Below are 48,382 nucleotides of genomic sequence, written 5' to 3'. Positions count from 1 at the left end.
GTCACCGTCGACCCCACCCCCTCGGTGTGCGGACAGACCGTCACCGTGTGCGCCACGGTCACGGCCCTCGCCCCCGGCAACGGCACCCCCACCGGAACGGTCACCTTCACCGGCCCCGGCGGACTGAACCAGACCGTGGACCTGGCCCCCGACGGCACCGCCTGCCTCACCACCACGGTGCTGGAGACCGGCATCGTCAGCGCCACCTACAACGGCGACACATGCTTCACCCCGTCGGCCGGTACCGCACCGGTGACCGTCGACCAAGCGGCCAGCACCACCACCGTCACCGTCGACCCCACCCCGTCGGTGTGCGGACAGACCGTCACCGTGTGCGCCACGGTCACGGCCGTCGCCCCCGGCAACGAGACACCGACCGGAACCGTCACGTTCACCGGCCCGGGCGGACTGAACCAGACCGTGGACCTGGCCCCCGACGGCACCGCCTGCCTCACCACCACGGTGCTGGAGACCGGCATCGTCACCGCCACCTACAACGGCGACACATGCCTCGCGCCGTCGACCGGCACCGTACCCGTGACCGTCGTGCCGGCGGCCAGCACCGTGTCGGTGACCGTGAACCCGAGTCCCTCGGTGTGCGGACAGACCGTCACCGTGTGCGCCACGGTCACAGCGGTCGCCCCCGGCAACGGCACCCCCACGGGAACCGTCACGTTCACCGGCCCGGGCGGACTGAACCAGACCGTGGACCTGGCCCCCGACGGCACCGCCTGCCTCACCACCAGCAGCCTCACCACCGGCACCGTCACCGCCACCTACAACGGCGACACATGCCTCGCGCCGTCGACCGGCACCGCACCCGCGACCGTCGGCCAGGCGGCCAGCACCGTGTCGGTGACCGTGAACCCGAAGCCCTCGGTGTGCGGACAGACCGTCACCGTGTGCGCCACGGTCACAGCCGTCGCCCCCGGCAACGGCACCCCCACCGGCTCGGTCACCTTCACCGGCCCCGGCGGACTGAACCAGACCGTGAACCTGGCCCCCGACGGCACCGCCTGCCTCACCACCAGCAGCCTCACCACCGGCACCGTCACCGCCACCTACAACGGCGACACGTGCTTCACCCCGTCGACGGGCACCACGACGGCGATCGTGAACAACGCCCAGACCACGACCGTGCTCACCCTCACGCCCAGCCCTGGCGGCTGCGGCGGACCGGTGACGTTCTGCGCCCAGGTCACGACCGTCGCGCCCGGCAGCGGCACTCCCGCCGGGACGGTGACCTTCAACGGTCCCGGTGGCTTCACCCAGACCGTCCCGCTCGACGCGAGCGGCAAGGCCTGCGTGACCACTACCGCGAACACCAGCGGCACGGTGACCGCCGTCTACAGCGGCAGCTCCTGCAACAGTCCGTCAGCCGCGACGGCGAACCTGACCGTGACCGCCACTCCGACGACGCTGACGGCGTCCACGGCGCAGATCCGGCTGCGGATGAACGGCTCCTTCGTCATCCCGTCGATGAGCGCCACGCTCAAGGTCACGTCCACCGCGGCTCCGGTCGCGGGACGAGTGGTCGTCTTCTCGGCGAACACCGTCGCGGGACCGGTCCTGCTCGGAACCGCGCTCACCGACGCCTCCGGGGTGGCGACACTCGCCCCGCCGGCGCTGACGGTTCCCAGCACGGTGATCACGGCGACGAGCTACACCGCGTCCTTCGCCGGAACTGGCTGCTACGCCCCGTCCTCCGTGACGGCGCCGTTGTCCCTCGTCCTGTTCCCGCTCCTTCCCTGACCGCACACCGGTCGCCACGCCGGGGCCGCCGCGCAGGCCCCGGAGAGGAGGAGGACTCAGCAGCGTAGAACCCGAGGAGAGTCGTCGGCACCACCGGCGGCCGGAAGGAGAGCGTCTCGTCCGACAGTGGGGCGGTGCCTGCCGAGCGGGCACCGCCCTCGGCGTGGCGGCGGGCGGGCGACCCCCCGCCGTTACCACGGCCGCGAGATGACGCCCTCGGGCTAGGAGACGACGTCCTTGCGGGCGAAACCCCGGAAGGCCAGGGCGAACAGCACCAGCGCGTACGTCACCGAGAGGGAGGTGCCCTGGATCATGTCCGACCACTCCAGCTGCGGCCGGACGGCGTCGAGCCAGGCGTACTGCCAGTGCGCGGGCAGGAAGTGGCGCCAGTCGCCGAGGGCCGTCACCTCGTCCAGGACGCTGCCGATGATGGTGAGGAACACCGCGCCGCCGACCGCGCCGAGCGGGGCGTCGGTCCGGGTCGACAGCCAGAACGCCAAGGCGGCGGTGACCAGTTGGGACACCATGATGTACGCGACGACGATCAGCAGCCGCTGGGCCGCCGTGCCGGTGGGCAGGCTGCCTCCGGTGGGCAGCTGGAGCGGGCCCCAGCCGTAGGCGGCCGTGCCGGCGAGCAGGGCGACGACCGGCAGCAGGACCAGGGCGGCCAGGCTCAGGGAGAGTCCGACCGCGAGCTTGGACCACAGCAGCCGGGCCCGGGGCACCGGGGCCGCGAGCAGGTACCGCAGGGAGGACCAGCTCGCCTCCGAGGCGACCGTGTCCCCGCAGAACAGGGCGACGGGGATGACGAGCAGGAAGCCGGCGGCGGCGAAGAGGTTCACCGCGGCGAAGTTGGTCCCGGACGCGGTGGCCGTGTCCATGAGGTTGACGCGGTTGTTGTTGCCGCCCGGGTCGCCGCCGATCTGGAAGGCGACGAGCAGGATGACCGGCAGGGCGAACAGGACGCCGCCCATCACCATCGTGCGCCGCCGCTTCAGCTGCCGGACCAGCTCGACGCGGAAGGGCAGGGTGCGGCCCGCGCGGTAGCCGTCGGCGACCTCGACGGGCGGCTCGGCGAGCGTGCTCATGCTTCGGCTCCGATCAGGGTGAGGAAGGCGTCCTCCAGGCGGCGGTGCGGGCCGACCGAGGCGACCGCCACGTCCAGCCGTACGAGGTCGGCGACCAGGCGCTGCGGGCTGCCGTCGGCGTCGAGCTGGACCAGCAGGCCCTCGTCGGCGCGGACGGCCGAGGCGACGCCGGGCAGGGCGGCGACCTTCTCCAGCACCGGCTCGTCCACGGGCGCGGCCGTGCCCACCAGGAGGGTGTCGCCGGAGCCGACGATGTCGGCGACCGGGCCCGCCTGGACGAGCTGCCCGTGGTCCATGACGACCAGGTGGGTGCAGGTCTGCTCGACCTCGGCGAGGAGGTGGCTGGAGACGATGACCGTGCGGCCGGCGGCGGCGTAGCGGATCATCACCTCGCGCATCTCGCGGATCTGGGGCGGGTCGAGGCCGTTGGTCGGCTCGTCCAGGATGAGCAGGTCCGGCAGGCCGAGCATGGCCTGGGCGATGGCGAGGCGCTGGCGCATGCCCTGCGAGTAGGTGCGCACCGCGCGGGCGAGCGCGTCGCCCAGGCCCGCGATCTCCAGGGCCTCCTCCATGTGCGCGTCCTCGGCGGGGCGGCCGGTGGCGCGCCAGTACAGCTCCAGGTTCTCCCGGCCGGACAGGTGCGGCAGGAAGCCCGCGCCCTCGACGAAGGCGCCGACCCGGGAGAGGACCGGGGCGCCCGGTGCGATGGCGTGGCCGAAGACGCGGATCTCGCCGCCGTCGGGCCTGATCAGGCCCATGAGCATGCGCAGGGTGGTGGTCTTGCCGGCGCCGTTGGGGCCGAGCAGGCCGAGCACCTGGCCCTGCTCCACGCGGAACGACAGGTCCTTCACGGCGTACCGGTCGGAGGACTTGGCGTAGCGCTTGGTCAGGCCGGTGATCGTCAGCGGGACGTCGGCGAGCGCGGGGTCCGGCGGGGCCGGGGCGGTGGTGCGGCGGCGGCCCGTCAGGAGCAGCGCCAGGGCGATGCCGGCGCCGGCCAGGGGCAGCCACCACACCCAGGCGGGCAGCCCGGCCCGGGAGTCGCGCTGTCCCAGGGCCGAGGGGACCTGCAGGTCGCCCTTGAGGGAGACGGTGTAGGTCGCCGGGGCCGCCGGGGAGGCGTAGCCGAGGTCGGTGGAGGCGAGGACCAGGCGGAGCCGGTGGCCGTCGTCGAACTCGTGGTCGATCGCCGGGAGGGTGACGCGGACGTCCTTGCCGTCCTTGGCGCCCTCGACGCGCAGGGGCGTGACGAGCTGGGAGGGCAGGACCGGCTGGGTGCCGCCCGGGCCGACGTCGTAGAGCTTGGCGAAGAGGACGGCGTCGTCGCTGGTGGACTGCACGCGCACGGTCGCGGTGGGCGAGCCGGTGATCTGGAGGTCCTCGCGCAGCGGCGCGGACTCGAACGCGGCGAACTGGCCGGGGAAGTCCAGGGAGACGCCGACGCCGAGGGAGGAGAGCTGGCTGAGGCCGCCCGCGCCGCCGAGGCCGGGCAGGGCGGAGACGCCGGGCGGGCTGGCGCCGGGCGGGTTGCCGAAGCTCTGCTCGCGGCCGGCCAGGGCGAGGGGGCTGCGCTTGCTCTCCAGCCCCGGGTAGCGGTCCGCGGTGACGCCGGTCAGGCGGGGTTCGCCGTCGCCGGAGCCGAGGCCCAGGGTGCGGGTGACGCGGAAGGCGGGGCCGGTGCCGGCGCCCTTGTCGTCCTTCAGGTAGCGGTCGAACCAGGACGTCACGCGGCCTTGGACGCGGCCGGTCTCCATGTCGCCACCGTCGTGGCCGCCGGAGATCCAGTCGACGTCGACGGGGGCGCCGTTGGCGCGGATGGTCCTCGCGGCCCGGTCGGCCTCGCCGAGCGGGAAGAGGGAGTCGGACTGGCCCTGCATCAGCAGCGTCGGCACCTTGATGTTCTCGCCGACGGCGGACGGCGAGCGCTTCTCGAGCAGTGCGCGCGCCTCCGTGTCGGGCGTGCCCGACTCGGCGACCCGCTCGTACATCCGGCACAGCGCGGGTTCGAATTTCTCGCAGCCGCCGCCGGAGTTGACGAAGATGCCGGCCCAGAGCTTCTTGAACACGCCGTTCGGGAAGAGCGCGTCGGCGAGGTTCCAGTACGTGATCGCGGGGGCGATGGCGTCGACGCGGGGGTCGTGGCCGGCCGCGAGCAGGGCTATGGCGCCGCCGTAGGAGGCACCGGCCATGCCGACGCGCGGGTCGCCCTTGCCGTCCAGCTCGACCTGGGGCTGTGCGGCCAGCCAGTCGATGAGCTTCGAGACGTCGGCGACCTCGCCCTCGGGGTCGTTGAGCCCGATCCTGCCGTTCGACTTGCCGAAGCCGCGGGCCGACCACGTCAGGACGGCGTAACCGTCCCTGGCGAGGTCCTCGGCCTGCTGCCGCACGTCCTTCTTGCTGCCGCCGAAGCCGTGCCCGAGCAGGACGGCGGGGCGGCGGCCGTCTCCTGTGGAGGTGAAGAAGGAGGTGTCGATCCGGACGCCGTCGTGCGTGGCCAGGAGGCGGTCGGAGCGGTGGACGGGGGGCACGTCGTCGTCCGCGACGGCCGTCCAGGTGCCTGCGCCGGCGAGGACGACGACGGCGGCCCCGGCGGCCAGCAGCCTCCGGGGCCTCCGAAGCAGCCCGCTGAGTCCGGGCAGTCGAAGATCCATGCGTCAACGGTACGGGGTGAACCTGTCGAACAGGTGTCGACCGGAGACCGAAGTGGGGGACCCTCCAGGGGTGTACACGCGGTTCCCGGCGTACTGCGGGTGGTGTACGGCGTCCGGCCCGGGTGGTGCCGTGATCGGCCGTGTGCGGGTGCGTCGTGGTTGTTCGCGCCGTTCCCCGCGCCCCTAGGCCTGCTGATCCTCCGGGATCGAGACGAGCCAGCGCGTGTCCCTGCGCGGGTGCAGGTACAGGGCCCAGTACAGGGTCGCCGCCGCCGTGATGCCGCCGGTCCAGAGCAGGTACGCCGGCTCCTGCCGGCTCAGGACGTACACCAGGACCACGATCAGCAGGAGCGGGGCCGCGGGCCACAGGGGCATGCGCCAGGCCCGGGTGTGGCGGTGGGTGCTGCGGCGGGTGAGGAGGGCGGCGATCGCGACCAGCAGGTACATGCCCGTGACCGAGACGCCGGTGACGCCGTACAGGGTGTCCAGGTTCACGAAGCACAGGGCCGCGCCGGGGATGCCGACGGCGAGGGTGGAGACCCAGGGGGAGCCGAAGCGGCCGAGGCGGGAGAAGAGGGTGTTGACCGGCTCGGGCCAGGCCTTGTCGCGGGCCGAGGCGAACAGGACGCGGGAGTTCTGGATGACCATGACGATTCCGGCGTTGATGATCGCGAGGGCCACGCAGAGGCTGACGAACGTGCCGACGGCGGAGTCGGACCATGCGGTGACCATGGTGCCGATGTCGCCGCCGGTCAGGGCGGCGAGGTCCGGGGCGCCCAGGGTGATCGCGGCGACCGGGACGAGGATGACCACGGCCGAGATGGCCAGGGTCGCCAGGACCGTGCGGGCCACCGTGCGGCGGGGGTTCTCCAGTTCCTCGGAGAGGTAGACCGCGGTGGAGAAGCCCTGCGTGACGAACAGGGCGATCGCGAGGCCGGAGACGACCAGGAGGGCCGTCACCGTGTCCGGCGTGCCGTCGGGTCCCGCCACCTGCATCGACACCAGGCTGCCGGCGCCGCGCTCGGCGTGGGTGAAGCCCAGGACCGCCACGACCGCCGCCGCGATGACCTCCAGGACCAGGAAGACGCCGGTGATCCAGGCGTTGGCGCGCAGGTCGAGCAGGCCGGCGAGGGTCGCGAGGAGCATCACCGAGGCGCCTGTCCAGGACGGGTCGAGGTGCACGAGCGGGGCGAGGTAGTCGGCCGTGCCCATCGCGATGACCGGCGGGACGATCATCACGACCAGCAGCGAGAGCACGAACACCAGCCAGCCGGCGAGGCGTCCGGCCAGCGTCGAGACCATGGCGTACTCGCCGCCGGCGCTGGGGATGAGGGTGCCCAGCTCCGAGTAGCAGAACGCCACCGCGACGCAGAGCAGCGAGCCGATGGCGATGGTGAGGGCGGCGGCGGTGCCGAGCGTGCCGAACAGGTCGGGGACCACCACGAACAGCGTGGAGGCGGGGGTGACGCAGGAGAGGGTGAGGAGGGTGCCGCCGACGACTCCGATGGAGCGCTTGAGCTTCCTGGGGTGGCCGTCCGGCGCGTGCGCGACGGCGGTCTCGACAGGGCGGAGCGTGTCGGTCATGCGGCGGTTCCCATCGGCTCGGCGGCTCGGCGGCTCAGCAGTGGAGGTGCGACGTGTGCTGTGCGACGACGTGTGATGTGCGCAGCATCGAACCCCGACGAAAAGCGGAACGTCAATGGGTGTTTACCTACGGAATCCGCAGCGGGAACGCGCTTCCACTGTTCATTTGGGCATCAAGGGGCCGTGGAGACACGTGCGGGGGCGCCTGCGGGAATCGCAGGCGCCCCCGGAGAAAAAACCTCGGCGATTCCTCAGTGGTTGCGCGGGAAGCCCAGGTCCACGCCCGTCGGGGCGTCGGCCGGGTCCGGCCAGCGGGTGGTGACGACCTTGCCGCGGGTGTAGAAGTGCGTGCCGTCGTTGCCGTAGATGTGGTGGTCGCCGAAGAGCGAGTCCTTCCAGCCGCCGAAGGAGTGGTAGCCCACGGGGACCGGGATCGGGACGTTCACGCCGACCATGCCGGCCTCGACCTCCAGCTGGAAGCGGCGGGCCGCGCCGCCGTCCCGGGTGAAGATCGCGGTGCCGTTGCCGAACGGCGAGTTGTTGACGATGTCCAGGGCCTCCTCGTAGGTCTCCGTGCGCAGCACGCACAGGACCGGGCCGAAGATCTCGTCCTGGTAGGCCTTGGCGGAGGTGGGCACCTTGTCGAGGAGCGAGATGCCGATCCAGTGGCCGTCCTCGTAGCCGTCGACGGTGTGGCCGGTGCCGTCCAGGACGACCTCGCAGCCCTCGGCCGCCGCGCCCTCGACGTAGGACGCCACCTTGTCGCGGTGGGCCTTGGTGATGAGGGGGCCCATCTCGGAGGCCGGGTCGCTGCCGGGGCCGATCGTGATCTTCTCGGCGCGCTCGCGGATCTTGTCCACCAGGGCGTCACCGATGGCGCCGACCGCGACGACCGCGGAGATGGCCATGCAGCGCTCGCCCGCGGAGCCGTAGGCGGCCGACACGGCGGCGTCGGCGGCCGCGTCCAGGTCGGCGTCCGGCAGGACCAGCATGTGGTTCTTGGCGCCGCCCAGCGCCTGGACGCGCTTGCCGTTGGCGGAGGCGGTGGTGTGGATGTAGCGGGCGATCGGGGTCGAGCCGACGAAGGAGACGGCCTTGACGTCCGGGTGCTCCAGGAGGCGGTCGACGGCCACCTTGTCGCCGTGGACGACGTTGAAGACACCGTCGGGCAGGCCCGCCTCGGCGAGCAGCTCGGCGATCCGCATCGACGCCGACGGGTCCTTCTCGGACGGCTTCAGCACGAAGGTGTTGCCGCAGGCGATGGCGAGGGGGAACATCCACATCGGCACCATCGCCGGGAAGTTGAACGGCGTGATGCCCGCGACGACGCCGAGCGGCTGGCGGATCGAGGCCACGTCCACGCGGCTCGCCACCTGCGTCGACAGCTCGCCCTTCAGCTGCACGCTGATGCCGCAGGCCAGGTCGACGATCTCCAGGCCGCGGGCGACCTCGCCGAGGGCGTCGGAGTGCACCTTGCCGTGCTCGGCGGTGATCAGCTCGGCGATCTCGTCGCGGTGGGCGTCCAGCAGCGCCCGGAACGCGAAGAGGATCGAGGTGCGCTGGGCCAGCGAGGACTGGCCCCAGGTGGCGAAGGCCTCCTTGGCGGCGGCGACCGCCGCGTCCACCTCCTCGACCGAGGCGAACGCGACCTTCGTCGTCACCGCGCCGGTCGCCGGGTCGGTCACCGGCCCGTGCGTGCCCGAGGCGCCCTCGACGGCCTTGCCGCCGATCCAGTGGTTGACGATCTTCGTCATGGCCGGGAACTCCTTCACAGATGGCGGCGTCGGGTGGAGACGTGCCGTTCGTACAGCTCACGGGCCTTGACCGCGGACGGCCGTGTCGCGGTCTCGGCCACGGGTACATCCCACCAGGCCTGGGCGGGAGGCGCGCCCGACACTGTGTCTGCCGTTTGGGTCTCCACGTAGACACATGTGGGAGTGTCGGCGGCCCGGGCCTCGGCGAGGGCCTCCCTGAGGGCCCGTACGGTCTTCGCGCGCAGGACGCGCATGCCGAGGCTGGCCGCGTTGGCGGCGAGGTCCACGGGCAGCGGCGGGCCGGTGTGGGTGCCGTCCTCGGCCGGGAAGCGGTAGGCGGTGCCGAAGCGCTCGCCGCCCACCGACTCCGACAGTCCGCCGATGGACGCGTAGCCGTGGTTCTGGATGATCAGGAGCTTGATCGCGACGCCCTCCTGCACGGCCGTGACGATCTCCGTCGGCATCATCAGATAGGTGCCGTCGCCGACCAGTGCCCACACGGGCCGGTCCGGGGCGGCCATCTTGACGCCGATGGCGGCCGGGATCTCGTAGCCCATGCAGGAGTAGCCGTACTCCAGATGGTATTGGTCGTACGACCGGGTCCGCCACAGTTTGTGCAGGTCGCCGGGGAGGGAGCCGGCCGCGTTGACGAGGATGTCCGAGGCGTCGACCAGGGCGTCCAGGGCGCCGAGGACCTGCGGCTGGGTGGGGCGGGTGTCCGGTTCGTCCGCCTCGTAGCAGGCGTCGACGCGCTGCTCCCAGCGCTCCTTGTCCTCGGTGTACTCGGTGGCGTAGCCGCCGGCGACCCGGTGGGCGTGCAGGCGCAGGGCCGAGGTCAGCTCCTGCAGACCGCTGCGGGCGTCCGCGACGAGGGGCCGGCCGGCGAGCTTGTGGCCGTCGAAGGAGGCGATGTTGAGGTTGAGGAACCGGACGTCCGGGTGGGCGAAGAGCGTGCCGGAGGCGGTCGTGAAGTCGGTGTAGCGGGTGCCGACGCCGATCACCAGGTCGGCGGTGCGGGCGAGTTCGTCGGCCGTCGCCGTGCCCGTGTGCCCCACTCCCCCGACGTCCTGGGGGTGGTCGTGGCGCAGGGAGCCCTTGCCCGCCTGGGTGGAGGCGACCGGGATGCCGGTGGCCTCGGCGAACTCGGCGAGGGCCTCCTCGGCGCGGCTGTGGTGGACGCCGCCGCCCGCGATGACCAGGGGCCGCTTCGCGGCGCGGATCGTGTGCACCGCGTCCATGAGCTCCGCGGGGTCGGGACCGGGACGGCGTACGGTCCAGGTGCGCTCCGCGAAGAAGTCCTCGGGCCAGTCGTACGCCTCGGCCTGCACGTCCTGCGGCAGGGCGAGGGTGACGGCGCCGGTCTCGACGGGGTCGGCGAGGACGCGCATCGCGTGCAGCGCCGCGGGGACGAGGGCCTCGGGCCGGGTGATCCGGTCGAAGTACCGGGAGACCGGGCGCAGGCAGTCGTTGACCGAGACGTCGCCCGCGTGGGGCACTTCGAGCTGCTGCAGGACCGGGTCGGCGGGGCGGGTGGCGAAGACGTCGCCGGGCAGGAGCAGCACCGGCAGGTGGTTGACGGTCGCCAGGGCGGCGCCGGTGACCAGGTTGGTCGCGCCCGGGCCGATGGAGGTCGTCACCGCGTGCGTGGACAGCCGGTTGCGCTGGCGGGCGTAGCCGACGGCCGCGTGCACCATGGCCTGTTCGTTGCGGCCCTGGTGATACGGCATCACCTCGGCGTGCTCCAGGAGCGCCTGGCCGATGCCGGCGACGTTGCCGTGGCCGAAGATGCCCCAGGTGGCGCCGATGAGCCGCTGCCGGACGCCGTCGCGCTCGGTGTACTGGGCGGCGAGGAAGCGGACGAGTGCCTGGGCCACCGTCAGCCGGGTCGTCTGCAGGGTCATCGGTACCCCTCCGTGCTCTCTGCGTGGGCCGGGTGGAAGCGGATCCGCCGCCCGCGCGGTGCGGAGCGGACCCCGGTGAGGACGCCTGGTCCGTCCTCACGCGAGGGGAATACGCGCCGGCGGCCGGACCCGTTCGGGGTGGCGCCGCGTTCCTCGGCGGGGACCTCCGGCGCGGGGCCGTAGCGGGCGGGGAGTTGTCGCTCGCACTTCGCTCCTGCCAAAGCAAAGCGGCCTCCCGCGCCGGAGGCGATCTGGGCCCGGGTGCCACGGGGCGCGTACGTCGCGCGGTCGGTGACCGACGCGAACACGCTCCGTCCGCCCGGGAGGGGGGACTGCTGGTCTTCCGTGCGCACCGTGCGCACCGTGCGGCCGCCTCGGACGTGCCGCGTCTCGCGGACGGTGTCCTCGGGGGCGCACGGCTCACCGGTCATGGCCCGGCCCTCACAGCAGTCCCACGGCGGTGTCCACGGCGGCGGCCACATCGCCGTCCGCCGGGTACAGCAGTGAACGGCCCACGACCAGCCCGCGCACGGTGGGCAGGTGCAGGGCGCCGCGCCACTTCTCGTACGCCCCGTCCTGGTCGTCCCCGACCTCCCCGCCGAGCAGTACGGCGGGCAGCGTCGAGGTCGCCATGACCTCGGCCATGTCGTCGGGGTCGTCGGTGACCGGCACTTTGAGCCAGGTGTAGGCGGAGGTGCCGCCCAGGCCCGAGGCGACGGCGATCGACGTGGTGACGGCCTCGGCGGAGAGGTCGTTGCGCAGCCGGCCCGTCTCGTCGCGGCGGCTGATGAACGGCTCGACGAACACCGGCAGCCGCCGCTGCGCCATGGCGTCGACGGCCCGGGCGGTGGACTCCAGGGTGGTGAGGGAGCCCGGGTCGTCGTAGTCGATGCGCAGCAGCAGCTTGCCGGCGTCGAAACCCAGGCGCTCGATGTCCTCGGGCCGGTGGCCGGTGAAGCGGTCGTCGAGTTCGAAACGGGCGCCCTGGAGGCCGCCGCGGTTCATCGAGCCCAGGACGACCTTGCCGTCGAGGGCGCCGAGCAGGAGCAGGTCCTCGAGGATGTCGGCGGTGGCGAGGACGCCGTCGACGCCGGGGCGGGACAGGGCAAGGCAGAGGCGTTCGAGGAGGTCGGCGCGGTTGGCCATGGCCAGGGCGCGGCCGCCTACGGCGAGGGCGCCGCGGGCCGGGTGGTCGGCGGCGACGATCATCAGGCGGCCGCTCGCGTTCAGCAGCGGCCGGCGGACACGGCGGGCGGCGGCCTCGGCGACGGCCTCCGGGCGGTGGCTGCGCAGGCGGACGAGTTCGGAGACGTCGACGCTCACCGCACGGCCCCCGCGGTGACGGCCGCCTCGATCTCGTCCGGGGTGGGCATGGCCGAGGAGCACTCCAGGCGCGAGGCGACGATCGCCCCGGCGGCGTTCGCGTGCCGCATCGTCTTCTCCAGGTCCCAACCGGCGAGCAGGCCGTGCACCAGGCAGCCGCCGAAGGCGTCGCCCGCGCCCAGGCCGTTGAGGACGTGCACGGGCAGCGGCGGGACCTCGACGGTCTCACCGTCGCCGGTCACGGCCAGAACGCCCTTGGGGCCCTGCTTGACGACGGCGAGCTCGACACCGGCGTCCAGCAGGGCGCGGGCGGCGGCGTGCGGTTCGCGTACGCCGGTGGCGACCTCCACCTCGTCGAGGTTGCCGACCGCGACGGTGGTGTGGCGCAGGGCCTCCCGGTAGAAGGGGCGGGCCGTGTCCGGGTCGGTGCGGTCCGAGTCGTTCCAGAGGACGGGGCGCCAGTCGAGGTCGAAGACCGTGGGGCCGGACCTGGCGCGGTGGGCGAGGGCCGCGAGGGTCGCCGTGCGGCTGGGCTCCTCGCTCAGGCCCGTGCCGGTGACCCAGAAGACGCGGGCGTCGCGGATGGCGTCGAGGTCGAGCTCGTGGGCGTCGATCTCCAGGTCGGGGGCCTTGGGCCGGCGGTAGAAGTACAGCGGGAAGTCGTCCGGCGGGAAGATCTCGCAGAAGGTGACCGGGGTGGGCAGGCCGGGCACCGGGGTGACCCAGCGGTCGTCCACGCCGAAGTCCTGCAGAGCCTCGTGCAGATAGGCGCCGAAGGGGTCGTCGCCGGTCCGGGTGATCACCGCGGTCCGCCGCCCGAGGCGGGCCGCCGCGACCGCGACGTTGCTCGCCGAGCCACCGAGGAACTTGCCGAAGGACGTGACCTGCGGCAGGGGGACGCCCGTCTGGAGCGGATACAGATCCACTCCGATCCGCCCCATCGTGATCAGGTCGTACGCCATCGGATACCCCTCGGTGTCGGCTCTCCCCGGCTTTGTAGCCCCCTTCATGAAGCGCTGTCAATGTTTTGTCCGGACATTCGGACCACAACATGACAGCGCTTTCCGTGGAGGGCGTCGCGGAGGGCGTCCCTGTCGTCGCCGCCTTCTCAAGTCTTCGGCGCCGCGCGCCGGTCCGCCTCCCCGGCGGGACGCTCGCGCCGGGGAGGCGGACCGGCGCGCGCTCCGTCAAGGCGCCACGCCGATGCTCCGGCGTACGCCTTTGCCCCGGCTGTGTCACAAACACCCCCCTTCTGTCACACGTGTCCCGTGTAAGCGGGTCTTCCGTCACATACGGCCCACAGGCCCTGCCCCATGTCACCGGGCGTCGTTGGACCCGTCACAGGCTTGTTGATCGCCAGCGCAGCGCCCGGCTCCCCCTGACGGCTGTTCCCGGCCGCCTCCGGGTGCTCGCGGGGAGGTATACGCACGTCATGACCGACCGAAGGCTCTGGTCCTACAAAGAGATCGCGGCACACATCCGGGTGCAGCCGGACACCGTGCGGTCCTATCGCAAGCACGGGCTGCTGCCGCCGCCCGACCACGTCGAGGGCGGCAAGCCCTTCTGGTACGCCGACACCGTCCGGGCATGGGTCGCCGCCCGGCCCGGCAACCGGGGCCGCAGAGCCGACTGAGCCTTCCGGGCCTTCTCTTCCCGGCTCTTTCTTCCCTGTCCTCTGCTCCTGGCCCTGTCCTCCCTGTCCGCTCTTCCTCCCGTGCCCCACGCCGTCGACTCGCGGCGCGCGTAGGGCACGGCAGTTTCGCGGCGCGCGAGGGCTCTGGGCACCGAGGGGCGGTTCTGGCTGCGCGGGGGCGCGGGCCCTTACGGGAAGGCGTCGGCCGCCACGCGCGGGGCCGTCAGCGCCAAGGCTCGATGACCGTCACTCCCGCTCCCGGCGCCGTGTCCATCCTCGTCAGCGCCGCGGGCGTCTCGTCGAGGGAGATCGTGGATCTCACCAGCAGGTCGGGGCGCAGGATGCCGCTGCGGACCAGTTCCAGCATGGGCGGGTAGGTGTGGGCCGCCATGCCGTGGCTGCCGAGGAGTTCGAGCTCCAGGGCGATCGCTCGGGCCATCGGCACCGGGGTCGTGCCCTCCGGTGAGGGCAGCAGCCCGACCTGGACGTGCCGGCCGCGGCGGCGCAGGCCGTTCACCGAGGCGGCGCAGGTGGCCGGTGAGCCGAGGGCGTCGAGGGAGAGGTGCGCACCGCCGCCCGTCAGGTCGCGGACCGCCGCCGCCGTGTCCGGGGCGGCCGTCGCGTCGACGGTGTGCGCCGCCCCGAACCGCCGCGCCAGCTCAAGCGCCGGGGCCGACACGTCGACGGCCACCACGCGTGCGCCCGACGCCGCCGCGATCATCACCGCCGAGAGCCCGACCCCGCCGCAGCCGTGCACCGCCACCCAGTCGCCTGCCGCGATCCGGCCCTGCTGCACGACCGCCCGGTACGCCGTGGCGAACCGGCAGCCGAGCGAGGCCGCCGTCGCGAAGGACAGCTCTTCCGGGAGCGGCACGAGGTTCACGTCGGCGTGGTCCAGCGCCACGTACTGGGCGAAGGAGCCCCAGTGCGTGAAGCCCGGCTGGGTCTGGCGCTCGCACACCTGGTGGTCGCCCGCCGCGCAGGACGGGCAGGTGCCGCAGGCGCAGATGAACGGGACGGTGACCCGGTCGCCCGGCCGGTGGCCGGTCACCCGCGCTCCCACCGCCTCGACGACACCGGCGAGTTCATGGCCGGGCACGTGCGGCAGCACGATGTCCGGGTCGTGGCCCTGCCAGCCGTGCCAGTCGCTGCGGCACAGCCCGGTGGCCTCGACCCGCACGACGACACCGTGCTCCGCGGGCTCCGGGTCGGCCACCTCCCGCACCTCGGCCGCTTCCCCGTACCGCTCGAACACCACGGCCCGCATGCCGTACCGCCTTCCGTCGCCGCCTGTGGACCCGCCCGGTGCCCCGCGCCCGGGGGCCGCCGGCCCCTGGCACGCTAACCGGTGCCCCTGCGCGAGTGGGCGTGTGGTGGGTACCGCCGCCCGGCCGGCGGGCCCACTTCAGCCGGCCGCCGCTCCGACCTTGTCCCGGTCCGGTTCCGCCGCCCCGGCCGCCGACGGCTCCCCCTCGGTCAGGCCGAACCGCTGGTGGAAGCGGCGCAGAGGTCCGGGGGCCCACCAGGTCGCGCGGCCCGTGAGGCGCATGACGGCGGGGACCAGGAGGCTGCGGACGATCATCGCGTCCATCAGGACCGCCAGGGCTATGCCCAGGCCGAGCATCTTGGTGTTCGTGACCCGCGAGGTGCCGATGGCGACCATGACCACGGCCAGGATGACCGCCGCCGCGGTGATGAGCCCGCCGGTGCGGGCCAGGCCGTGCCGGACGGCCTGGTCGTGGTCCCCGGTGTGGTCGTACTCCTCCTTGATGCGGGAGAGCAGGAACACGCCGTAGTCCATCGACAGACCGAAGGCCACGCAGAACATCAGGACCGGAAGGGTCGTCTCGATGGAGCCGGGGCTGGTGAAGCCGAGCAGGCCCGAGAGGTGGCCGTCCTGGAAGACCCAGACGAGCGCGCCGAACATGGCGGTCAGACTGAGCGCGTTGAGCACGACCGCCTGGACCGGGATCAGCACGCTGCCCGTGAGGAGGAAGACCAGCAGCAGCGTCACGATCGTGATGAAGACGGCGGCGAGCGGCAGGCGCTCCCCTATGGCGTCCTTGGAGTCGACCAGGACGGCGGCCGTGCCGGTCACCTTGGTGTCGAAGGGGGCGTCGAGTCCGCGCAGGTCGCCGACGAGGCGCTGGGCCGGGGCGTCGACCGCCTCGCCCTTGGGCAGCACCGTGAAGTACGCCGCGTCGCCCTTCACCAGCGGTCCCTCCACCCGCAGCACTTCGGGCAGGCTCTCGATGCGCTCCTTGTAGGCGCCGTACTGCGCCCGCGTCGCACGGCCCTCGGCGAGCACGTCGAGGCCGCCACCGGGGCTGCCCGGGAAGCCCTCCCTGATGTGCTGCTGCACGACGTGGGACTCGGAGGACGAGGGCAGCTGGCGGTCGTCGGCGGTGCCGAACTTCACGCCCAGGAAGGGCAGGCCGAGCAGGACGAGGACGGCGGTGGTGCCCAGGGCGAAGAAGGGGGCGCGGCCCATCACCAGCGACGCCGTGCGCGCCCAGGCCCTGCCCTCCTCCGCGGCGGGCCGGGGGCCGCGGCCGCGGCGGAACACCCTGCGCAGGTCCAGGGAGTTGACGCGGTGGCCCAGCAGCATCAGCGCCGCCGGGAGCAGGATGAGCGCGGCCGCCGCGGCCAGCAGCACCACGGCGATACCGGCGTAGGCGAAGGACCGCAGGAAGTACTGCGGGAAGACCAGCATCGCCGCCAGGGAGACCGCCACCGTGAGGGCGGAGAACAGCACCGTGCGCCCGGCGGTGCGCAGGGTCGTGCCGATGGCCGCCAGGGGCTCGGCGCCCGTGGACAGCTCCTCGCGGAAGCGGCGGACGATGAACAGCGCGTAGTCGATGGCCAGGCCGAGGCCCAGGGCCGTGGTGAGGTTGATGGCGAACACGGAGACGTCGGTGAACTCGCTGAGGCCGCGCAGGATGGCGTTGGTGCCGAGGATGGCGACGATGCCGATGCCGAGCGGCAGCAGGGCCGCGACCGCGCTGCCGAAGACCATCACCAGCAGCACCAGCGTGACCGGCAGGGCGATGAGCTCGGCGCGGATCAGGTCCTCCTGGATGACCGTCTGCATCTCGTGCCGCACGGCGACCGGGCCGCCGATGCCGACCTCCACCGGGCCCCGCACCCCGCGGTAGTGGGGCGCGATGCGGTCCAGGGTCTCGCCGGCGGTCTTCTCGTCGCCGGTGATGCGCGCGGCGATCAGCGCCTCGTGACCGTCCTCCGCGCGCAGGGCCGGGGCGCCGGACTGCCAGTAGGAGCCGACGCCGGTGACGCCCCGCTCGGACGCCAGGCGCTCGGTGAGGCGCTCGGCCTCGGCGACGACGGCCGGGGCGTCGACCGAGGCCTCGCCCGCGTCGAGCAGGAGCAGCAGATTCGGCTGGGAGCCGGGGAACTCGCGCTCCAGGGCCCGGGTCGCGTACGTGGACTCGGCGGCCGGGTCCTCCCAGCCGCCGGCGCCGAGCCGGTCGGCGACACCGCTGCCGGCCAGCACGGCGAGCGCGGTGAGCACCAGGGCCACCAGCAGCGACAGCCTGGGCCGGGCCGTGACGAAGCGGGTCCAGGCCCCGACGCGTGGTGGTGTGTCGACTTCGGTCATCGTGCGGTGTCCCCTTCACCGAGACCCGTGTCCGGGCACAGCCTGGCAGCATGGAGCTGCCCTAGACTGGCGAACACGAGAGATCGCTCGCATTCCAGCCCCACCAGAATGCGAGCGACCACTCGCGTTTGTCAATCGCGTCCTGACCACCTGGGGAAAACGCGTGCCCGAGAAGACCGAGAAGCCCGGAACCGAGAAGCCCGCGGGCGAGGCGGCGCGGACGGCCGAGGAGCGGCCGCGCCGCCGCCAGGCCCGCGGCGAGCGCCGGATCGCCCAGCTGCTCGAAGCCGCCGCCGCGGTCTTCTGCACGACCGGGTACACGGCCGCCAGCACCAACGCCATCGCCCGCGAGGCGGGCGTCTCACCGGGGACGCTGTACCAGTTCTTCCCGAACAAGGAAGCGATCGCGATCGAGCTCGGCAGCCGGCTCATGCACGAGATGCGGGAGTCCTACGACGAGGTCCTCGCCCCGATCGACCCCGCGACCACCTCGATCGACGAGGTGATCGCCGGGACCGTCGACCGCTTCATCGCGTTCAACTGCCGCCACCCGGCCTTCTTCGCACTCATGCACGGCCCCGACATCCCGGGGCGCATCGCCGAGGAGCACGACGCGCTGCACACCACCCTGGCGGCCCGGGTCGAGACGATCCTCGCCCCGTTCGCGCCCGACGCGCCCGCCCCCGCCGTCACCCGCACCGCCCGGATGTGCGTCGGCATCTACAAGGCAGGACTGGAGCTGATCCTGGCCCACGAGGGCGCCGAGCGGGAGGCGTACGTGCAGGAACTGAAGGACGCCCTCCTGCGGTACCTGCGACCGCTGGTGGGTTCGTCGTGAACTGATACCCCCTAGGGGTACAGTGGGAAGACGGGTGGCCCTCAGGGCCCCCCGCTGCCCCACACGCCTCGACGAGGAGTAACGACATGACCGCCCAGACCGACACCACGGGCCCCGTCACCACCGTCTACAAGGTGAGCGGCATGAGCTGCGGACACTGCGAGGGCGCCGTCTCCGGCGAGGTCTCGCAGATCCCCGGCGTCAGCTCCGTGACGGCCGTCGCCTCCACAGGTGAGGTCACCGTCGTCTCCGCGGCCCCGCTCGACGAGGAGGCCGTGCGCGCCGCGGTCGACGAGGCCGGTTTTGAACTGGCCGGCCGGGCCTGAGCGCCGCCCCCGGCCCTGCCGCCCCGGCACCCCGGAACCACCAGGCCTGAGACGCCTCGGTCCTGGCACTCGTACCCCCGTACGGGCCGTACGCCGCCGCCCCGGCCCGTACGGCCCGTTCCGCTTCCCGGGCGCCCCGCACTTCCTGGAGTCACGGACATGACCGGCACCACCACCGAGGCGACGCCGGACCGCGCGCCGGACCTCGCCGAGGTCGAGCTGCTCATCGGCGGGATGACCTGCGCCTCCTGCGCGGCCCGCGTCGAGAAGAAGCTCAACCGCATGGACGGCGTCACCGCCACGGTGAACTACGCCACGGAGAAGGCCCGGATCGCCTACCCCGCGGGCATCGAGGTCGCCGACCTGATCGCCACCGTGGTGAAGACCGGGTACACCGCCGAGGAACCCGCACCCCCGCGCGAGGAGACCCCCGCGGCCGACGAGGCGGACCCCGAACTCGCGGCGCTCGCCGGGCGGCTCGTGGTCTGCGCCGCCCTCGCGCTGCCCGTCGTCCTGCTGGCCATGGTCCCGGCGCTGCAGTTCGACAACTGGCAGTGGCTCTCGCTCACCCTCGCCGCGCCGGTCGTGGTCTGGGGCGGGCTGCCGTTCCACCGCGCGGCCTGGACGAACGCCCGGCACGGCGCCGCCACCATGGACACGCTGGTCTCGGTCGGCACGCTGGCCGCCTTCGGCTGGTCCCTGTGGGCGCTGTTCCTCGGTGACGCGGGCATGCCCGGCATGCGGCACCCCTTCGAGCTGACGGTCTCGCGCGGTGACGGCGCCTCCGCGATCTACCTGGAGGTCGCCGCCGGTGTCACGGCGTTCATCCTGCTGGGCCGCTATCTGGAGGCCCGTTCCAAGCGCCGCGCCGGGGCCGCGCTCAGGGCGCTGATGGACCTGGGCGTCAAGGACGTCGCCGTGCTGCGGGACGGCCGCGAGGTGCGGATCCCGGCGCAGCGGCTGGCGGTGGGCGACCGGTTCGTCGTACGGCCGGGCGAGAAGATCGCCACCGACGGCACGGTCGTCGAGGGCACCTCCGCGGTGGACGCCTCGATGCTGACCGGCGAGTCGGTGCCGGTGGACGTCTCGGCCGGGGACACGGTCACCGGCGCGACGGTCAACGCGGGCGGCCGGCTCGTCGTGGAGGCCACCCGGGTCGGCGCCGACACCCGGCTCGCGCGGATGGCGAAGCTGGTGGAGGACGCGCAGAACGGCAAGGCCGAGGTGCAGCGGCTCGCCGACCGGATCTCCGGGATCTTCGTGCCGGTCGTGCTGCTGATCGCGGTCGCGACGGCCGGCGCGTGGCTGGGCCTGACCGGCGACGCGGTCTCCGCGTTCACCGCGGGCGTGGCCGTGCTGATCATCGCCTGCCCGTGCGCCCTGGGGCTGGCCACGCCGACCGCACTGATGGTCGGCACGGGCCGCGGCGCCCAGCTCGGCATCCTCATCAAGGGCCCGGAGGTGCTGGAGTCCACGCGCCGGATCGACACGGTCGTGCTGGACAAGACCGGCACGGTCACCACCGGCCGGATGACCCTGAAGGAGGTGTACGCCGCCGAGGGCACCGACGAGAAGGAGGTGCTGCGGCTGGTGGGCGCCGTGGAGCACGCCTCCGAGCACCCCGTGGCGCGCGCGATCGCCGCGGGCGCCGAGGAGCGGGCCGGGCGGCTGCCGGAGGTCGAGGAGTTCCGCAGCGTCCCCGGGCGGGGCGTGCGCGGGCGCGTGGAGGGTCGCGAGGTGTGCGTGGGGCGGCTGTTCGACGACGTACCGGCGGAGCTGGCCCGCGCGCGGGACGAGGCCGAGCGGGCCGGGCGTACGGCCGTGCCGGCCGGCTGGGACGGGACGGCGCGGGCCGTGCTGACGGTGGCGGACGCGGTCAAGGAGACCAGCGCCGAGGCGGTGCGCGAGCTGCGCGCCCTGGGGCTGACGCCGGTGCTGCTGACCGGGGACAACCGGGCGGTGGCCGAGGCGGTGGCCCGGGCCGTGGGGATCGACCGGGTGATCGCCGAGGTCCTGCCCGAGGACAAGGTCGCGGCCGTGCGGCGGCTGCAGGCCGAGGGGCGGGTGGTGGCGATGGTCGGCGACGGCGTCAACGACGCGGCCGCGCTCGCCACCGCCGATCTGGGCCTGGCGCTGGGCACCGGCACGGACGCGGCGATCGAGGCGGGCGACCTGACGCTGGTGCGCGGGGACCTGCGCGTGGCCGCGGACGCGATCCGGCTCTCCCGCCGGACACTGGGGACGATCAAGGGCAATCTCGTGTGGGCCTTCGGCTACAACGTCGCCGCCCTGCCGCTGGCCGCCGCGGGACTGCTCAACCCCATGATCGCGGGGGCCGCGATGGCCTTCTCCTCGGTCTTCGTCGTGTCCAACAGTCTGCGACTCCGGACATTCAGGTAAATCGCGCTGAAATCACCCTAAGTTCGCGGCGAACCTGATATGAGCCCCTCTGGAGTCCTGAGCCGGGCTCACATAAGCTCTTCACAAGGCTCGCGCATCTTCCTTACGCTTGAGAGCCCCGGAGTGCATTTCCGGGCTCTTGCGCATCTAAAGGACATACGCAAGAGACGCAGATCACAGTGATGTGAACGTAACCATCGAAGGGGTTCGAAGGTCTAAGTTGACGATGTCAGGGAGCGTCTTGGGGGGCGCGATCTGACGTCTGGAGATGTCTTGGGGGACTTCTCCGGAGATGCGTTGCCGGGGCACGTACACCGGGAAGCTTTGAGCGGCCCTCCCGGGCGTGCGCTGTCCCGGCAGATCGCACCCACAGCACCACGGCGGGTTCCGCTCGCCTTGCTCAACAGCGGTTCAGGCGCTGTCCTCACAGACGCCCGGCCGGATCCCGTGGGGGGAATCCGAACCGGGACTGGGAAGGCGCCCTGGTCGTCGGCCCGTGGGGGGACCGGCGCCGGGGCGCCTTCTTCATGCGCTCCTCCGCGCACCCCGGCCCGCGCGCCCTCCGCGCACCCCTGTCCGCTCCTTCGCGCCCCCCTCCGCTTCTTCGCGCCTCGCCCCTTTCCGCGCGCCCCCCATGGGCTTCTCCACCCCTCCGCTTCTCCGCGCCCCGCGCCCCGCGCCCCGCGCCCCGCGCACGCGAAAGCCCCTGCACCCACCCGGCGGCGGATACAGGGGCCCGAAGCGGCGAGGCGCGTCAGCGCTCCTCGACGGGAACGAAGTCGCGCTCGACCACACCCGTGTAGATCTGGCGCGGGCGGCCGATGCGGGAGCCCGGCTCCTTGATCATCTCGTGCCACTGGGCGATCCAGCCCGGCAGCCGGCCGAGGGCGAACAGGACCGTGAACATCTCGGTCGGGAAGCCCATGGCCCGGTAGATCAGGCCCGTGTAGAAGTCGACGTTCGGGTAGAGGCTGCGCGAGACGAAGTAGTCGTCGGAGAGCGCGTGCTCCTCCAGCTTCAGGGCGATGTCCAGCAGCTCGTCGGACTTGCCCAGGGCGGAGAGGACGTCGTGCGCGGCGGCCTTGATGATCTTGGCGCGCGGGTCGAAGTTCTTGTAGACCCGGTGGCCGAAGCCCATCAGGCGGACGCCGTCCTCCTTGTTCTTCACCTTGCGGATGAAGGAGTCGACGTCGCCGCCGGCGTCGCGGATGCCCTCCAGCATCTCCAGCACCGACTGGTTGGCACCGCCGTGCAGCGGGCCCCACAGGGCGTTGATGCCGGCGGAGATCGAGGCGAACATGTTCGCCTGCGAGGAGCCGACCAGGCGGACCGTGGAGGTCGAGCAGTTCTGCTCGTGGTCCGCGTGCAGGATCAGCAGCTTGTCGAGCGCGGAGACCACGACCGGGTCGAGCTCGTACTCCTGCGCGGGGACCGAGAAGGTCATGCGGAGGAAGTTCTCCACGTAGCCGAGGTCGTTGCGCGGGTAGACGAACGGGTGGCCGATCGACTTCTTGTACGCGTACGCCGCGATCGTCGGGAGCTTGGCGAGCAGGCGGATCGTGGAGAGGTTGCGCTGGCGCTCGTCGAACGGGTTGTGGCTGTCCTGGTAGAACGTGGACAGCGCCGAGACGACCGAGGACAGCATGGCCATCGGGTGGGCGTCGCGCGGGAAGCCCTTGTAGAAGTTCTTGACGTCCTCGTGCAGCAGGGTGTGCTGCGTGATGTCGTTCTTGAACGCCGAGAGCTGGTCGACCGTCGGCAGCTCGCCGTTGATCAGCAGGTAGGCGACCTCCAGGAAGGTGGAGCGCTCGGCCAGCTGCTCGATCGGGTAGCCGCGGTAGCGCAGGATGCCCGCTTCACCGTCCAGGTAGGTGATCGCGGATTTGTACGCGGCCGTGTTGCCGTAGCCGCTGTCCAGCGTCACCAGACCGGTCTGGGCGCGGAGCTTTCCGATGTCGAAGCCCTTGTCACCGACGGTGCTGTCGATCACCGGGTAGGTGTACTCGCCGTCGCCGTACCGCAGTACTACAGAGTTGTCGCTCACGTCTTCCCTCACCGACGTTGTGCCTCATCTTCGAGGTGCCCTGACTGTCTCTACCATCCCCCACTTGGCTCAGGAGAGTGCACTCGGGGTCGACCATCGGGCCTACTGACGGCACTGAGTGCCGCCAACTTGCCCATCCTGCCCCCTGTGATCCCCTTCCGGAAGTGGCTTGTGACCTTCACGACTCATTTGATCGATCATTTTTCGTTGAAACCGAGCCGGAAGTCGAGTGCCGTGCACCGCCGGCCCGCCGAGACGGTGCGCACCGCCTGGCCGATCGCCTTGCGCGAACCGACGAGGACGACCAGCCGCTTGGCCCGGGTGACCGCCGTGTAGAGCAGGTTCCGCTGGAGCATCATCCAGGCTCCCGTGGTCACCGGGATGACGACCGCCGGGTACTCGCTGCCCTGGGAGCGGTGGATGGTCACGGCGTACGCGTGGGCGAGTTCGTCGAGCTCGTCGAACTCGTAGGGGACCTCCTCGTCCTCGTCCGTCAGCACCGTCAGACGCTGGTCGACCGGGTCGAGCGAGGTCACCACGCCCACGGTGCCGTTGAAGACTCCGTTCTTGCCCTTCTCGTAATTGTTGCGAATCTGGGTGACCTTGTCGCCGACACGGAACACACGTCCACCGAATCTCTTCTCGGGCAGGTCGGGGCGGCCCGGGGTGACGGCCTGCTGGAGGAGGCCGTTCAGGGTGCCCGCGCCGGCCGGGCCGCGGTGCATCGGCGCCAGCACCTGGACGTCGCGGCGTGGGTCGAGCCCGAACCTGGCCGGGATCCGGCGCGCCGCCACGTCCACGGTGAGCCGCCCGGCGGCCTCCGTGTCGTCCTCGACGAAGAGGAAGAAGTCCTTCATGCCGTCGGTCAGGGGGTGCTGTCCGGCGTTGATCCGGTGGGCGTTCGTCACCACGCCCGACTGCTGGGCCTGCCGGAAGACGCGGGTGAGGCGGACGGCAGGGACGGGACCGCCGTCGGCCAGCAGATCGCGCAGGACCTCGCCCGCGCCGACGCTGGGCAGCTGGTCCACGTCCCCGACGAACAGCAGATGGGCCCCGGGCGGGACGGCCTTCACCAGCTTGTTGGCCAGGAGCAGGTCGAGCATGGACGCCTCGTCGACCACCACCAGGTCGGCGTCCAGCGGGCGGTCCCGGTCGTAGGCCGCGTCGCCGCCGGGCTTGAGCTCCAGCAGGCGGTGGACGGTGGAGGCCTCGGCGCCGGTGAGCTCGGACAGGCGCTTGGCGGCCCGGCCCGTGGGGGCGGCGAGCACGACCTTGGCCTTCTTGGCGCGGGCCAGCTCCACGATCGAGCGGACCGTGAAGGACTTGCCGCAGCCGGGGCCGCCGGTCAGGACGGCGACCTTCTCGGTCAGCGCCAGCCTGACCGCGGCCTCCTGCTCGGGCGCGAGGTCGGCGCCCGTACGGCCCTTCAGCCAGCTCAGCGCCTTGTCCCAGGCGACGGTCCGGAAGCCCGGCATCCGGTCCTCGCCGGTGCGCAGCAGGCGCAGCAGCTGGGCGGAGAGGGAGAGTTCGGCGCGGTGGAAGGGGACGAGGTAGACGGCGGTGACCGCCTCCGGGCTGCCGTCCGGGCCGGGGACCTTCTCGCGTACGACCCCGGGGTCGCCGCCGTCCTCGGGGACCTCGGCCAGCTCCGCGAGGCACTCGATGACCAGTCCCGTGTCGACCTGGAGCAGCTTGACCGCGTCGGCGATGAGCCGCTCCTCGGGGAGGTAGCAGTTGCCCTGGTCGGTGGCCTGGGACAGCGCGTACTGCAGGCCCGCCTTGACGCGCTCCGGGCTGTCGTGCGGGATGCCGACGGACTGGGCGATCTTGTCGGCGGTGAGGAAGCCGATGCCCCAGACGTCGGCGGCGAGCCGGTAGGGCTGGTTCTTCACCACGGAGATGGAGGCGTCGCCGTACTTCTTGTAGATGCGCACGGCGATGGACGTCGACACCTCGACCGTCTGGAGGAAGAGCATGACCTCCTTGATGGCCTTCTGCTCCTCCCAGGCGTCGGCGATCTTCTTCGTCCGCTTGGGACCGAGGCCGGGGACCTCGATGAGCCGCTTGGGCTCCTCCTCGATGATCTTCAGGGTGTCCATGCCGAAGTGCTGGGTGATGCGGTCGGCGAAGACCGGGCCGATGCCCTTGACGAGGCCGGAGCCGAGGTAGCGGCGGATGCCCTGGACGGTGGCCGGCAGCACCGTCGTGTAGTTCTCCACGTGGAACTGCTTGCCGTACTGCGGGTGGGAGCCCCAGCGGCCCTCCATGCGCAGGGACTCGCCGACCTGGGCGCCGAGCAGTGCTCCGACGACCGTGAGCAGGTCGCCGCCGCCTCTGCCGGTGTCGACCCGGGCGACCGTGTAGCCGTTCTCCTCGTTGGCGTAGGTGATGCGCTCGAGCACGCCTTCCAGCGTGGCCATACGCCGCTCGCCCGTCCGGGAGGCCCCCGCCTGATCGGTCATGATCCGACCGTACCGCCCGGGTACGACAGCGGAGGCGGACGCGGACCGGAAAGGGGGCTCGTATAAAGCGACCGGCCAGTATGCGGGCGGCCGTTCACTTTTCACGGCGGATGCACAAGGAAAACAGAAGCTTTACGGTTCAAGCATCCGGGAATCGTCTGCCTGGAGCCTTTCCCGTGGGAGAATCCAGGAGTTCACCGATGGGGGCGGAGTCGATACCGGAGCGACCGTGATGCCGATGCCTCCCTCCCCAGGGTCCGCACCCCCTCCCCGGTGCCGAAACCCCCTGGGACCGTTGCCCGTCGGGCCGTGCGCCGCCGGCACGCCGGAGCGACGCCCCGGGCCCCCGGAGGGCAATTCCGCCCCCTGCCGATTCGGGGACTGGCCCGATTCCGCCGTGTCGTTGATTCCCCCGATTCCTCCGATTCCCCTGATTCCGCCTGCCCGGTGAAATCCCCCCGGACCGAATGACAACGAGGAACGATGTCACCCCAGGCTCAGAGCGTCGCCCTGTGGATCCTCGCGCTGGCCGTCAACGTCACGGCGGCGTGCGCGGGGATCGTATGGGGGTGGGAGGCCTTCGCGCAGTTCCTGCTGCCGGCGTTCGGGTCGGTGGTGGGGGCGTCGGTGGTGAGCTACAGCCTGCGGCGGTGAGGCCCCCGGATGTGGCCCTCCTTCACGGCGGCCACGAACGCGGTCCAGCCTCCGGCCGAGAAGAGGACGACCGGGCCGTCGGTGCTCTTGCTGTCGCGGACGGGGACGTCGGGGTGGTTCCGGGCGACTTCGAGGCACTCCGCCTGGCTGCCGCCGCTGTAGCTGGACTTGTACCACCCAGTGGGCTCACCGCTGCTCACGCGCATGATCCTCCGCTGCCGATCTGACGAGGGCCAGTGACTCCTGCTGCGACAAGGCATCGCTCAGGGCCAGAGCGTAGGCGGTCTGACAGGACCTCACCAGCGCCGGATCGTCCATCAGACGTCCGGTCTCAAAGGCGTCGACGTATGCCACCGGGGCGGAATCCTCGAAGCTCATCAGCGTCAGCAGACTCTCCATGAGGGGGTGCGCACCGACGCGGTACGGAAGGACGTGCAGTCGGATCCGTCGCGACCGGGCCAGGTCAGCGATTTTGTGCAGTTGTTCCGCCATGACCTGCGGGCCACCCACGGCGCGTCGCAGCACGGCCTCGTCCAGAAGCGTCCAGATGACCGGGGCTGATGGCCCGTCGAGGATTCGGGCGCGCTCTGTTCGAATGACAACTTGTCTGTCAAGTTCCTGGTCTGTGGTGGTGGGGCGGTAAGCGGCGAACACGGCCCGGGCGTAGTCCGGTGTCTGCAGCAGTCCGGGAACCAGTGCGAGGGCGAACTGCTGGATGAGCGTCGCCTGTTGCTCCAGTTCAGCGGCGGCAGCGAAGCGTGGGTCGTACTTGTTCTCCAGATCCTCCAGCCACCGCGCGAAGAAACCGTCCGTTCCCAGCGCACGGTCGATCCGCTGCGCGTCCTCCGGCTTCGGAAGGCGTCTGCCGGCCTCGAAGTGGCTGATCAGCGTCGGCGAGCACACCACCTGCTCGCCCAGTTCCTCCTGGGTGAGGCGCGCGGCCGAGCGCCGCAGCCTCAGTTCCTCCCCGTACTTCTCCCGGAGTGTTCGAGGCGTACGACGTTCGTCCATGCGGCCAACTCCCTTTCCTGACAGACGCGATGTCAAGCTCCACCCCCTGGCAGCGTAGCCACCGCCGACCCCACTCTGTGAGCGGTTCACCACAGAACGCAGTCACCACAGGTCGGAAGACGGACAGACATGACAGACCTCCTCGCCCGAGCCCTCGAACCGCTTCTGCGCGTCCTGTTCCCTCCACGCGGACGGCGACGGCGGCCCCCGGAGCGGCTCCCGTGCCCGTACTGCGGAGACGGCGCCTACGGCGCGGTCGACCGCCGGCCGTCGGAGCCCCTGCTGCGGGGCGAGGACAACCGGCTGGTCCGGCCGTACCTGCCGGCGGAGGCGAGCGCATGACCGACGGACGGCCCGGGCGTCTCCTGCCGTGGACCAGCCCGGAAGGCAAGCCCTGCTACCTCGTCGGCGACGGGACGGGGCACGTCTCGCGCCTCGCCGACGAGATCGAGGACGTACACCTCGGCATGGCGGACGACCTCCTCGGCCACGCCGACGCGCTCCTCGCCGAGCGCCGTGTGACACATGCGGAACTGCACTACCTGGCTCTGCGGCTCACCGAATGCCTGCGGGCCGTCACGCGGGTCGCGGACAGCAGAGGGGCGCGCCTGCGCCCGCCCCCTCCCCGTGCGGACTGACGGCGGCGTTGCTCACTTCCTCCAGAACAAGTGATGCACCACCCCGCTCGGACTCGGCACCACGTCGCAGTGGAAGCGGTCGAGCAGTTCCTCGGGGGACACCCACAGGCGTGAGCCGGCGCCGAGCACCACGTCGGGTGAGACCGCCACGTGCAGGGTGTCCACCAGGTCGGCGTCGAGGAACTGGCGGATCGTGGACGCGCCGCCGCCGAGCCGGACGTCCTTGCCGTCGGCCGCCTTGCGGGCCTGTTCGAGGACGTCCGCCGGGTCGCCCCCGACGAAGTGGAACGTGGTGTCGGAGAGCGTGAACGACGGGCGCTCGTGGTGGGTCATGACGAACACCGGCGTGTGGAACGGCGGCTCGTCGCCCCACCAGCCCTTCCACTCGTGGTCCTGCCAGGGGCCCCGCTGCGGGCTGAACTTGTTGCGGCCCATGATCTCGGCGCCGATGTTGTTCGCGAAGTCGCGGGTGAGGTAGTCGTCGAGGCCGCGGCTGCCGCCGGGGGCGGTGCGGTTGGGCCAGCTCGCCGTGGCGCCGGCCCAGGCGAACATCGTGGCGGGATCGGCGTGGCCGAACGGCCTCTCCAGGCTCTGGTGCTCACCGGCACCGTAGCCGTCGCTCGAGACGTTGAAATTCTGCACGCGCAGCAGCTGGGACACAGCGCTCCTCCTGTGGTCGACGAGGGGTGGACCGCCCGGGCCGCCGAAACTCATCGGTCCCGCGCGTACGACCGGCCCTCGCCCCTCCACCCTGGAACGGCGGACCGCTCCCCGCCACATCACGATCCGGTCAAGAGGCACCGCCGGGGGCTTGCGTTCCGGCCGTGTAATCGATTCCATCGGGCCGTCGATGTAATCGATTCCATCGATTCCGCGAGTGCCCGAGGCACTCCCCGGACTGATCCCGACTGATCCCGACTGATCCACGAGGAGGTGGAGCGGCGGTGGCCAGCATCAAGGACGTCGCTGCCGAGGCCGGCGTCTCCGTCGCCACGGTCTCGCGCGTCCTGAACGACCACCCGTCGGTCAGCGCCGACGCACGCACCCGCGTGCTGGCCGCCGTCGAGTCCCTGGGCTACCGCCCGAACGCCGTCGCCCGCTCCCTGCGCACCGACCAGACCCACACCCTCGGCCTCGTCATCAGCGACGTGCTCAACCCGTACTTCACCGAACTGGCCCGTTCCGTGGAGGAGGAGGCCCGCGCGCTCGGCTACAGCGTGATCATCGGCAACGCCGACGAACGGCCCGACCTCCAGGACCACCACGTGCGGAACCTGCTGGACCGGCGGATCGACGGACTGCTCGTCTCCCCCACCGACGGCGGCTCGCCGCTGATGCTGGACGCCGCGCGGGCCGGGACGCCCATGGTGTTCGTGGACCGGTGGATCCCGGGCGTGGACGTGCCGGTGGTCCGGGCGGACGGGCAGGCGGCGGTGCGGGACCTCGTGGCGCATCTGCACGGGCTCGGGCACCGGCGGCTGGCGATCATCGCGGGCCCGGCGGCGACCACGACCGGCCGGGAGCGCGTGGAGGCCTTCCGGGAGGCGCTCGCCGCGTTCGGGCTCGACCTGCCCGACGCCTACACAGGGCAGGGCGACTTCCAGGCCGAGAGCGGGCGCCGGGTCACCGAGGGCTTCCTCGACCTGCCCGAGCCGCCCGAGGTCGTGTTCGCGGCCGACAACCTGATGGCGCTCGGCGCGCTGGACGCCGTACGCGCGCGGGGGCTGCGCGTGCCGGACGACCTCGCGCTGGCCGCCTTCGACGACATCCGGTGGTTCGTGCACACCGATCCGCCCATCACCGCGATCGCCCAGCCCACGGGCGAGCTAGGCCGGGCCGCCGTACGGGCCCTTGTCGACCGCATCGAGGGACGGCCCGGCCGGTCCGTGACCCTCCCCGCCCGGCTCGTCGTACGCCGCTCGTGCGGCGAGCACCCCACTCCAGTGCAAAGGAGCACGTCGTGAGCAACGCGGACGAGTTGCTGCGCATCGAGGGCATCCGCAAGACCTTCCCGGGCGTGGTGGCGCTGGACGGCGTCGACTTCGACCTGCGCCGGGGCGAGGTGCACGTGCTGCTCGGTGAGAACGGAGCCGGCAAGAGCACCCTGATCAAGATGCTCTCCGGTGCCTACACGCCCGACGCAGGGCGGATCCTGGCCGGCGGTGAGGAGGTGCGCATCCAGGGTGCGCAGGACTCCGAGCGGCTCGGGATCGCCACCATCTACCAGGAGTTCAACCTCGTCCCCGACCTGACGGTCGCCGAGAACATCTTCCTGGGCCGGCAGCCGCGCCGCTTCGGGATGATCGACCGGGGGCGGATGGAGGCCGACGCCGAGGAACTGCTGCGGCGGGTCGGCGTGCACGTGTCGCCCCGCGCGCGGGTCCGCGAACTCGGCATCGCGCGCCTGCAGATGGTCGAGATCGCCAAGGCGCTCAGCCTGGACGCACGCGTGCTGATCATGGACGAACCGACCGCCGTGCTCACCACCGAGGAGGTCGACAAGCTGTTCGCCATCGTGCGGCGGCTGCGCGAGGACGGGGTCGGGATCGTCTTCATCACCCACCACCTGGAGGAGATCGCCGCCCTCGGCGACCGGGTCACCGTCATCCGCGACGGCAGGAGCGTCGGGCAGGTCCCCGCCGCCACCCCCGAGGACGAACTGGTCCGGCTCATGGTGGGGCGCTCGATCGAGCAGCAGTACCCGCGTGAGCGGGCCGGCCGCGGCCCCGCGCTGCTCACCGTCGAGGGGCTCACCCGCGACGGCGTCTTCCACGACGTCGGCTTCGAGGTGCACGCCGGTGAGGTCGTCGGCATCGCCGGGCTGGTCGGCGCCGGGCGCACCGAGGTCGTCCGGGCGGTCTTCGGGGCCGACCCCTACGACCGGGGCACCGTGAAGGTCTCCGGCAGGCCGGTCGCCAAGGACGACGTGAACGCGGCGATGACCGCGGGCATCGGACTCGTCCCCGAGGACCGCAAGGGGCAGGGCCTGGTGCTGGACGCCTCGGTGGAGGAGAACCTCGGCCTGGTGACGCTGCGGTCCTCGACCCGCGCCGGGCTCGTCGACCGCAGGGGTCAGCGCGCGGCCGCGGAGCGGGTCGCCGGGCAGCTCGGCGTGCGGATGGCGGGACTGGAGCAGCACGTGCGCACGCTCTCCGGCGGCAACCAGCAGAAGGTCGTCATCGGCAAGTGGCTGCTGGCCGACACCAAGGTGCTGATCCTCGACGAGCCGACGCGCGGCATCGACGTCGGCGCCAAGGTCGAGATCTACCAGCTCGTCAACGAACTGACCGCCGCCGGCGCGGCCGTCCTGATGATCTCCAGCGACCTGCCCGAGGTGCTCGGCATGAGCGACCGGGTGCTGGTGATGGCCCAGGGGCGGATCGCCGGTGAACTCTCCGCCGACGAGGCGACCCAGGACGCCGTGATGGCACTCGCCGTCAGCACTCCCACGACCACCAGCACGACCGGAACGGAGGCCTCCCGTGGCCACTGACACGCTCAAGAGCACGACGGGCGCGGGTGGCGCCCCGGGAGGCCTGCGCCGCCTCCTGCTCGACAACGGCGCGCTCACCGCGCTCATCGTCCTCGTCATCGCGATGTCGGCGCTGTCCGGCGACTTCCTGACGGCGGACAACCTGCTGAACGTGGGTGTGCAGGCGGCCGTGACCGCCATCCTCGCCTTCGGTGTCACCTTCGTGATCGTCTCGGCGGGCATCGACCTGTCGGTCGGCTCGGTGGCCGCGCTGTCGGCCACGGTCCTCGCCTGGAGCGCCACCTCGGCGGGCGTCCCGGTCTTCCTCGCGGTGCTCCTCGCCATAGCGACGGGCATCGTCTGCGGGCTGGTCAACGGCGTCCTGATCTCCTTCGGCAAGCTGCCGCCGTTCATCGCCACCCTCGCCATGCTGTCCGTGGCCCGCGGTCTGTCCCTGGTGATCTCCGAGGGCTCGCCGATCCCCTTCCCCGACTCGGTCTCCCACCTCGGCGACACGCTCGGCGGCTGGCTGCCCGTGCCGGTGCTGGTGATGGTCGTGATGGGGCTGATCGCGGCCTTCGTGCTGGGCCGGACGTACATCGGCCGCTCCATGTACGCGATCGGCGGCAACGAGGAGGCCGCGCGGCTGTCCGGGCTGCGCGTGAAGCGGCAGAAGCTCGCGATCTACGCCTTCTCCGGTGTGTTCGCCGCGGTCGCCGGTGTGGTCCTCGCGGCCCGTCTGTCCTCCGCGCAGCCCCAGGCCGCCGACGGCTACGAGCTGGACGCGATCGCCGCCGTCGTCATCGGCGGCGCGTCCCTCGCGGGCGGTACGGGCAAGGCGTCGGGCACGCTGATCGGCGCGCTGATCCTGGCCGTGCTGCGCAACGGGCTGAACCTGCTGAACGTCTCCGCGTTCTGGCAGCAGGTCGTCATCGGTGCCGTCATCGCGCTGGCGGTGCTGTTCGACACGCTGCGGCGCAAGGCGGGGGCGACCCCGGTGGCGGCCGGGACCGGCGGGCCCAAGGGCCGGCAGGCGGTCACGTACGGGCTCGCGGCCGTGGTCACCGCCGCGATCGTCGGCGCCACGTCCTTCCTGCACAACGGCTCCTCCCCGGCCGGCTCCCCGAAGGTGGGCCTGTCGCTGTCCACCCTCAACAACCCCTTCTTCGTGCAGATCCGGGCGGGCGCCCAGGCCGAGGCCGAGAAGCGGGGCGTGGACCTGACCGTCACGGACGCCCAGAACGACGCCTCCCAGCAGGCCAACCAGCTGCAGAACTTCACCACGTCGAAGCTGGACGCGATCATCGTCAACCCGGTGGACTCCGACGCGGCGGGCAACTCCGTGCGGGCCGCGGGCACGGCGGACATCCCCGTGATCGCCGTGGACCGGACCGTCAACGAGGCGGCGGTGGACACCCTGGTCGCCTCCGACAACGTCGCCGGCGGCGAACTCGCGGCCAGGTCCCTCGCCGACAAGCTGGGCGGCAAGGGCAAGATCGTGATCCTGCAGGGCCAGGCGGGCACGTCCGCGGCCCGTGAGCGGGCGCAGGGCTTCGCCAACGGCCTCAAGGCCTACCCGGGCATCAAGGTCGTCGCCCAGCAGCCCGCCGACTTCGACCGCACCAAGGGCCTCGACGTGATGTCGAACCTGCTCCAGGCGCACCCGGACGTCCAGGGCGTCATCGCCGCCAACGACGAGATGGCCCTCGGCGCGATCAAGGCGCTGGGCTCCAAGGCCGGCAAGTCCGTCTCGGTCGTCGGCTTCGACGGCACGCCTGACGGACTGAAGGCGGTCGAGGGCGGCACGCTGTACGCGTCGGTGGCGCAGCAGCCGTCCCAGCTCGGAAGGATGGCCGTCGACAACGCCCTGCGCGCCCTGGAGGGCAAGAAGGTCGAGGAGACGGTGAAGGTGCCGGTGAAGGTGGTCACCGAGGAGAACGTGGCCGGCTTCAGCGGCTGACATCGGGGAACGGCGGGCGGTCGTCCACCAGGTGGGGGACCGCCCGTCCATGTCACTCACATGGGGAGACAACGCATGTACGACTACGACCTCCTGGTCGTGGGGTCGGCCAACGCCGACCTGGTGATCGGAGTGGAGCGCCGGCCCGGTGCCGGCGAGACCGTGCTCGGCTCCGACCTGGCCGTCCACCCCGGCGGCAAGGGCGCGAACCAGGCGGTCGCCGCCGCCCGGCTCGGCGCCCGTACGGCGCTGCTGGCCCGGGTGGGCGACGACGCGCACGGCCGGCTGCTGCTGGACTCGCAGCGCAAGGCCGGCGTCGACACGGTGGGCGTGCTGGTGGGCGGGGCGCCGACGGGTGTCGCGCTGATCACCGTCGACCCGTCCGGGGACAACAGCATCGTCGTCTCGCCCGGCGCGAACGGCCGGCTGACCCCGCAGGACGTCAGTGCCGCCGGGTGCCTCTTCCAGAGCTCCCGGGTGGTCTCGGCGCAGCTGGAGATCCCGCTGGAGACGGTGGTGGAGGTCGTGCGGAACCTGGCTCCGGGGAGCCGTTTCGTCCTCAACCCCTCGCCGCCGCGCCCCCTGCCGCAGGAGGTGCTGGCGGCCTGCGACCCGCTGATCGTCAACGAGCACGAGGCGAAGGTGATCCTGGGCGACTCCGCCGTCGGGGACACCCCCGAGGACTGGGCGCGGATCCTGCTGGCCAAGGGCCCGAAGTCGGTCGTCGTGACACTGGGCGCGCGGGGCGCGCTGGTCGCGTCGGCGCGGGAGGTCGCCCGGGTCGCCGCCGTGCCGGTGGACGCCGTGGACACCACGGGCGCGGGTGACGCGTTCACCGCGGCGTTGGCTTTCCGGCTGGGCGCGGGCGAGTCCCTGGCCGAGGCGGCCGCGTACGCGGCGCGGGTGGGCGCGGTGACGGTGACGAGGCAGGGCGCGCAGGCGTCCTTCCCGACGGCGGCGGAGGTCGCGTCCCGGGGTGGGGCGCGGTGAAGAGGGCCGGAATACTGAACCGCCACCTCGCCGGTGCGCTGGCCGGGCTCGGGCACGGGGACGGGGTGCTGGTCTGCGACGTGGGCATGCCCGTCCCGGACGGGCCGCGGGTGGTGGACCTGGCCTTCCGGGCCGGGGTGCCGGCGTTCGCGGAGGTCCTGGACGGGCTGCTGGAGGAGTTGGTGGTCGAGGGCGCGACGGCCGCGGAGGAGGTGCGCGAGGCCAACCCGGAGGCGTCGGCGCTGCTGCACGAGCGTCTGCCCGCGCTGGTCCTGGTGCCGCACGAGCGGCTCAAGGAACTGTCGGCCGAGGCCCGGCTCGTCGTGCGCACGGGCGAGGCACGGCCGTACGCGAATGTGCTGCTGAGGTGCGGGGTGTTCTTCTAGCGAAGTCCGCGGGGAGAGCCCGCGCGGGTTCCCGCCCGCGCAGGTGTGCGAGCATCCGCGCCGCTCCAGGCCGGTGTGCGACGATCGGCGCAACGACCGTGCGCCTGCGGTTGCGTGAACTGCGCGTCAGAGGCTTGCTGAGGGAGAGATCCGCAAACGGATCGATCGTGCGACCGTCCGCCGGTGCGGCGGCGTGACCAAGGGAGTCCTCGATGCAGTCATCTCTGTCCGAAGCGGTCGTTGCCGGCGCGGGGGGCGCGGAACTGGAAGCACTGCCCCTGCCGGACTACTTCCGCGCCGCGACGGTTCGGGCAGAGGACGTGGGCGTCTTCCGTGCCATGGAGGACAAGGACGTGCGCAAGTCGTTGTCCGTCGATGACGTGCCCATGCCTGAACTGGCGCCCGACGAGGCACTGATCGCGGTCATGGCGAGTTCCATCAACTACAACACCGTCTGGACCGCGATGTTCGAGCCGGTCCCCACGTTCGAGTTCCTCAAGCAGATGGGTCGGAAGGGCGGTTGGGAAGCACGTCACGATCTCCCCTACCACATCGTGGGCTCCGACGCCTCGGGGGTCATCGTGCGCACCGGATCGTCCGTGCGCAAGTGGAAGGTCGGCGACCACGTGGTCGTGTCGCCCGCCTACGTCGATGAACAGGACCACGACACCCATCGGGACGGGATGCTCGGCGAGGGGCAGAAGGCCTGGGGGTTCGAGACGAACTTCGGCGGGCTGGCCCACTACGCGGTGGTCCGGGCCAGTCAGCTCCTGCCCAAGCCGGCCCTGCTCAGCTGGGAGGAAGCCGCCGTCAACCCCCTGTGTGCGAGCACGGCCTACCGCATGCTCGTCGGTGAGCGCGGTGCGCAGATGAAGCAGGGGGACGTCGTCCTCGTGTGGGGAGCGACCGGCGGCCTGGGCGCCTACGCGGTGCAACTCGTCCTCAACGGGGGCGGGATCCCGGTGGGCGTGGTCAATTCGGCGGAGAAGGCCGACGTCCTCGCGGCCCTGGGGTGCAAGGCGGTCATCGACCGCAGCGAGATCGAGGACGGGGACCCCTCTCTTCTGCAGCGGCCCGAGGGCTGGAAGAAGTTGGGCAAGGCCATCCGCGCCGCCGTGGGAGAAGACCCCCACATCGTGTTCGAGCATGTCGGCAAGAAGACGTTCGCCGCTTCCGTCTTCCTCGCCCGGCGTGGCGGCACCATCGTCACGTGCGGCTCCAGCACCGGCTACGAGCACGTCTACGACAACAGGTACCTGTGGATGCGGCTGAAGCGGATCATCGGCAGCCACGGCGCCAACTTCCACGAGCAGCACGCGGTCAACCGGCTCATCGCTCTGGGCCACCTGGTCCCGGCGCTGTCCAGAACCTACGCGCTCGACGAAGTCGGCGCGGCGGCGCGAAGCGTCCAGACCAACGAGCACATCGGCAAGGTCGGGGTCCTGTGTCTCGCGCCCGAGGAGGGAATGGGCGTCACGGATCCGGAGGGCCGCGCACAGCTGGGCGAACGACGCCTCAGCGTGTTCCGCAGATGAGTCCGCGGGCTGCGGCCGGCACCGGCTCGCACGCCACGCGCACCGGCTCCCGCGCCCGTGGGTAGAGGATTCCGAGGATCCGCTCCACGGCGCGGGAGCCTCGCGCGTTCCCGACAAGAGGAATGCGAATAAGGGTGATTTTCGCCGACCGGCGTGTCCTGCGGGTGACCGCCGGTTTTGTTTCGGCATTGTGGGCAGCCGAGTTCGGCCTTGACATTCCACCAGATGTCACACCCCAAGAATCTCCGTCCAAGGAGTCCTCGCCCGCATGACTTGCCCTTTCAAGTGGCCCGCCCTCCATGCGTCCGCCCGCATGCGGGCGAGTGCCGCGCTTCTCTCTGTGCTCGCTCTCTTCCTCACGGCCGGCATTCCGGCACACGCCCGCGCTGGGGAGAACGCGCCACAGCGTGCCGGTGGCGCCGCGCACATCGTCACGACCCGGAAGATCGACCATCGTACGCAGGACATCCAGGTCTACTCACCCGCCATGCGGGCCACCATTCCGGTGCGGATCATCCTGCCGAAGAGCTGGAAATCGAAGCGGAACGCACGTTTTCCCGTGGTGTACCTGCTGCACGGCGGGGACGACGACTACACGTCATGGACCCGCGAGACCGACGTCGAAGACCTGGCACGGTATTCCGAGGCCCTGATCGTGATGCCCGACGGCGGGAGAAACGGGTACTACAGCGACTGGTTCGCCGGTGGCCCGCGCTGGGAGACCTTCCACATCCGGGAACTCGTTCCACTGATCGGGCGGGCGTACCGCGGGAGTTCGTCCCGCGCCGTCATCGGGCTGTCCATGGGTGGTTTCGGAGCCCTGATCTACGCGGGCCGCCATCCGGGGATGTTCCGCTACGCGGCCGCCATGAGTTCCTATGTGGATCTCACTGATCCTTCTGTTCTTCTCGCACTCCAGCTCGGATCCCGGAGAGAAGGCATCGACATCAGGGACGTCTGGGGCGACCCCGTCGCGAACCGGGACGTGTGGAAGGCACACAACCCCGCTTCGATGGTCACGTCGTTCCGGCGGACGCACGTGCATCTCTCGGCGGGCGACGGGTCGCACGGAGCAGCGGACAGAGGCCGCACACCGGATGTCCTGTTGGTGAGCAAGGTGGCGGAGTGGATGCTTCCGAGGCAGATCTCGAAGTTCGCCGCCGCCCTCAGGTCGGAGGGCGTCAGCACCACCACGCACTTCTACCGTCCCGGCACCCATTCCTGGCCCTACTGGCAGCAGGAACTGCATGCCGTCTGGCCCGACGTGACCCGGATCCTCGAGCGCTGACCCGGGCGCACTCGCGTATCCCTCCACAGGAAGGCCGAAGAGTATGGGGCGGCGAACGGTCATGATGTTCGCTGCGGGGTCGCGCGGGGACGTGCAGCCGTGTCTGGCCCTGGCGCGGTCCCTGATGCAGCACGGACACGCCGTGCGCGTCCTCGCCAGCGCGCGTTACGAACAGCTGATCACGAGCACCGGAGCCGGGTTCCACCCGGTGGCGGCGGACCCCTCGGACATCGTCGGGTCCGCCACGGGACAGGAACTGCTGGGAAGCCGTCAGGGTCCTCTCGCCTTCGTGCGCACCATGAGCAAGGTGCTGCGGCCTCATGTCGAGAACCTCCTCGACGAGGCCTTCGCGTGTGCCGCGGGAGCCGACCTGGTCCTGGCTCCCACCTTCGGCCTGTTCGGGGCCCACCTGAACCAGCGGCTGGGCATCCCCCACGCCGTCGTCCACTTCCAGCCGAGCCAGCCCACCCGGGCCTTCCCTCACCCCTTCGTACCAGCCGCGCGGAAACTGGGAGGGCTCGGCAACCGCGTCAGCTACGACATCGTCGACGCCGGGACCTGGCTGCTGTCCCGCCGTCACGTCAATCGCTGGCGACTGCGGCACAACGGACAGCCACCCCTGCCCGTGCTCTCCCCCCTGCGCGCGACACGCCGGTCCACGGTGCTGTGCGCCTTCAGTCCCACGGTCGTCGCCCGCCCCTCCGACTGGGGCCCCAACGTCCACGTCACCGGGTTCTGGGACTTCGCGCAGCCGGACTGGCAGCCACCGCAGCGGCTGCGCGACTTCCTCCTCGCCGGGCCACCGCCCGTGTACGCGGGGTTCGGCAGTATGCGCTCCGGTGACCCCCGGCGAACCGACCGCTCCGTGCGGGCGGCCCTGAGGCGTGCGGGGCTGCGAGGGGTGCTCCTCGGCGATCCGTCGACGGGTGAGGACGACATGCTGGTCCTGGCCGACGCGCCGCACGACTGGCTGTTTCCCCGGATGGCCGCGGTCGTCCACCACGGAGGCGCGGGAACCACGTGCGCGGCCCTGCGCGCGGGTGTGCCCGCAGTCGTGTGTCCCTTCTTCGGCGACCAGCCGTACTGGGCCGCCCGGGTGCACGCGCTGGGAGCGGGCCCGCCACCGCTTCCCGCCCGGACGCTGACCGTCGAGGCACTGACGGAACGCCTGACGGCGGTGACCAGGGACGCCGTCTACGCAGAGTCCGCCCGACGGGTCGCCGGCGCGCTGCGGGCGGAGGACGGAGCGAACCGCGCGTGTGACGTCCTGCGGCACACCTTCGCCCTGGACTGACGTCCTGCGGGCCGAGGTGACACGGCGGATCGACGCGGAGTCAGGGTCCGGGGGGTGTCCGTGCGGTCGCCGTGCCCCGCAGAGACCATCGGGCCACCGGCACTCCTGCCCCCACCAGCACGGCCGCCAGGTACAGCCCGGCCTGATAGCCCGCGGAGAGCGACTGGCCGGCCGGGGCTCCGTCGGCGAGTCGGGCATCCTGCACGAAGGTGACCACGGCCCCCACGACCACGACGCCGAACACGCCGGACACCTCGCGTGTCGCGCTGAACAGGCCCGCGGCGAAGCCGGACAGGTGCTCCGGCGACGCCCGCATGGCTCGTGTGGTCAGCGGCAGGGCCAGTGCGGACCCCGCCCCGACGCTCACCAGACCCGGCAGCAGACCGGCCAGACGGCCGCTCCTGCTGCCCAGCGCGACGAGGAGCAGGCCGAGGGCGACGAAGAACAGGCCCGAAGCGGCCACCCGGGAATCTCCGAACCGCCTGGTGAGAGCGGTGACGAAGGGAACCGTCGCGAACAGGGCGCAGACAACCGGAGTGAAGGCCAGGCCGGCTTCGGTCGGGCTGAGACGCAGTCCGTTCTGCAGGAACTGCGACGTGTAGAAGTACACCCCCGTCACGCCCAGCCCCCACAGCAACTGGGTGAGCAGCCCGCCGGTGAAGGCGCGCCTGCGCAACAGCAGGGTCAGCGCGGGGCTGCGGCCCTGTCTCCTGGAGCAGTACAGGGCCAGGAGGCCGCCCCCGGCGGTGACCGCGCAGAGCAGGACCGACGGCTCGGTGAAACCGTGGCTGGGCCCCTGGATCAGGACGTAGGCGAAGGCGGCCACGGACACACAGGCCAGTGCGTTCACGGGCAGCGGCACGGCGGACGGCGCCTTCCGGCCGGCGCCCTCGGTGCAGCGGGAGGCGCGCGGCAGCACCAGGGCGCACAGCGCGCAGACGACCAGTCCCAGGGGAAGGTTGAGCGCGAAGAGCCACTGCCAGCCCAGGCCCTGCGTCACCACACCCGAGACCACCGGCCCGAACGCCAGCGCGGACGCCATCGACGCCGTCAGCGCTCCGAACGCCGCGGTCCTCATCCGGTGCGGAAGGTCGTGCGACGTAATGGCCAGGGACGCCGGAAGGACGAACGCGGCGCCGACGCCCTGAAGGGCACGGGCACCGAGCAGTGCCGCACCGGTGGTCGACACGGCGCACAGCACGGAGGCCACGGTGAAGGTCGCCACTCCGGTCAGCAGGGCACGGCGCCGCCCCACGGTGTCCGTGAACTGCCCTGCGACGAGCAGGAAACTCGCCAGGGCGAGGGGGTAGGCGGCCGCGGCCCATTTCAGGCCGGCATCCGACAGGGCGAGTTCGCGACCGATCCGGGGCAGCGCCACATAGACGACGCTGTTGTCGAGGGCGATGAGAAAGGTGGACAGACCCGTCGTGGCCACGATGCTCAGGACACGTAGTCGGTTCACGGTCTCCTCTCAGAGCGCTGTGCCACAGCGCCAGGAAATGGACTGCGGGCCCGCTCCACGCCCGGCAGAACGGTGTCACCCCAATGTCCGCGCGCAAGTGGCATACAGCAACTCCACCATGCTTTGATGCGGTATCAGTGGCCCGGCGGCGCGTGAATGTGTTTTTCCAGCTCCCAGTCACACACCCTGGAGGCGCACGGGTGGCCGACGCCACGGTGACCACCGACACCGAATGGACCGTCGACCGGGCCGTGAAGCTCCTGCGGGACATTCTCGCCCATTCAACGAAAGTGCAGTGAACACGTGCCAGCACTGACGCCGAACACACTAAGCCATCGTCTCGCCCACGTCACGGCTCTCGCACCCGACGAAAAGGCATTCACATTCGTGGACTACCGGGCGGACATCGCCGGGGTGACCAGTTCACTGACGTGGCAGGAGCTCGAGCAGCGGGTTCGTATCGCAGGTTCGGGGATGCGGCAGTTCTGCGCGGCCGGCGACAGAGTGGCGGTGGTTGCTCCGCAGAGCCTGGAATACGTCGTCGGATTCCTCGCATCAGCGTGTTCGGGCACGGTTGCCGTCCCGTTGTTCACTCCCTCTCTGCCGGGACACGCGGAAAAACTCGCGGCAGCACTCAAGGACGCGAGCCCCACCCTTCTGCTGACCGTCGAAGAACACCGCAAGGAACTCGAAGAATTCTGCACTCGGTATGGCGTTCCTTCCACCTCCCGCATCGTCACGGAAGCGGAACTGCGGGACGCCGCAGGGGATGCCGCGGTGGTTTTCGACGTCGACCCCGCCGATCTGGCGTACCTGCAGTACACCTCGGGTTCCACTCGTGTTCCGTCCGGTGTGGAGATCGCGCATGCCCACGTGTGTGCCAACGCGCGCCAGGCCATGGACGCGTACGACCTCCAGCGGGGGCGCAACTGCACCGTGGGGTGGCTGCCGCTCTACCACGACATGGGCCTGGTGCTCGCCATCGCCATCCCCGTCCTCGGTCACCTGCCCTCCGTCCTCATGGATCCTCTGGCCTTCGTCCAGCAGCCGGTGCGGTGGCTGCGGCTGCTGACCCGGCACCCCGGCGCGCTGACGGCGGCTCCGAACTTCGCCTACGACTACTGCGTGCAGAGGCTCGAGGAAGGGGACCTGGCCGAACTCTCGCTCGGATCCGTCGCCGCCATGGTCAACGGCAGCGAGCCCATCGGAGCGCGCACCATGGAGCGCTTCCATGCCGCGTTGTCCGGCACCGGACTGAACCGCATCACCCTGCGTCCCTCCTACGGGCTGGCCGAGGCCACCGTCTTCGTCTCGGCCTCTCCCCTCGGCGAGGAACCGACCGTCACGTCCTTCGCCCGTGACGCCCTGGGCCAGGGAGTCGCGCTCGCGGTCGACACGGCCGACGAGAAGCCGTCCGTCGACATCGTGGCGTGCGGGCGTCCCACCGGTCAGGAACTCGCCATCGTCGATCCCACGACCTGCCGACGTCAGAAGGACGGTCACATCGGTGAGATCTGGCTCCGCGGCCCGAACGTCGGCCGCGGCTACTGGAACCGTCCCCAGGACACCGAAGCGACGTTCCGGGCGACGCTGCAGGGGGAGGGAGACGACGGCGGGTGGCTGCGCACAGGGGACCTGGGCGTATGGCACAACAAGCAGATCTACATCACCGGCCGCCTGAAAGACCTTGTGATCATCGACGGCACCAACCACTACCCGCACGACATCGAAGAGACGGTCGAGAACGCACACCCGGCCGTTCGGCCGCACCACGTCGCCGCCTTCGCCGTCTCCACCGCGGCGGGGGAACAGCTGGTCGTGGTGGCCGAACACGGCCGGGACCGGACCGTCGACGGGGCCACCGCCGGCGAGGTGACGCAGGCGGTGCGCAGCGCGGTCGCCGCGCGGCACGGCATCGCCGTCCGTGATGTCGTCCTGGTACCGCCCGGCAGCGTCCCGCAGACCACCAGTGGCAAGGTGGCCCGCGGCGCATGCCGCGATCAGTACGCGGCGGGCCGGTGGACGGCCGTCGCCGAGCCGGGGGCAGACCCCCGGACGTCGCTCGAGCGCCGGCGAGGAGAGGCACATGAATGCGGGTAGCAAAGCGGCTTCGGCACCGGACCGGCGGGTGATCACGGCCGCTGAGCTGCGGTCGCTGCTGCGCCGGCTCGTCTCCGAGAACGTCGGTGTGCCGGAGGCGGAGATCGACGACAGCCGTCTCCTCGTGGACTACGGGCTGACCTCGCGTGCCGCGGTCGGGCTGGCCGGCCGTCTGGAGCAGGTGCTGGGACTGCCGCTGCGGGCCACACTGATGTGGGAGGCCCCGACCATCGAGCAGCTCACCCAACGTCTCTGCGAGGTCCAGGAGTCGGCGGCACAGGAGACGGATGACGACGTGCCGGGAGAGCGGCAGCCGGTACCGGGGGAGCCCTGCCCCATCGCCGTGGTCGGCCTGGGCTGCCGTCTCCCGGGGGGTGTCACCGGGCCGGAATCGTTCTGGAAGCAGCTTCTGGACGGGCGTGACTTCGTCGGGGACGTGCCGCCCGGGCGCCGGCACGCCTTCGCGGGCGCTCTCCGTGGCGCCGCGCGTGGCGAGCGGGGCGCCTTCCTGGACGATGTCGACTCCTTCGACGCGGGTTACTTCGGCATCACCCCCCGGGAGGCGGAGGTGATGGATCCGCAACAGCGTCTGATCCTCGAAGTCGCCTGCGAGGCCCTGGACCATGCCGGACGGCCTGCCCCCTTGCTCGCGGGCAGCGACACGGGCGTCTTCGTCGGGCTCAGTGCCCTTGAGTACGGGCATCTGACCACCGCCGACCCCCGCCGCCTCACGCCGTGGACCACCACCGGTGCCGCGGGAAGCATCACCGCCAACCGGCTGTCCTACCTGTTCGACCTGCACGGCCCCAGCGTCATGCTCGACACTGCATGTTCATCCTCCCTGGTGGCAGTGCACCAGGCCTGCCGCAGCCTGAGCACCGGCGAGTGCGACACCGCTCTGGCCGCCGGGGTCAACGTCCTGCTGCTGCCCACCGTCACGGCCTCGTTCGAACAGGCGGGTGCGCTGGCGGCGGACAGGCGCTGCAAGCCGTTCGACGCGGCGGCGGACGGCATCGCCCGTGGCGAGGGCTGCGCGGTCGTCGTCCTGCGGCGACTGGCCGACGCCGAGCGCGACGGCGACCGGGTCCTGGCCGTCATCAGGGGCACGGCGGTCAACAGTGACGGCAGGTCGGCCGGTCTGATGGCACCCAACCCGGCGGCTCAGGAGAACCTGCTGCGCGCGGCACTCCGGAACGCCCAGGTCGAGCCCACCACCATCGACTACGTCGAGACACACGGGACGGGCACCCTTCTCGGCGACCCGATGGAAGCCGGTGCGCTCGGTGCTGTCATCGGACACGGCAGACCCGACGGCCGGCCGCTGCTCATCGGCTCCGTGAAGAGCAACCTGGGACATCTCGAAGGCGCGGCGGGGATCGTCGGCCTGGTGAAGACCGTCCTCGCCCTGCATCATCGCCGTATCCCGCCCACCCTGCATTTCCGGACGCCGAACCCGCACATCGACTTCGACGAACTGCGGCTGCGGGTCGTCTCGTCCCCCACCGCCTGGCCCGAGCGGGGTACCCGGCCGGCCCGTGCGGGCGTGTCGGCATTCGGCTTCGGGGGCACCAACGCGCACGTGGTGCTCGAACAGGCACCCGCCGGCGCCTCGCGCAGCCGGGACGCACGCGGGCACGACTCCGAAGAGACCCCGCGGCACCGGCATGTGCTGGTCGTGTCCGCCAGGTCCCGGCAACGCCTGGGGGACGCCGCGACCGCACTCGCCCGTCTGACGGCATCCGACGACGCCCCTCCCCTGCGGGACCTCGCGCACACCCTCGCCCGGTACCGGAGGGGAGAGGTCTGCGCCGCCGTGGTCGCACGTACCCACGAGGAGGCGGCCGGCCTGCTGGCGGGTCTCGCACGCGAGGACGAGGGTGTGGGCATCGTCCTGCCCGGCCCGGACCGTTCGGCGGCCCGCCCGGCCGAGGACCGCAGGGCGGTCTTCGTCTTCTCGGGGCATGGCTCCCAGTGGCAGCACATGGGACGGCGGCTCCTCGCCGGCGACCCGCTCTTCGAAGCGGAGGTGCGCGCCCTGGACCCCGTCTACCTGGAGGAAACCGGCCGCCACACGCTGAGCGGCCTCCTCGACTCGCAGGCCGGACAAGGAGTCGACCACACGCAGCCCGCGCTGTTCGGCCTGCAGGTCGCACTGGCTCGCACCCTCACGGCCTACGGTGTCCTGCCTGCCGCCGTCATCGGCCACTCCGTGGGGGAGGTGAGCGCCGCGGTGATCGCCGGTGCGCTCACCCCGGCCGACGGACTGCGCGTCGTACGCAACCGCTCGGCGCTGCTGTCCGCCATCGACACCCAGGGTTCCGGCGCCATGGCCGCCATCGAACTGCCGGCCGAGGAACGGGCCGGTGTCCTGGGGCGGTTCCCGGGGGTGGAGATCGCCGTGTACTCCTCTCCGTACCGGTGCACCGTCTCCGGGCCGGCGGAGGCCGTACGCCGGCTGGTGGACGAGCTGTCCGCAGCGGGCCGGCTGACGCGTGTGCTGAACGTGGGCGGGGCGGGCCACTCCCCGGCGGTGGAAGGCGTTCTCCCGAAGCTGCGCGAGGCCCTCACCTCGCTGTGCCCGCGCCCTGCCGAGGTCCCCTGGTACTCCACCGTGCTGGACGAACCGTGCGCGGTCGCCGCAGACGCCGCCTACTGGTGCGCCAACGTCCGGCGCCCCGTACGGCTGCACCAGGCGGTCGAGGCAGCCGTGCGCGACGGGAACGACGTCTTCGTGGAGATCTCGCCGCACCCCATCGCCCTCGTGCCGGTCAGCGAGTCCGCCCGGGCCGTGGAGGGTGCCCCGGAGCCGTTGGTCGTCCCGACCCTCGACAAGCGGGGCGACGAGCCGACCGACCTGCGCGCCGCTCTCGTCCGCCTCCACTTCGCGGGTGTGCGCGTGGACGGGGAACTGCTCTGGCCGGCGGGCCGCCGGGTCGCGCTCCCCAGCCCGGCGTGGCGCCACGAGCGTTTCTGGTTCGACCGTGCCATGACCGGCGCCCCCGCCGGCTCCGCGTACGGCAACGGCCCGCTCGGCGTGCGCACGGACGACCCCCGCGGCGACACCGTGCTGTGGCAGACCGACCTCGGGACAGCGGGCACGGACCGTCCCGAGCGTCTCGTCCACGGACAGCCGGTGCTCACCCTCCCGCAGGCTGCCGCGCTCGTGATCGCCGCAAGCCAGGATGTCCACGGGCAGGACGGCGTCACCGGTCTGTGCCTCGAGGACGTCGCCATCCACCGGTGGCTCCCCCTCGCCCGGAGCACTCCGGTCACCATCGTGTGGGAGCCCGCGGACGATCAGGCGACCGTCACGGTCAACGCACGTGCCGCTGACGGTTCGTGGCACTGTCACGCGTCGGCCCGGGTGCGTGTCCGCACGGACGCACCCGTGGGGGAACCCGATGGCGCCGCCGACGCACCGGCTGTCATCGGCCGGTGGGTACCCGCTGATCCCGAAGCCGGCGAACCGGCGTCCGCACGCTGTGAGGACCTTCTCACCGCGCTGCTCTGCGCGCCGGTGCGTACGCCGGAGCCCACTGAGCACGGCCTCCTCGCACCCGACCGGTCCCCGCTTCCCACTGCCGTGCGCCTCCTCCACATCGAGCGGTTCGCGACGGACGAACCGGTCACCATCGAAGGGCTGCGGACGGAACCCCCGCCGCCCGCGCGGCGCGAAGCCGGCGCCCCTGCCGTTCCGGGCGACGCCGGCATGGCCTGGAACCTCGTGGCGCGCGGCGCCCGGACCCGGGTGAGCGCCCGGGGAGTGGAGTTCCACTCCGCCGACCGTCACGAGGTTCCCAGGCCCCTGGAGGCACTCAGCTACGAGGTCCAGTGGCGGAAGTCGCCCGTTCCGCTGCCCGGACGACTGGACCGTGTGCTGCTGCTGTCCGATGAGCCCACCCCACACGGCGAGGGCGGTGTGACGGCCGCTCTCGAAGCGGCGCTGCGACGCAAGGACGTCAGGACCACCACGTGCGCGAGCTCCTCCCACGACGTGGAGCGGGTGCTCGCGGACTGGCTCGGCGGCATCGGCCAGGACGAGCGCACGGCAGTGGTGCTGCTCCTGCCCGGGCCGTCCACCGGTCCCGGGGACACCGGCGCTCTGCACACGGCGTTCACGATCGCGCGACGGCTCTGCGCCGACGCGGCCGGCGGGACCCGTCCCCGGCTGTGGTTCGTCACGCAGGGGGCCCGGTCCGTGACCCCTGGGGAACCCGGAGAGCCGGGGCTGGCCTGCCTGCGCGGGCTCGTGCGGGCGCTGGCCCTGGAGCAGCCCGCCCTGCGGGCGAGTCTCGTGGACGCGGCACCCGCTTCGGCCGACGAGCTCCTGCAGGAACTGCTCGGCGACAGCCACGAGGACGAGGTCGCCTGGCGGACGGGGACCCGGCTCGTCGCCCGTCTGTCGCCCGCCGACCTGACCGCCCAGCAGTACGAGAAGCCCTTCGTGCGGCGGGACGGCGCCTATATCGTCACCGGTGGCCTCACCGGGCTCGGACTGGCGACCGCCGGGCGCCTGGCCGGCCAGGGCGCGGGACACCTGGTCCTCAACGGCCGACGCGCTCCCGAGCCCGAGGCGCAGCGGGTCATCGGCGAACTGCGCGGCCGGGGAACGGCCGTCACGGTGGTCCAGGGCGACATCGCGGAACCCGGAGTGGCCGCACGCCTGGTGCGGGCCGCGACAGAGCGGGGACACGAACTGCGCGGCGTCGCACACTGCGCGGGCGTCCTGCACGACCGGCTGATCACCGACGTCGACGCGGACGACGTCGACACCGTGCTCCGCCCCAAGGTGATCGGTGCGATGCGCCTCGAAGAGGCCCTGCGCACCCATGACATCGACTGGTGGGTCTTCTACAGTTCGGCGGCCGCCCTCCTGGGCTCGCCCGGCCAGTCCGCCTACGCGGCCGCCAACGCTTGGCTGGACGCCCTGGCGCAGCGCCGCCGGTCCGAGGGCAGGCCTGCGACGTCCATCGCCTGGGGTCCGTGGAGCGGCACCGGTGGCGTCCCCGAGGACCGCGCCACGGTGCTGCGGCCTCTCGGTACGGAAGAGGGGCTGGACGCCCTGCAGGCGCTCGTCGTCCACGATCGGACCCACACAGGGGTCGCGCACTTCGACAGCGACATGGTGCTTGCGGCCTACCCCGGTGTCTCCTCCCTTCCCTTCTTCGCCGACGCCGTGCGGGACGGCGGCGCTGCCGAGGAGGACGGCTGGGCGGGACCCGAGGGCATCGAGGCGCTGGGGGACGGCGCGGCGGAGAAGGTCCACGGGCGTCTGGTCACACGAGTCGCGGCCATCATGGGCTTCGGGGTGACCGACCTCGACGAGACGGCGCCCCTCCCCCGCCTCGGCCTGGACTCACTCATGGCGGTCCGCATCCGGCACGCGGTCCAGCAGGACTTCGGCGTCGATCTGCCGCCCGACCTCATGCTGCGGGGCGCGACGCTCCAGGAGGTCGGCGGCTTCGTCCGCGAAAGCCTCGGGTTGGCGGGGGAGCGGGCCGGCACCGGCACCGCTGCCGGGGCACCGCGCGAGGCGACGGCTGCGGATTGCGCCCCGCCCTCCGCGCCCGCCCTGCCCACCTCGATCCAGCCCCGTGACGCAGCCGAGCGGCTGGTGGCCGGGGCCTGGGGCGAGGTCCTGGAAGAGCGCCCCGAGGACGTCTACAGCGACTTCGCCGCAGCCGGTGGGAACGAGCGCACGGCCCAGCGCCTGGTGGAGACCGTCCGTGGCCGCCTGGGCGGTGTCCCCCTGGATCTCACCGCCGAGTCGGTGCTGGCGGAACGGACGGTGGCCGCCATCGCGGAGCTGATCCGGCCGGCGGTCAACTCACGCGGGACACACGCCGTCTCGGTTCTCCGGCCCCCGGTGGCGGGGACCGCGAAGCGTCCCCTGTTCACCTTCCACCCGGCCGGGGGCCCCACGTCCGTCTACCAGCCCCTCACCCAGCTTCTGCCCTCCGACCAGCCTGTGTACGGAATGGAACGGCTGGACGACAGGGACACGCTGGAGGAGAAGGCCGCAGCGTACGTCTCCCTCATCCGGGATCTGCAGCCGGAAGGCCCCTACCACCTCATCGGCTGGTCCTTCGGCGGCTGCCTCGCCTACGAGACCGCGCTGCAACTGCGGGATTCCGGGGCCCGCGTCGGGTTCCTCGGACTCATCGACACGATCCTTCCCGCCGCGCTGCCCGACCTCGGCGCGGACGAGCTCCTCGAACGG

Annotated in this window: 33 protein-coding genes and 1 pseudogene (1 of these 34 cut by a window edge); 18 read left to right on the top strand and 16 right to left on the bottom strand. The window is 71.8% G+C overall.

What is annotated here, in order from left to right; all coding sequences use genetic code 11:
- A partial coding sequence (locus tag ABZY20_RS28625) for an Ig-like domain repeat protein (RefSeq protein ID WP_356445007.1) occupies window positions 1–1,752 on the top strand: 1,752 nt, incomplete at its 5' end.
- Between the two features lie 221 nt (window positions 1,753–1,973).
- On the opposite strand, the gene ABZY20_RS28620 is transcribed toward ABZY20_RS28625, so the two are convergent.
- The 8 genes and pseudogenes from ABZY20_RS28620 to iolC form a co-directional block, all read right to left on the bottom strand.
- Window positions 1,974–2,840: an ABC transporter permease gene (locus ABZY20_RS28620; RefSeq protein WP_356445005.1), complete on the bottom strand. Its 867-nt coding sequence runs from the start codon at window positions 2,838–2,840 to the stop codon at window positions 1,974–1,976.
- A complete protein-coding gene (locus tag ABZY20_RS28615; RefSeq protein ID WP_356445003.1) occupies window positions 2,837–5,491 on the bottom strand; it encodes a CocE/NonD family hydrolase in 2,655 nt (884 codons plus the stop codon). The genes ABZY20_RS28620 and ABZY20_RS28615 overlap by 4 nt, the downstream gene beginning before the upstream one ends.
- Before the next feature lie 183 nt (window positions 5,492–5,674).
- Window positions 5,675–7,075 carry an APC family permease gene (locus ABZY20_RS28610; protein ID WP_356445001.1) on the bottom strand — a complete coding sequence of 467 codons (1,401 nt, stop codon included), beginning with the start codon at window positions 7,073–7,075 and terminating at the stop codon, window positions 5,675–5,677.
- Between the two features lie 251 nt (window positions 7,076–7,326).
- Window positions 7,327–8,829, bottom strand: coding sequence for a CoA-acylating methylmalonate-semialdehyde dehydrogenase (gene mmsA / locus ABZY20_RS28605; protein WP_356444999.1), 1,503 nt, complete (start codon window positions 8,827–8,829; stop codon window positions 7,327–7,329).
- 14 nt (window positions 8,830–8,843) lie between these two features.
- Window positions 8,844–10,730, bottom strand: coding sequence for a 3D-(3,5/4)-trihydroxycyclohexane-1,2-dione acylhydrolase (decyclizing) (gene iolD / locus ABZY20_RS28600; protein ID WP_356444997.1), 1,887 nt, complete (start codon window positions 10,728–10,730; stop codon window positions 8,844–8,846).
- Window positions 10,727–11,086: pseudogene (locus ABZY20_RS28595) on the bottom strand (5-deoxy-glucuronate isomerase); the annotation flags it as partial. The gene iolD and the pseudogene ABZY20_RS28595, both read right to left, overlap by 4 nt.
- Window positions 11,087–11,171: 85 nt before the next feature.
- Window positions 11,172–12,053 carry a deoxyribose-phosphate aldolase gene (locus tag ABZY20_RS28590; protein WP_356444995.1) on the bottom strand — a complete coding sequence of 294 codons (882 nt, stop codon included), beginning with the start codon at window positions 12,051–12,053 and terminating at the stop codon, window positions 11,172–11,174.
- Entirely contained in the window at window positions 12,050–13,015 is a 966-nt protein-coding gene (gene iolC / locus ABZY20_RS28585) for a 5-dehydro-2-deoxygluconokinase (protein ID WP_356444993.1), read from the bottom strand. The genes ABZY20_RS28590 and iolC overlap by 4 nt, the downstream gene beginning before the upstream one ends.
- 470 nt (window positions 13,016–13,485) lie before the next feature.
- On the opposite strand from iolC, the gene ABZY20_RS28580 reads away from it, so the two are divergent.
- Window positions 13,486–13,686 (top strand): MerR family transcriptional regulator, encoded by a 201-nt coding sequence (locus ABZY20_RS28580; protein WP_333933447.1) that lies wholly within the window; start codon window positions 13,486–13,488, stop codon window positions 13,684–13,686.
- A 223-nt stretch (window positions 13,687–13,909) separates the two neighbouring features.
- Here ABZY20_RS28580 and ABZY20_RS28575 read toward each other — a convergent pair whose 3' ends face one another.
- On the bottom strand, window positions 13,910–14,953 hold the full coding sequence (locus ABZY20_RS28575; RefSeq protein WP_356444991.1) for a zinc-dependent alcohol dehydrogenase family protein: 1,044 nt from the start codon (window positions 14,951–14,953) through the stop codon (window positions 13,910–13,912).
- Window positions 14,954–15,091: 138 nt separating this feature from the next.
- Window positions 15,092–17,302, bottom strand: a complete 2,211-nt coding sequence (locus ABZY20_RS28570) for an MMPL family transporter (RefSeq protein ID WP_356444989.1) — start codon at window positions 17,300–17,302, stop codon at window positions 15,092–15,094.
- Window positions 17,303–17,570: 268 nt separating this feature from the next.
- On the opposite strand from ABZY20_RS28570, the gene ABZY20_RS28565 reads away from it, so the two are divergent.
- The 3 genes from ABZY20_RS28565 to ABZY20_RS28555 all read left to right on the top strand — a co-directional run bounded on the left by ABZY20_RS28565 (window position 17,571) and on the right by ABZY20_RS28555 (window position 20,866).
- Complete coding sequence (locus tag ABZY20_RS28565; RefSeq protein WP_356445022.1) at window positions 17,571–18,140, top strand: TetR/AcrR family transcriptional regulator; 570 nt, start codon at window positions 17,571–17,573, stop codon at window positions 18,138–18,140.
- An 86-nt stretch (window positions 18,141–18,226) separates the two neighbouring features.
- A complete protein-coding gene (locus ABZY20_RS28560) occupies window positions 18,227–18,466 on the top strand; it encodes a heavy-metal-associated domain-containing protein (RefSeq protein ID WP_356444987.1) in 240 nt (79 codons plus the stop codon).
- Window positions 18,467–18,625: 159 nt separating this feature from the next.
- Window positions 18,626–20,866, top strand: coding sequence for a heavy metal translocating P-type ATPase (locus tag ABZY20_RS28555; RefSeq protein WP_356444985.1), 2,241 nt, complete (start codon window positions 18,626–18,628; stop codon window positions 20,864–20,866).
- Between the two features lie 754 nt (window positions 20,867–21,620).
- Here the strand turns inward: ABZY20_RS28555 and ABZY20_RS28550 are convergent.
- Both ABZY20_RS28550 and ABZY20_RS28545 read right to left on the bottom strand, forming a co-directional pair.
- On the bottom strand, window positions 21,621–22,910 hold the full coding sequence (locus ABZY20_RS28550) for a citrate synthase (RefSeq protein WP_356444983.1): 1,290 nt from the start codon (window positions 22,908–22,910) through the stop codon (window positions 21,621–21,623).
- Between the two features lie 197 nt (window positions 22,911–23,107).
- On the bottom strand, window positions 23,108–25,372 hold the full coding sequence (locus ABZY20_RS28545) for an ATP-dependent RecD-like DNA helicase (RefSeq protein ID WP_356444981.1): 2,265 nt from the start codon (window positions 25,370–25,372) through the stop codon (window positions 23,108–23,110).
- 483 nt (window positions 25,373–25,855) lie between these two features.
- Between ABZY20_RS28545 and ABZY20_RS28540 the strand changes: the two genes are divergently transcribed.
- A complete protein-coding gene (locus ABZY20_RS28540) occupies window positions 25,856–26,026 on the top strand; it encodes a hypothetical protein (protein WP_356444979.1) in 171 nt (56 codons plus the stop codon).
- Here the strand turns inward: ABZY20_RS28540 and ABZY20_RS28535 are convergent.
- Window positions 26,008–26,226 (bottom strand): DUF397 domain-containing protein, encoded by a 219-nt coding sequence (locus ABZY20_RS28535; RefSeq protein ID WP_356444977.1) that lies wholly within the window; start codon window positions 26,224–26,226, stop codon window positions 26,008–26,010. The genes ABZY20_RS28540 and ABZY20_RS28535 overlap by 19 nt on opposite strands.
- Window positions 26,213–27,037 (bottom strand): helix-turn-helix transcriptional regulator, encoded by an 825-nt coding sequence (locus ABZY20_RS28530; protein WP_356444975.1) that lies wholly within the window; start codon window positions 27,035–27,037, stop codon window positions 26,213–26,215. The genes ABZY20_RS28535 and ABZY20_RS28530 overlap by 14 nt, the downstream gene beginning before the upstream one ends.
- 129 nt (window positions 27,038–27,166) lie before the next feature.
- Between ABZY20_RS28530 and ABZY20_RS28525 the strand changes: the two genes are divergently transcribed.
- Together ABZY20_RS28525 and ABZY20_RS28520 are read left to right on the top strand one after the other, a co-directional pair.
- The gene (locus ABZY20_RS28525) at window positions 27,167–27,379 is read left to right on the top strand and encodes a hypothetical protein (RefSeq protein WP_356444973.1); all 213 of its coding nucleotides are present in this window, start codon (window positions 27,167–27,169) and stop codon (window positions 27,377–27,379) included.
- Window positions 27,376–27,675: a hypothetical protein gene (locus ABZY20_RS28520; protein ID WP_356444971.1), complete on the top strand. Its 300-nt coding sequence runs from the start codon at window positions 27,376–27,378 to the stop codon at window positions 27,673–27,675. The genes ABZY20_RS28525 and ABZY20_RS28520 overlap by 4 nt, the downstream gene beginning before the upstream one ends.
- A gap of 12 nt (window positions 27,676–27,687) precedes the next feature.
- Here ABZY20_RS28520 and ABZY20_RS28515 read toward each other — a convergent pair whose 3' ends face one another.
- Window positions 27,688–28,335 carry a dihydrofolate reductase family protein gene (locus ABZY20_RS28515; RefSeq protein ID WP_356444969.1) on the bottom strand — a complete coding sequence of 216 codons (648 nt, stop codon included), beginning with the start codon at window positions 28,333–28,335 and terminating at the stop codon, window positions 27,688–27,690.
- 284 nt (window positions 28,336–28,619) lie between these two features.
- On the opposite strand from ABZY20_RS28515, the gene ABZY20_RS28510 reads away from it, so the two are divergent.
- From ABZY20_RS28510 to ABZY20_RS28475, 8 genes are all read left to right on the top strand, one after another.
- On the top strand, window positions 28,620–29,639 hold the full coding sequence (locus ABZY20_RS28510) for a LacI family DNA-binding transcriptional regulator (RefSeq protein ID WP_356444967.1): 1,020 nt from the start codon (window positions 28,620–28,622) through the stop codon (window positions 29,637–29,639).
- Window positions 29,636–31,168 (top strand): sugar ABC transporter ATP-binding protein, encoded by a 1,533-nt coding sequence (locus ABZY20_RS28505; protein ID WP_356444965.1) that lies wholly within the window; start codon window positions 29,636–29,638, stop codon window positions 31,166–31,168. The genes ABZY20_RS28510 and ABZY20_RS28505 overlap by 4 nt, the downstream gene beginning before the upstream one ends.
- A complete protein-coding gene (locus ABZY20_RS28500; protein ID WP_356444964.1) occupies window positions 31,158–33,107 on the top strand; it encodes a substrate-binding domain-containing protein in 1,950 nt (649 codons plus the stop codon). The genes ABZY20_RS28505 and ABZY20_RS28500 overlap by 11 nt, the downstream gene beginning before the upstream one ends.
- A gap of 75 nt (window positions 33,108–33,182) precedes the next feature.
- On the top strand, window positions 33,183–34,097 hold the full coding sequence (locus ABZY20_RS28495; protein ID WP_356444962.1) for a ribokinase: 915 nt from the start codon (window positions 33,183–33,185) through the stop codon (window positions 34,095–34,097).
- A complete protein-coding gene (rbsD, locus tag ABZY20_RS28490) occupies window positions 34,094–34,483 on the top strand; it encodes a D-ribose pyranase (protein ID WP_356444960.1) in 390 nt (129 codons plus the stop codon). The genes ABZY20_RS28495 and rbsD overlap by 4 nt, the downstream gene beginning before the upstream one ends.
- Before the next feature lie 212 nt (window positions 34,484–34,695).
- On the top strand, window positions 34,696–36,018 hold the full coding sequence (ccrA, locus tag ABZY20_RS28485) for a crotonyl-CoA carboxylase/reductase (protein WP_356444958.1): 1,323 nt from the start codon (window positions 34,696–34,698) through the stop codon (window positions 36,016–36,018).
- A 340-nt stretch (window positions 36,019–36,358) separates the two neighbouring features.
- Window positions 36,359–37,306 (top strand): alpha/beta hydrolase family protein, encoded by a 948-nt coding sequence (locus tag ABZY20_RS28480; RefSeq protein ID WP_356444956.1) that lies wholly within the window; start codon window positions 36,359–36,361, stop codon window positions 37,304–37,306.
- Window positions 37,307–37,367: 61 nt separating this feature from the next.
- Complete coding sequence (locus tag ABZY20_RS28475; RefSeq protein WP_356444954.1) at window positions 37,368–38,600, top strand: glycosyltransferase; 1,233 nt, start codon at window positions 37,368–37,370, stop codon at window positions 38,598–38,600.
- A gap of 40 nt (window positions 38,601–38,640) precedes the next feature.
- On the opposite strand, the gene ABZY20_RS28470 is transcribed toward ABZY20_RS28475, so the two are convergent.
- Complete coding sequence (locus ABZY20_RS28470; protein ID WP_356444952.1) at window positions 38,641–40,062, bottom strand: MFS transporter; 1,422 nt, start codon at window positions 40,060–40,062, stop codon at window positions 38,641–38,643.
- 303 nt (window positions 40,063–40,365) lie between these two features.
- Between ABZY20_RS28470 and ABZY20_RS28465 the strand changes: the two genes are divergently transcribed.
- Both ABZY20_RS28465 and ABZY20_RS28460 read left to right on the top strand, forming a co-directional pair.
- Entirely contained in the window at window positions 40,366–42,162 is a 1,797-nt protein-coding gene (locus tag ABZY20_RS28465; protein WP_356444950.1) for a fatty acyl-AMP ligase, read from the top strand.
- Window positions 42,149–48,382, top strand: partial view of an SDR family NAD(P)-dependent oxidoreductase gene (locus tag ABZY20_RS28460; protein WP_356444948.1) — the 5' portion only. The gene runs 444 nt beyond the window's last position; only the first 6,234 of its 6,678 coding nucleotides appear in the window; its start codon is at window positions 42,149–42,151; its stop codon lies off the right edge, out of view. Before ABZY20_RS28465 ends, ABZY20_RS28460 begins: the two co-directional genes overlap by 14 nt.

Source organism: Streptomyces sp. NPDC006624 (genome assembly GCF_040611555.1).
Taxonomy (GTDB): Bacteria; Actinomycetota; Actinomycetes; order Streptomycetales; family Streptomycetaceae; genus Streptomyces.
Note: the sequence above shows the minus strand (reverse complement) of the source record. Positions and strands in the feature narration are given on the sequence as shown.

What these genes read in the sequence shown, in the direction of transcription:
- ABZY20_RS28620 (WP_356445005.1), bottom strand. Translation starts at nt 2,840, where the DNA reads ATGAGCACGCTCGCCGAGCCGCCCGTCGAGGTCGCCGACGGCTACCGC.
- ABZY20_RS28615 (WP_356445003.1), bottom strand. Translation starts at nt 5,491, where the DNA reads ATGGATCTTCGACTGCCCGGACTCAGCGGGCTGCTTCGGAGGCCCCGG.
- ABZY20_RS28610 (WP_356445001.1), bottom strand. Translation starts at nt 7,075, where the DNA reads ATGACCGACACGCTCCGCCCTGTCGAGACCGCCGTCGCGCACGCGCCG.
- mmsA (WP_356444999.1), bottom strand. Translation starts at nt 8,829, where the DNA reads ATGACGAAGATCGTCAACCACTGGATCGGCGGCAAGGCCGTCGAGGGC.
- iolD (WP_356444997.1), bottom strand. Translation starts at nt 10,730, where the DNA reads ATGACCCTGCAGACGACCCGGCTGACGGTGGCCCAGGCACTCGTCCGC.
- iolC (WP_356444993.1), bottom strand. Translation starts at nt 13,015, where the DNA reads ATGGCGTACGACCTGATCACGATGGGGCGGATCGGAGTGGATCTGTAT.
- ABZY20_RS28580 (WP_333933447.1), top strand. Translation starts at nt 13,486, where the DNA reads ATGACCGACCGAAGGCTCTGGTCCTACAAAGAGATCGCGGCACACATC.
- ABZY20_RS28575 (WP_356444991.1), bottom strand. Translation starts at nt 14,953, where the DNA reads ATGCGGGCCGTGGTGTTCGAGCGGTACGGGGAAGCGGCCGAGGTGCGG.
- ABZY20_RS28570 (WP_356444989.1), bottom strand. Translation starts at nt 17,302, where the DNA reads ATGACCGAAGTCGACACACCACCACGCGTCGGGGCCTGGACCCGCTTC.
- ABZY20_RS28560 (WP_356444987.1), top strand. Translation starts at nt 18,227, where the DNA reads ATGACCGCCCAGACCGACACCACGGGCCCCGTCACCACCGTCTACAAG.
- ABZY20_RS28555 (WP_356444985.1), top strand. Translation starts at nt 18,626, where the DNA reads ATGACCGGCACCACCACCGAGGCGACGCCGGACCGCGCGCCGGACCTC.
- ABZY20_RS28545 (WP_356444981.1), bottom strand. Translation starts at nt 25,372, where the DNA reads ATGACCGATCAGGCGGGGGCCTCCCGGACGGGCGAGCGGCGTATGGCC.
- ABZY20_RS28540 (WP_356444979.1), top strand. Translation starts at nt 25,856, where the DNA reads ATGTCACCCCAGGCTCAGAGCGTCGCCCTGTGGATCCTCGCGCTGGCC.
- ABZY20_RS28530 (WP_356444975.1), bottom strand. Translation starts at nt 27,037, where the DNA reads ATGGACGAACGTCGTACGCCTCGAACACTCCGGGAGAAGTACGGGGAG.
- ABZY20_RS28525 (WP_356444973.1), top strand. Translation starts at nt 27,167, where the DNA reads ATGACAGACCTCCTCGCCCGAGCCCTCGAACCGCTTCTGCGCGTCCTG.
- ABZY20_RS28520 (WP_356444971.1), top strand. Translation starts at nt 27,376, where the DNA reads ATGACCGACGGACGGCCCGGGCGTCTCCTGCCGTGGACCAGCCCGGAA.
- ABZY20_RS28495 (WP_356444962.1), top strand. Translation starts at nt 33,183, where the DNA reads ATGTACGACTACGACCTCCTGGTCGTGGGGTCGGCCAACGCCGACCTG.
- ccrA (WP_356444958.1), top strand. Translation starts at nt 34,696, where the DNA reads ATGCAGTCATCTCTGTCCGAAGCGGTCGTTGCCGGCGCGGGGGGCGCG.
- ABZY20_RS28475 (WP_356444954.1), top strand. Translation starts at nt 37,368, where the DNA reads ATGATGTTCGCTGCGGGGTCGCGCGGGGACGTGCAGCCGTGTCTGGCC.